Origin of the sequence: Staphylococcus arlettae (genome assembly GCF_002902345.1) — a bacterium.
In the GTDB taxonomy this organism is placed as follows: Bacteria; Bacillota; Bacilli; order Staphylococcales; family Staphylococcaceae; genus Staphylococcus; species Staphylococcus arlettae.
This window is the reverse complement of the sequence record NZ_PPQB01000012.1, coordinates 235,314-292,984: the sequence shown is the minus strand read 5'-3', so window position 1 is coordinate 292,984 and position 57,671 is coordinate 235,314. Positions and strand designations below refer to the sequence as shown.

Here is a 57,671-nt window from a genome sequence, read left to right as displayed (position 1 = left end):
ATTTACGACGCCGGGTTCTAAATCTTACATTTTATTGCTGATTGCTCCCTTTGGTTTAATAAAAGGGGCAAGCTTTTATATTAACATTTACTTGAAAGATAACAGGCATATAAAAATACGGTGGGGTGAGTCATCGGGTTGTGTGACGCCACTATGCCGTAACCTTCAAAACGACTGCCAAATGAAATTTTGAAGTGAGTTTAACGTAGTCACATAGTATTAGGTGCTTTTCTTGAAATTATTAGATGGGTGGTACGTAACTTCTAACTTCTTCATTTAACTAAAGTATATACTCTAAAATCACAAAATATTTATGAAACAATTTATTTTAATAGGGTATATGTTAATCTGTATATAACTATAAATAAAAATAAGGGTGATTATTTATGGATGGAAACGTCCGCTCTGCGATAGAATTTTTAAGGGGAGCAATACAAATTATTATTCCTGTTTATCAGAGGAACTATGATTGGAAGAGAGAAAACTGTGAATTGCTGTTTGAGGATTTAATTGATTTAGAAACAAGCAATAAACAAACACATTTTTTTGGTAGTATAGTTGTAAAACCAGGTAATTATGCGCAAGATATAATTGTCATAGATGGGCAACAAAGATTGACAACGTTATCTCTTTTAATGTTAGCTATAAAAAATTGGTTGGACAAAAATGAAGAAGAAGCTAAAAAAGTACGTTTAACACCGGAATATGTTTTAAATACTTTTTTACAAGATCAATACTTAAATACTACAGATAAATTAATTTTACAACCTAATCCAAGAGATTATAAGTCATATAAATTATTATTTGGGAATGAAAAATTTTATGACAAATCTTCAAATATTACTTTAAACTATGAGTATTTTTATTCATGTATTGATAATATGAATATCTCAATTGATCAATTAATGAGTTCAATACAAAAGCTTCAATTTATGGTAGTTAATTTAAATTCACCTGATGATGACCCACAATTAATTTTTGAAAGTCTCAATTCAACCGGGGTCGCTCTAACAGATGCAGATAAAATACGCAACTTCTTACTTATGAATGAGAATTTGCCTGAACAAAATAAGTATTTTCAAAACTATTGGCAACCATTAGAAGAAAATACTCATTTCGAAGTAAGTAAATTTTTTAGGTATTTTTTAACAATCAAAAATGCACAATTTCCAAAGATATCAAATGTGTATGATGAATTTAAGACCACTTATAATAATCTTGATTTTGATAAACAAAATTTATTTGAAGACATTAATGACTTCTCTAATACTTATAAAATGATTCTTGAGTGTAATACAGGGACAAAGAAAATAGATGTAATTTTAAATAGATTTTTAGAATTAAATGTCACTGTAATTAGACCATTTATAATGGCTATAATTAATGATTTTGTTTCTAATAAAATTGTCGAAGAAGAAGCTATCAAAATAGTAGAACTAGTTGAAAAATATATAGCAAGAAGGATAATTACCAAAACACCTTCGAATGCGTTAAATAAAGTTATAGCAACTTTGTATAGAGATTTTAGGCAGTTTCAAGATAAACATAACAATCAATATAAAGATTCAGAAGTTATCATATTTTTACTACTTAAAAAACAAGGGTCTGGAAGAGTACCAACGGATGAAGAACTAATTAGAAACTTTAAACATAATGATTGGTATAATATTAATTCATCATATCGTTCATATATATTTGAAAGGTTAGAAAACCATAACCACATTGAATCATTATCAATTTACGAGGGACTAAAAAATAAAGATTATAGTATTGAACATATTATGCCACAAAAATTAAGCTCTGATTGGAAAAATGAATTAGGAAATAATTACCAAAGAATTCATGAAAATTATGTCAACTCATTAGGAAACTTGACTATAACTGGATATAATTCAAAATATAGCAATAGAAGTTTCCAAGATAAACAAAATATGGAAAAAGGTTTTAAAGAAAGTCATTTTGTTAATTTAAACAAATTACCAGCTAGAAGTGACAAATGGGGTGAAGCTGAAATAATTGAGAGAACAAATCAGCTAATTACTTCTGCATTAGAAATTTGGGATTTTCCTGAATCGACAATACATGAAATGATAGAAGAAAAAGAAATGTATATCTATGATGGTAATGAGACTTTTTCTAATTATAAAATACATGGATTTACATTTATTAATGATGAATATATTCCTGTAAAAACATGGAAGGGTTTATTTGTAGAGCTATTTAAATTATTGGCTAAAATTGATTTGAATCCATTGATTGAATGTACAAAAATAGACACAAAAATTGGCTTTGAATCAGCTATATTTAGCGAAAAAACAGATGATACTGAGGAAATAGTCCCAGGTGTATATTTATTTGTACAATTATCCAATGAAAGAAAAATGAACTATATTAACAAGTTTTTCGAAAAATATAATATATCATATGACCAATTATCATTAGATGTTGAATATAAAAATTAAACAGTTATTAATTGTAAACATAAAGTAACAAAAGCATTTTATAACTCATTGTAAATTAAAGTGAAAGCAAGTAGATTTATTGAAAAAATAAAAATAGGCCCGCTCTTATAGCAAATAATAAGAGCAGGCTTTTTATAATTTAACTTAATTGTCATTCACATAATTTTTAAGGTTTTCCAGCTTATTATCCCAGTACACATCAAAATACTGCAACCAGTCACTCACTTTTTTTAGTTCTTGCGCGTGGGTTTTGTATCTGGTTTCTCTGCCGGATGTTTTTTTGGTTACAAGGTTGGATTCATATAGTATGGTTAAATGCTTGTTGACCGCTGTTCTTGAAATTGAAAACTCATCAGTGATTGATGTAATTGATCTTTCATCATTAGCAAGCAACATTAAAATTTTACGACGATGTTGGTCAGCGATGGCATGAAATACATCGTGTTTTGGTTGTACCGATTGCATTATGACGTCACGTAATTTACTAAATGTGTATTTACGATTTCATCCCAACCATCGTCCATAAAGCCTTGGACAACAGAATGTGGTTGACCAAACTCTGTTTCTTTATTGTCGTCCCAACCTGAATGAATAAGGGTGAATTCAGTAGTATGGTCATCGATTGCTTTGAGTTTAAAAGTAAGATTCCAATCTTTCCCCCAATCAAAACTGACAATCGTTTTGGGTTTAATCTTAGTTACTTTACAAGGAGAATCTCCAAATTCCCCTGCATGTAAGGTGAATGCTTTACCTTCTACAGGTTCAAAATCATTCGGCATCCACCAAGCTGTGATGCCTTCAGCTGTTGCGACAGCATCCCAAACTTTATCTTGATTGGCATTTAAGGTGACAACTTTTTTAATTTCCGTTAACTCAGAATTATTAGACATGCAAAGACCTCCAGAAAAAATATGACACCAAAAGGTGTTATATTAATCGTAACACGTTTTGGTGTCATATCAAAATTTTAATGGGCTGGATGTAATATTAAAGTATTGCCATTATAAATGAAGTAATTTTGTATAATAAAAAAATCCCAATACGCAAACGTATTAGGATTTTACTTCGTCGTCCATGCGAGCTTCAAAGTCATCAAGTAATGCACGGGCTTCATCGGTTGTATTGGTCTGCATCAATTGATGACGCAGTTCGCTAGCGCCTCTGATGCCACGAACGTAGATCTTAAAGAATCTGCGTAGGGGTTTGAATAGTCGAGATTCCTCTTTGGAATATTTGTCGAACAATGAAAGATGTAATCTCAACAAACCTAACAGTTCTTTACTCGTATGTTCACGTGGCTCTTTTTCAAAAGCATAAGGGTTATGGAAAATGCCTCTGCCAATCATTACACCATCAATGCCATACTTTTCAGCAAGCTCAAGGCCTGTTTTTCTATCTGGGATATCCCCGTTAATCGTTAACAGTGTATCTGGTGCGATGTCGTCACGCATTTGTTTGATTGCTGCAATTAATTCCCAGTGTGCATCAACCTTACTCATCTCTTTACGTGTACGTAGATGGATAGATAAATTGGCAATGTCTTGTTCAAAGACATGTTTTAACCAATCTTTCCACTCGTCTATGTCATAATAACCGAGTCGTGTTTTAACACTTACCGGTAGTCCACCTGCTTTGGATGCTTGAATAATTTCTGCTGCGGTTTCAGGTCGTAGAATTAAACCAGACCCTTTACCTTTACTCGCAACATTAGCTACAGGACACCCCATATTCAAATCAATGCCCTTAAAGCCCATCTCTGCCATACCGATACTCATTTCGCGGAAATGCTCTGGCTTGTCACCCCATATATGAGCGACCATCGGCTGTTCATCTTCACTGAATGTTAAGCGTCCACGAACACTGTGTATACCTTCTGGATGGCAAAAGCTCTCAGTATTTGTAAATTCTGTAAAAAATACATCAGGTCTAGCTGCTTCACTAACTACATGACGAAAGACGATATCTGTAACGTCTTCCATAGGCGCCAAAATAAAAAATGGACGTGGTAATTCACGCCAAAAATTTTCAGTCATAATATATTTAAACCTTCTTATCTATAATTATCTCGAATTTTTATCCATGATGATATTACCATAAATTGTCAACATACACAAAAGTATTTTGACCAATCACAGCTATAATTCAGGGTAGTCTCTGAGGCGTCTAAAGGCATAGGGACATGGTGATTCTACTAACATTTTTGCGAGATATAGCTAGCAGAATATAGAAGTGGGGTGGTCCACTACTGTAGTGTGTCATTGAAGCTAGCAATTTACCAAGAATTCTAGCATTAATGTACAATGGTGTTTACCTGTAACAACTATCACTTATTCTGCCTCTCCATATTTAAATGTGTATATTTGGTATAACTCTTCCGCATAAACAATGTCTTCACCATGTGATGTACTAATTAAGTATGGCTGAATGTCATCAATAATTGTGCCACTTTTAATATTTTGTGACATGTTGTAAGTAAATTTATATATGGGTGGATGTAAAGCAGTGGTACTGGAGATAAATAAATCACCACAAATAAGAACATCATCGCCATCATGATGATAAACTACATGACCCGGTGCATGGCCTGGTGTTAAATAAAATGTGAAAGGTACGTCTAATGATTGATGTATGGGTTGAACTTTATATGCGACATTCGTGCGCTCCACGACCTGTTTATTGGGATAGGGTAATTCTCCATTAATATAAGGGAGCTCATTTTCATGTGCATAAATTGGAATATTAAGTGATTCAGCTATTTCCTTTGCGCCGTTAATATGATCTCCGTGTCCATGTGTTAAAAATAATGCTTGAGGCGTACCAAGGAACAGAGCAGCTTTTATTTGTGTTTTAGAGTAGGAATTCATACCGGAGTCTACAATATATACATTGTCATCGTTTACGATGTACCAGGTATTGATAATAATGGGAATACCGACATTGGTTTCTACAGTTAATTTATAAATATGATTTGATATTTGTTTTAATTCCAATTTTTCCACTCCTTCATAATTCTTGATATGATTAAAGTGTAAAATGGAACTGACAAAATAACAAGAAAGATAGTTTTACATGCGTTGAGCTATAGATAGAAAATAATTATTAATGAAACGCCCTTCACCATGTATGAAGGGCGTTGTTACTTTAACTTACGATATTTTTTCTGTTAAGATTTTTTCTATAAAAGCATCGGCTTCAAAAGTCTGAGCTGATTTATTACCGTGTTTTCGCACAGATAACGTATGGTTGCTTACCTCATTATCACCAATAACTATAGTATAAGGAATTTTTTTAATTTGCGCGTTTCTTATTTTATAACCCATTTTTTCATTACTGCTGTCCACAGCAACTCTGATACCTTTAGATTTTAAGTTTTGTTTAATCTGAGTCACATAATCTAAATGCACTTGATTATTTACAGGGATGATGTTGACTTGTATTGGTGCTAACCATAACGGTAAATTACCAGCATAATGTTCTAACAAAATACCTAAAAAGCGATCGATAGAACCATAAATAGCTCTATGAATAACGACGGGTCTTTCTTTTTCATTGTTCTCGTTAATATAATGCAAATCGAATTTTTCTGGCATTTGGAAATCGAGTTGTATTGTACCACATTGGTGACTTCTGCCTAGTGCGTCTTTAATATGGATATCTATCTTCGGTCCATAAAATGCACCGTCTTTTTCATTAACTGTATACTGTAAATTATTATAATGTAAAACATTTTTCAGAGAGGACTCCGCAAAGTTCCATAAGCTTATTTCCCCCATATAATCGTCAGGACGCGTAGATAATTCAATACTATATTCAAAGCCAAAGATAGTATACACTTTATCAATTAAATTAAGTACGTTAAGAATTTCAGGCTCTATTTGATTTTTAGTGACATAAATATGAGCATCATCTTGGTTGAATGTCCTTACTCTGAACAATCCATTTAAAGAACCACTTAACTCATGACGGTGAACTTGACCGAATTCGGCCATGCGAATAGGTAAGTCTCTATATGAGTGATGTTCATTTTTATAAATAAGCATATGGCCCGGACAATTCATAGGTTTCAATGAATATCTTACATCATCAACTTCAGTAAAATACATATTATCTTTATAGTGGTCCCAATGACCGCTGTTTTTCCATAATGCTTCATTCATGATAAAGGGTGTATATACTTCTTGATAATCTTCTGCAAATTGTAGTTTTCTTAAAAAGTTCTGTAGTTCCAGACGTATAATTTGCCCATTATGTTTATAGAAAGGCATACCAGGAGCATAATCAGAAAATGTAAATAACTCCAGTTCTTTACCTATTTTTCTATGATTGATATTGTGGTATTGCTCAAGAAACTTTTCATGTGCTGCTAGGGCTGTTTCAGTAGCAAAAGCTATACCAGATATACGTTGTAATGCTTCATTATTTACATCTCTCAACCAATTTGTAGATGATATGTTTTTGAGTTTGTAGTTTTTCAATTTTGATAAATTACTAATAATAGGGTAACTAATTAATGATTTATAGTCCCCAATTTCAGCAATTTTAACCTTGTCATTCTCATTATTTTCAATGTGATAGCGCATGTATTTTTGATCAGCTACCAATTGTTGCGCTTTTTCTGATGATACTTCTGACACCTTTATTGTGGGATTAGATTCTATAAGCTTGTTAAGTGATTTATTTATGCGTTTTATATCATCTTTATTAAGATTTTTAATAGTTGTTTGGAAATCACAATAAAAGCTTTCATTGCTTACACCTATATCAGCAATTTCAATACCTTCAAAGTTATTATGAATGACGTAACCGACTAAAAAAGACAATGTATATCTTATAGATGCTTCAGCTTCGGGTTCTTCAAAAGTGATAAAATTTACTTTACTATCTTCATTTAGAGAATAACTTAGTTCCTTTAATTCCCCGTTAACGTCTCCAAGAGCAGCTTTTTTTGAAAAAGAGCTACCAATATTTTTAGCAACATGAAGTAGTGTTGTATTTTGTGGCACCTCCAATACATTATTATTTGATAATTGAACTTTTACATTACCGTTAAACATTGATATCACTCCTTTAATTTATAATAAAAAACTGCGCTTATCCCTATAGATATAGGGACGAGCGCAGTCTCGTGGTACCACCCAAATTCCCCTAATTGATTTGTTAATCAATTAAGGCTCATGGAATAACGTAACATGTTATTAAACGATGTATTTTCATACATATCTCCAAAGTAGTAAAGTATTTATAAATATAGAAGCTTTCAGCCGGTGACCTCTATTCCCTGTGTGTGAACTAAATACTTTTTCTTTTTCCACGATTAATATCTTAAATTATTAACCATCATAAATGAGTTGGCTAACAATTGCAATGTTAAATTTCAAAATACTCAGAAATTAATGGTGCATTGTAGTTTTTACTTCCCCTAAGGATATAGCAAATTATTATTGTTAAAACGTCCTTCATTATATGTGATTAACGTTGTTACTTTTTATAATATTTAAATCATATGAATGTTAACAATTATGTTCAGAAAAAGGTATTACCAGAAACATGTTCCATATGGGAAAGTTAGCTGATAACGCCCAGTCCATTGTTTTATATTTGAGCACCCTATATGGTTAGGATTTGGATAAGTATAGGCGCATTATTTGTTCGGTTTGTTTGGTGATTAAATCTGCAGCACTCTCCATTGATTGCGATAAGGACATGGGTCGGTTGACTATGCTAAAAACAGAAATTACTCGATTATCATATAATGTATGTGAAATATTTTGGATACCTCCTACTAAAGCAATTGTTGGTATGTGATAACGATTGGCATAACGAGAAATTCCTGAAATGACTTTGCCATTATCTGTTTGTGCGTCTAATTGACCTTCTCCTGTTAATATTAAATCGATATGCTTTGTAGACAGTAGTTCATTTAAATTTAGTGTTTGGGCGATTACATCAAATCCTGAACAGATTTGAGCATTTAAACAACCATAGAGCCCCCCGGCAGCTCCGCCAGCTGCGCCTGCACCTGAGACATTGTGTATACTAATGGCATATTTTTGTTGTAGTATATCAGCAAAATGTTCTAAAGCTTGATCTAAAGCTTGTACTAAAGCAGGTGTCGCCCCTTTTTGTGGTCCAAAAACAGCACTGGCACCATGATTACCAATGAAGGGGTTTGTGACATCGCAAGCAATGTTGAATTGACAGTCTGCTAATTCTGTAAGTATTTCGGAATCATCAATTTCATGCAAGTTTTTTAAGGAGAGTCCACCCTCATCAAGTACCGTACCGAACTCGTCTTTAAAGTTAAAACCTAATGCTTTTAGTAAACCTGTGCCACCGTCGTTCGTTGCACTGCCACCTAAACAAATAGTGATTTCTCGAATACCTCGTTGAATTGCATCTTTGATTAATATTCCAGTACCGTATGTTGAAGTAACGGCAGGATTGAGTTCTTGGTGGTCAATTAAATCAATACCGGAAGCAGTAGCGAGTTCTACGATGGCAGTTTTCTTGTTGCCAGTGACACCATATGCAGCAGAAATGTCTCTGCCGAGTGCATCGACTGTATTGACGGTGAATTTTTGTCCCTGAGTAGCAGCTATAATAGCTTCCATTGTACCTTCTCCACCATCAGCTAAAGGCAGTGTTAAGGTATTTATTGATGAATCCACCTTGTTAATACCAGTTTCAATAGCGTTTGCCACCTTTAACGCTGATAAACTTCCTTTAAAAGAATCTGGTGCAATTAATATGTTCATAATCTATATCCTCCTTATGGATAAAATGGGAAAAGAAGCGGTAATAAGATCATACACACAATGATTGATAATACAACTAATGGCAAACCGACTTTAACATATTGTATGAATGTAATATTGGATAAACCATAAACCATTGTATTGGCAGGCATACCTATAGGTGTGGCAAAAGCCATTGACGCGCCGATGACTGTGGCCATGATTACAGCTCTTGGATCGGCCCCTATACTGTTAGCAATTGATAAACTTATGGGTGCTAACAAAGCTGTTGCTGCAGTATTACTTATGAAGTTAGTCATGACTGCAGAGATGACTAATATGACTAGTAGCAAGACATAAGACGATGGACTTGTGCCTAAAATATTGATGATTGTTTTAGCAATTAATTCACCCGCACCTGATTTTTGGATAGCATTTGCCAATGATAGCGAACCGACAAACAAAAGAATAGTATTCATATCAATAGATTTCATCGCAGTTTTTTCTGTAATGACTCTTGTAGCAACCAAAATCAGCGCACCAATCCAAGCTGAAATATATAATGGGACGTGAATAATATCTTCAAAAATCATAGCTAACACTGTAAAAATCAGGACAAGTAAAGCCATGAGCTTCTTCCATCTCGGAACAGCGTTTACGTCAACTTGTTTATCAAATACTGAATTTGTTGTTTCACTTTTGTCGTTATTTTGTGGTAGCAATTTATGACCTATTAGACCAAAGTATAATGTTCCAACGACCAGAATAGGTAGCCCAATTAAGGCGTATTCAAAAAAACCAAAACTCTGATTTGTAAGGTTTAAGGTCGATTGTGCAATCATATTACCTGGAGCACCGATGAGTGTTAAATTTCCGCCCATAGCTGCTGCTAACGCGACGGGTATTAGTAGTGATGTCCTTGAAATAGAAGACTTTGCAGCAATACCTATGACGACTGGAATAATAACAGCTGCTGTTCCAGTATTAGATAAAAACCCAGACATTAATCCGGTAATCCCCATAACAACAATTAATAATTTTTTAGGTGTCTTAGCAAAATGCGTAATACCCTTTCCGATTTTTTCTGCCATGCCAGTTTCAAAAAAGGCACACCCCACTATAAACATCGCCATAAATAGTAAAACGTTAGGATCGACGAAGCCGGCAAATGCTTCTTTTGCTGTAAGTACACCGGTCAAAGATAATCCTATAGCGACAATCATAGCTGAAATAGATAAAGGAATAATTTCTAAAGTAAACATGACAATTGCAAATATTAAAAATAAAAGCGTAATAATTGATTCATCCATTTGTTCTCCCCCTCACAAAAATGATAGCGTTTACATTTTTCACCATAGTACATTAATGTATACGTAATTGTCAATTATATAAATATAAATAGCTTAATAAGGTCTATTTACATATTTACTTGACTTTTATGTATACGTTATTAAAATGGAGGTAACAATTGAAAAGGGGAGATTTAATATGTCAGAGAAAAAAGTATTTAAATTAGCTGTTATTCCTGGAGACGGTATTGGTATTGAAGTGGTTGATTCAGGATTGAAAGTCTTAAAGTATTTAGCTAATAAGTCAAATGGTAAATTTGATTTTGTAACAGATTATTTCCCATGGGGTTGTGAATACTATTTAGAACATGGGGAAATGATGGCGAAAGATGGATTAGAACAAATTAAAAATCACGATGCCATTTATTTTGGGGCAGTTGGTTTTCCTGGTGTACCAGACCATATTAGCTTGTGGGGCTTGCGTATAGCAATTTGCCAAGGTTTTGATCAATGGGCCAATATCAGACCAGTTGAATTTTTACCAAATGTAGAGAGTAAATTAAATCATCCTAATGTGAAAGAGTTAGATTGGGTATTAATACGAGAAAATTCAGAAGGAGAATACTCAGGTGTTGGTGGTAGAAACTTTACAGGAAGAGGTTTGAATAATGAAGTAGCGGTGCAATCTTCTTTGTTTACTGAAAAGGGATGTGAGCGCGTCATCCGTTATGCTTTTGAAACTGCACGTCAAAGAAAGCGTAAGAAAGTTACAAGTGTAACTAAAAGTAATGCACAGCAATACGGTATGGTACTGTGGGATGAAGTGTTTGAACGTGTAAGTAAAGATTACCCTGATGTGGAAACAGATAAATGGTTAATTGACGCCATGGCTGCTCAATTTGTCTTACATCCTGAAGAATTAGAAGTTGTGGTTGCTTCTAACTTATTAGCAGATATTTTATCAGATTTGGGAAGTGCCTTGGCGGGTAGTTTAGGTATAGCTGCTAGTGCAAACTTAAACCCTGATAAACGCTACCCAAGTATGTTTGAATCTGTGCATGGATCAGCACCTGACATTGCAGGCAAAGGCATCGCGAATCCGATAGGGGCTATTGGAAGTGCTGCGTTAATGCTAGAAGAATTAGGATTGACCGAAGAAGCAAAACAAGTCAATCAAGCTATTAAAAATGCGACATCCAATGGTTACTTAACTGCAGATATTGGTGGAACAACAAATACAACTGAAATGACAGATGCAATTATCAATGAATTAGCAAATATTAAAGTAAATGCTTAAGAAGGATTAATATAATAGCACGATTTGCTATACTAATAGTAAATCGTGTTTTTTGTTGGAGGAAATATTATGGATATGCCGAATAACGAGAACTCTTTAAAATTATTAAGTGCAAATATTGAAAATATAGCAAGTCAAGTTGGAGATTTAAGGCTACCCGAAAAAGCGTATCATATCATACGTATAGCTATTAAAAATTTAATCCTTAAACCAGGAAAAACCTTTTTAGAAAGAGAAATTGCTGAAATATTAGAAATGAGTCGTACGCCAGTGCGTGAGGGATTAATTAGGCTACAAGCTGATGATATGATTACATTAATTCCAAGAAAAGGATTTAAAGTAAATCCGATTTTAGAAAAAGATATCAAAGAAATCTATGAAATTACAGAAAGCCTTGATGGTCTAGCTATAGAAATGGCAACCGAGAAAGCGACAGATCATGCGTTACATGAATTAAGTGACATAGTCATTGAGCAAAAAAAGTATTTAGCACAAGATGATCTATACGAATGGTCGAAACAAGATGATGAATTTCATGAAAAAATCACTCAATTAGCAGATAATTCTAAACTCATTAATATGCGCAACATACACGCAGATCAACTGTATAGAGTACGTTTGTATACTATCAATGCACGACCTATACCTGAATTCTCAATTGAAGAGCACGAAGCAATGTTAGCTTGTATGAAAATTAGAGATGGTAAAGCTGCAAGACAGTTAATGGAATCTCATAGAAAAAGAGCATGGCAGGAAATAAGAGAAGCTCTAAAATAAAAGAACAGCTGAAGATGTTAAAGCAGCGCGACATGCAAAAAACCAAAACCTCAATAATAGTGTGTGTTAGTGAGCACGAAAATTAAACTACTATATAATCTTAGGTTTAGCTCCTATCATCTAAACATTAGGCGTCATATCATAAATAAAACTCAAAATCGTGTAATCTCAAGTGTATTGAAACTTGAGATTACACGATTTAATTAGTTATGATCTACATTTGAGTGTTGGTTATGAATTATATATTTTTCTATTTAAAGCAACCGGTTCATCATGACTGAGTGTTTTTCTGTGTTTAGTATGGCTAGTTCTAAAATTTTATCTCGATGTATTAGTGGAGTAGAAGATAATGCAATTTCTTTTCTTGGAGAGCAAGTTTCAAATGTAGGAAATAGTGCTGTAACTTTGCTTGATTCAGCACTTTCAGCTTTTGGTTATAAATAAATATAATAGTTATTAACATAACAAGGACGCCTTATTTGTAAGGCGTCCTTTTTGAGACAAAATAGATTTTAAATATAGCAAGGGCTAATCCTTTAACAAGGGTTAGTTCATTTTTGGTCTTATTTACATGTTAAACAAATTTATTATTTTAAAAATATTTAGAAATTTTAGAATTTTCTTGTAATAAGAAAATATTATAGTATTATATAAATTATGTATTTTCAAAGGAGTGCATAATATTGAATCATAAATCATTACTGTGGTTATTTTTTGTAATTATATGTTTAGTAAATGGAACGACGTGGGGAGCACAAAGAATAGGATTGGAAAATAGTCTGCCTTTTTGGTCATCATCTATGCGTTTTATAATTTCAGGATCACTTATATGTATAATTTTGCTAATATTTAAAAAATGGAAGTTGCCGCCTAAAGGTTATATGCTTGCCTTATTTTATGGCATTTTTTATTTTAGTGTCCCCTTTGGTACTGTTTACTGGGGAACGCAATATGTATCTAGTGGTTTAGTTTCTGTGTTAATGTCTATGCTTGCTGTAATGCTGTTAATATTCAATAAAATTTTTGGTGGAATACCTGCTACAAAGATGCAAATATCTGGGGTTTTGTTCAGCTTGATTGGAATTATCATAATATTTTGGCAAACATTTCAAATTGATTATTCTCTATTAAGTATTGTATCTATGTTGCTTATTTTAACAAGTGGTCTAGGTAGTGCTTTAGTCACTATTAAAGTAAGAGACCATTTATCATATATGCCTATATTTAACTTTAATGCTGTAGCAATGATTATAGGTGGTATCGGATTAGGGTTTGCTAGCTTACTACTAGAGAATGGGAATCGAACTTTTCATGGGCCGAGTTTATATGCATTACTCTATTTATCAACTGTTGGATCAGTCATTGGTCTAGCATTATATATGACACTGTTAAAGCATTGGCATGTATCTAGAGCAAGTGCACATTTATTTATTTCCCCGGCAATAGCGCTCTATTTAGGTTCCTTGTTTTTAGGTGAAACATTAAATATTTACACGTATGTAGGAACGGCTTTAATACTATGCGGTGTTATGCTCATAAACATAAGCCCTAAGGTTATAACTACAATTTTCCAATATTTTAGCACTAATATTCACAAAAATAGATCTAATACTTAACGAAGGAGTAATTAAATATGGGACAGCACATTGTATTAATTTATCAAAATATTGATATCCCCTTTATATTTGAAGAGGCAGAAAAATTAGGCATTCGATTAACATTGGTGAATAGACCAAAGCAGCAACCCGTTGACTTACCAGCAGTTAAAAGACAACTATCAATAGATATTTTTAATGAACAAGTGGCAATAAATGAATTAAAACACCTGGATTCACATGATCCTATTGATGGCGTCATGACCTTGTTTGATGGTGCGGTAACCTTTACATCTCTCTTGGCAGCAGAATTAAATCTACCTAAATCTGGAGAGCATTCACATATACATTTGCGTGATAAAAGTGCTATGAGAAAGCAGTTTAATAAGTATGATATAAATAACCCAAAATACGCAGAAATTGATGATATTAGTGATATAGATGTGATTAAAGCTATGAATTATCCGATAGTTATTAAACCCAAAACTGGATTTTCAAGTCTAGGCGTTATCAAAGCAAATAATGAGCAAGAGGCGAAAAATGGTATAGAAACAGTACAAGCAATTAATGAACAAACGTTGAATTATATGTCGCATAATGAAGGGAATTCTTTTAGTGGCATTATTGTTGAAGAATATATTAATGGTCCAGAATATGTGGCAGAATCTTTTGTTAACAACGGGAAAACGACTGTTCTCTCTATTGGTTATAAAGGTAATCCACAAGGTCCATATTTTGAAGAAGGGGTTTATATTGCGCCAGCCCAAATATCGTACTCATTAAAAGAGGCAATAGAAGCACAAGTAATACATGCGAATAAAGCTTTAGGAATTATAAATGGTCCTACACATACAGAATTAAGAGTTGATAATGCTAATCAGCCTTATATATTGGAAGTTGGCGCACGTATAGGAGGGTCCGGTGTTTCACATTTCATTGTTAAAGCTAGTACCGGTTTTAATCTAGCTAAATGGTCTTTATTTGCTGCGCTAGGTCAAGAAGTTGAAATACCAAACAGCAATGAAGTGGCAAAATGTATAGCAGGGAACTATATAGTGCCAACAAAGGGCCATGGAGAAATAACGAGTTTAAAAGGTTTTAATAATGTCTTGAAGCAAGAAGAAACTAATAGAATTCTCCAATTTTTGCAAGTAGGAAATATTGTCGAACCATACCCTAATTTCTCTGGATATCCGGGATTTGTTTTGACGACTCATAATAATTACGATGACTGCGTTAATTATTACAAATGGTTAGATGATGAAATTTTAATAAATTATAAATAAACGGAGGATAATGATGAAAGCTATTGAAGATATCAAATTCATTCATACTTTGGGACCAATCAACACAAACTGTGAGCAAGCTGCATATAAATGGTTAGAAGAAAATAAAATAGAAGGGGAAGTATTTTTACATAATACACTTGAAGATGCACTATTAGAAGTTAAAAAGAATGATTTTGCAGCATTGTTAGGTTGCGTGGTTTATCCAGATTTGCATAAAATTGTATTTTCCAATTTAAATGATTTATCACTAGTAGATTGCTTCATAATGCCCACTTATAATATGATTTTAGCGACAAATGATGACACGAAAGATTTAGGAAATAGTATCATAGCTACACATCCAGCTCCATCAGGATTAGCATATGATTTTACTGTCTCGAAAAATATTAAGTTAGTTAACTCAAATTCTCAAGCTGCTTTACAGTGTTCAAAGGGGTTAAGTGATGCATGTATTACGACTTTACCAGCAGCTCAAAAGTATAGTTTGAAAGTAATTAAAGATTTTGGTGAAGTTCCAATGGGATTTACAATACATTATTAGATGGTAAAGAGGGAGTATAAAAATGAAAAAATACATTGACTCTATAGAAAATATTACAATTTATTTTGAACAAGAGATAATACCATATACAACTATCATTAAAGCACATCAATCAAAAGATGGCAGTATAATTGGCGACAAATTTTTTATAGAAAAAACACTTTATCAATTAAATGAAAAGTTAAGTTATATCTATAAAGCAACAAATAATGAGTTAATGGCTAAAGCTTTTGAACAAGATATTCAAAACTGGATAAAATCAGGTTTAGAATTTAAACCAGATTTTATAAATACCCTGGAAAACTTAAAAGCACCTAACAATAAAGAATTAGTAATGTTTGTTGGTCCAGTTAAATGTCCAAATGGTCCTAAACCTACAGGGTATTTTTTTGAAGCAATATTTGCTCAACGATATGAACCACAATTATTAAATGAAATTGAAAAATTATTACCACATCCAGGATCAGGTTGCCAATCAACTAAGTTGATAACCGGATCTAATGGAGTAATAGAGGGAAATTGTATAGTTTTTTTCCCAGAAAATATTTCTACTAAAGAGAAGATTAATAATCAATCTTTTGCAGTGTTCTTTTTTAATAAGTTTCAAAAAATATGGATGAATGAAACAATACAAAGAGCAAACGTTTTAATAGACCAAAGTAATTGGGTTTCCACCACATTAACCGCTGAAGAATGTTATACGGTTCGATCAATTTGGGGGTATTTACATGATTACTTTCATCACAAAGGACCTCGACCTTTGAATGAGAATTTACAGTCTAAAATGAATTTTCATTCAGGTATTTTAGAAGAAATTAAAGTAGACTGCGAATCAATTTTAACTTTAGATAAATATTCATTACCTTATAAAAATGAATTACTAGAATTTGTAATTCTTGAAAGATTGATAAGATATCCAGGACAGCCAGATGCATTAACTAATTTTGATGCTGGGACAGGATACTTTTTGTTCGAGTGGTTGATTGAGAATGGGAATAGTTTGAAAATAAATAAGTCAGAAAATTTAGAAATCAATTTCGAACTGATGCTTGAAGATATTACTAAATTAGTAGAAGAAATCAAAACTATAGAAAAAATTGATGATGATGAAGTGTATAAAAAATCTTCGAAAGCTTTAGTTATGAAATACTTACCTAGTGGAAAAGAAGGTAATCGTTTTAGCACACCAACAAGATATAGAATGTTATCTGAAAGAGTGGTATTACCTGCTGGAAATCTCGACTTTAAAAGCATGAGTTTTTAAAATAGATATTACCATATTCTTAGGTGTTATCTAAAATATTATCAGCAATTGCTATCAATTTTCTTTAAATTTAATTGCAAAATACTAAAAAAGCCTCCTTTTAAATGGTGGCTTTTTTAGTATGCCTTCTGTTGACCAGGGCATCACGATCAATAAATGATACAGCATACTTAAAAGACTCATCATATAAGCATAAGCAAAAAATGATAATTAAAAATAGTTATTCATTTGACACATTTCGATATATCGTTTATAGTTTCGATATATCGAAAAAGAAGGGTGATTATTATGTTTAATAGACATTTTCATAATAGAAGACATGTATTAATGCAACAAGATAATAGAGGTGGTGACCGTGGGTTTGATGGGTTTGATAAAATGTTTGCCTCTGCGCAAGGAAGAAACCGTTTCTTTAAAAAAGGCAATTTACAATTAAGCATATTGAGTTTGTTAGAAGAAGAACCGAAACATGGCTATCAAGTTATTAAAGATTTAGAAGCGCGATTTAAAGGTTTCTATTCACCAAGTCCAGGTAGTGTGTATCCAATTTTACAGATGTTAGAAGATCGCGAATTCGTGTCAGTTTCAAAAGAAGGAACTAAAAAGGTCTATACCGTTACGGCAAAAGGGTCGGAATTTTTAAAAGAGCATAGCCAACACAATGAATTTACAAAACGTATGGAAGCATTTAAAAATATGGATATGGAGAAAATGAATGATTTAAGAAATCAAATCCAAGATTTATTCAAAGAATTTATGGTAACAGGACAAAGTGCCCTAAAAGATGAAAATAAATATGATCAATTTCAACAATTAATAAAGGATACTAAAGCACAACTCTTAAATATAAGAGAAGAAAAATAAAATATGTCGAAGAAGGTATAATGATGAAAAAGCAAAATCTACAACATATCGCAATTATTGGTGGAGGACCAGGAGGATTAATGCTTGGTTTACTTTTGCAACACCAAGGGTTACCCTTTACCATTTATGAACGTGCCCACAAAAATATCCACAAGGATAGAGGCGGGTCATTAGATATTCATGACGATAGTGGACAACTCGCTTTGAAACAAGCAGGTATATTTGAAGTATTTCGTAAATATGTACGCTTCGATGGCGAAGATACCCGTATCGTGCGTAAAGACGGCAAAATACTATACGATGAAGATGCAGAGGATGAGGGTAGTAGACCTGAAATTGATCGTGGGAAGTTATGCGATATTATAGTTGAACAAATCAATCCACAACACATTAAATATGGTTATAAATATGAAAATATGAAACAACTTGATAATGGTCAAGCCGAACTCACATTTGAAAATGGTGTAAAAGTAATTACAGATTTAGTAATTGGAGCGGATGGAGCTTTTTCTAAAATTCGACCACATTTAACCGATGCTATGCCTGAGTATACTGGTATTTCTATGATTGAAATGAATTCTGATGAAAATGAACATCCAGATCTTCTCAAATTTAATAAAAATGGGAAAGTAATGGCCTTAGGTGGACATCAAGCGATATTAGGTCAACGCAATGGAGATGGACGTATTATGGCATACATTAGTTTTAAAATGATGTATGACACTCTTGATGAATACCGTAATCTTTCTTTAGACGAATTAAAAGAAAGATTGATGCACGAATTTAATGATTGGGGAGCAGATCTGAAAAAATATATTGCGTATAGTTATGATGATGTTAAATTCCGCCGTATTTACAAACTTCCTATAGGATTGACTTGGGAAACCCAAAAGAATATGACACTTATTGGAGATGCTGCGCATCTTATGAGTCCATTTGCAGGTGAAGGTGTTAATATGGCTTTACATGATGCTTATCTTTTAGCCAAGGCCTTCCATATGTATGATGATCTTACTGAAATTTTGAACAGCTATGAGCAACAAATGTTTGAAATTGCGAAAGTTCATGCACAAGAATCTCAAGATAATTTGGCAATATTTTTCTCGGACAATGGTGCTGAAACAATGGCCCAACTTTTTGAGGAAATAGCGTAACTTCAGGCTCAAGATATATAGTTATGGCTATACCGTTAATGATTATAAATTTATTGAAATAATTTCTTAATGTATCATGACTAAGACAAAGGTTGATTAAGAAACGATTTAAAGGCTCCTTGTAAGGAGGAGCCTTTTTGACTTTTTATTTTGTTCACTACTATTTTAATTGGCTTATTTTCCACCTCTTAATTATATAAATAAAAGTATGTATGTATGATTTACAATAAACAATCTTATTGTAAATCAATGAAATAGTTCGCCGCACTTATTCAAAATAAGATAAAAACTTATAATAATGACTAAGCAACTTTAGATAAGCAATGCATAGGCATTAGATGAACTTATGAGCATATAAGATGTTTTCATATACCCTAACAGGGTATATTATAGGTGTAATAATAAAAATAGAAATGTAGGAGGTTTTACTTTGACTAATCATGAAGCGCACGAACATCATGAGCACCATGATCATCACGAAAACCATGACCGCCATGATCATCACCAACATCATGAAGCACATGCGCACCACGATCATGCGAGTGGTCATGCACATCACCATCATGATAATTTTAAAATTAAATTTTTCGTTTCATTAATTTTTGCCATACCTATTATCATTTTATCGCCAATGATGGGCGTTACATTGCCATTTCAGTTTACTTTTTCAGGGTCTGAATGGATTGTCTTGATACTGGCTACAATATTATACTTTTATGGTGGCAAACCATTCTTATTTGGTGGGAAAGAAGAAATAGCAGCTAAACAACCAGGTATGATGACATTAGTAGCTTTAGGTATTTCAGTTGCTTATATTTATAGCTTGTATGCTTTTTACATGAATAATATAAGTAATTCGACAGGTCATACAATGGACTTTTTCTGGGAATTAGCTACATTAATCCTAATCATGTTATTAGGTCATTGGATTGAAATGAATGCTGTAGGAAATGCTGGAGATGCATTGAAAAAGATGGCGGAATTGTTACCTAATAGTGCTATCAAAGTAACACATGATGACCAACGTGAAGAAGTTAAAATTTCAGCCATCGTGATTGATGATATTGTTGAAGTGAAAGCAGGAGAAAGCATTCCATCAGATGGTATTATCGTTCAAGGGCAAACATCTGTAGATGAATCTTTAGTTACCGGTGAGTCTAAAAAAGTACAAAAAGCTCAAAATGACATTGTTATTGGTGGTTCTATTAATGGATCAGGTACAATACAAGTTAAAGTGACAGCAGTAGGTGAAGACGGTTATCTTTCTCAAGTAATGGAACTTGTGAATCAAGCACAAAACGATAAATCTAAAGCTGAATTATTATCAGATAAGGTCGCAGGTTATTTGTTCTACTTTGCTGTAAGTATTGGTGTGATTGCATTTATCGTGTGGATGCTGGTGCAAAATAATATTGATTTTGCGTTAGAACGCCTAGTAACTGTATTGGTCATTGCTTGTCCGCATGCATTAGGATTGGCTATACCATTAGTTACTGCACGTTCTACGTCAATAGGTGCGCATAATGGTTTGATTATTAAAAACAGAGAAGCTGTCGAAATTGCACAACATATCGACTATGTAATGATGGACAAGACAGGCACACTTACTGAAGGGAATTTTTCAGTAAATCATTACGAAAGCTTTAAAGATGACTGGAGCGATGACGCAATATTGAGTTTGTTTGCGTCACTTGAAAGTCAGTCTAATCATCCTTTAGCGATTGGCATTGTAGATTTTGCAACACAGAAAAATGTTGCATATGCGAATCCTCAAGATGTGAATAACATTTCAGGTGTAGGTTTAGAAGGCATAGTTGATCAGAAAAAGTATAAAATCACTAATGTTTCGTATCTTGATAAACATGATTTTGCTTATGATCGTGATTTGTTTACATCATTAGCACAACAAGGTAATTCAATTAGTTATTTAATTGATGAACAGCAAGTTATAGGTATTATTGCGCAAGGTGATAAAATTAAAGCAAGTTCAAAACAGATGGTAGCAGATTTAGTATCAAGAAACATTACACCAGTTATGCTTACAGGTGATAATAAAGCAGTAGCGCAAGCAGTTGCACAACAAATAGGGATTAAAGATGTACATGCGCAACTTATGCCAGAAGATAAAGAAAGTATCATAAAAGATTACCAACAAAATGATAAAAAAGTAATGATGGTCGGTGACGGTATCAATGATGCACCGAGTCTCATCAGAGCTGATATTGGTATAGCCATAGGTGCAGGTACGGATGTCGCCGTTGATTCAGGTGATATCATTCTTGTTAAAAGTAACCCGTCAGACATTATTCATTTCTTGTCACTGTCCAAAAATACAATGCGCAAAATGGTGCAAAACTTATGGTGGGGTGCAGGATACAATATTATTGCAGTACCATTAGCTGCCGGTATTTTAGCATTTATTGGACTTATTCTCTCACCAGCAGTTGGTGCAGTATTAATGTCCTTAAGTACCATTATTGTTGCAATTAATGCCTTTACATTGAAATTAAAATAACAAACAGGAGTTTTTAACATGATAAAAAAAGTAATCTTTCTTATATTAGCATCAGCATTAGTATTATCCGCTTGTTCAAATAAAGAGGAACACAGTGAAGGGACTAACAACCATAAGGACCATAATGATGAAAGTAAGGCGCCAGAGGATATGACAGCGACGACTAAAGGCAAGTTTGAACAAGGGGATAAAGTGACGATTACTGCAGGCCATATGCCAGGTATGAAAGGTGCAGAAGCTACAGTTAAAGGCGCCTACAAAACACATGCTTATGTTGTAAGTTATAAACCTACAAATGGTGATAAAAAAGTGAATAATCATAAATGGGTCGTCAATGAAGAAATTAAAGAAGCACCAGAACATGGGTTTAGCGCAGGTGATACAGTCAAATTAGAAGCGGACCATATGCCTGGCATGAAAGGCGCCACAGCAGATGTAGATGATGTGAAAGAGACTACTGTCTATATGGTCGATTACAAATCTACAGACGACGGTAAAACGGTCAAAAATCATAAATGGATGACGGACGATGAACTAAAATCTCGCTAAGAATGCTTTTGAAAGTTAGGTATATAGTGAGTATAATATTGGACAAAAGGCACATACATCAGCTGTATGTGTCTTTTGTCAATGTGTTATAGTACAGGGAAAGCTTGAATAGTTTGATACATAGTAAAATTTGATAAAGTTTATTCGTATAAAACATCATTTGAAAAAATGTAGGAGTGAGTTAAATGGGCGTTGTAGATCATATAGTTAACAAAATAGTAACAGAAATAAGTGGATTACCAGGTGTGGTAGGAGTTGTGCTAGGTGGCTCTAGAGCCAAAGGTAATCATAGACCAGATTCCGATATAGATATAGGTATCTATTATGATGAAACACAAGGGTTTAATACAGACTATATCGAAACAGCAGCAGGTAAACTTAACGACGAGCAAAAAGAACAGTTAATTACAGCATTAGGAGATTGGGGAGAATGGATTAACGGTGGTGGCTGGTTAATTGTGGATGGTTATCATGTAGATTTAATTTTTCGTGATATTAATAAAGTAAATGATGTGATAAACGATTGTTTAGCAGGTAAAGTAACGATTCATTATCAGACTGGTCATCCACATGGCTTTTTAAACGTTATGTATATGGGTGAGTTAAATATTTGTGAAATATTAGCAGATCCTCAAAATACATTACATGAGCTTAAAACAAAAACATATCCATATCCTCCCGAAGTCAAACAGTCCATAACTCAATTTTTTGCGTTTGAAGCTTCTTTCTCCTTAATGTTTATCGAGGACAACGTTGATAAAGATGATATTTCGTATTTAATAGGCCATTTATTCCGATGCTTGTCTTGTTTGAATCAAGTAATCTTTGCAAAAAATGAGGTTTATTGTATTAATGAAAAGAAAGCTGTAGCACTCATTAATACATTCCCAGTGAAGCCTAAAAATTATAAACAAAGAATAGATAATATTGTATCTTCATTTTCAATAGATGAATATAAAACCAAGGCAGCTATTGAAGAATTAAGAAATGTTATTGATGAAACCAATCATTTATAATCAAAGATATGCGAAAACTTTAATTTGCAACGATAAAAAGACTTCTTATTTGATAAGAAGTCTTTTTTATACTTATTATGACTTACTTTCTTTTTTGGGTGGCCACACAAAATATGATATACAAATAATTAAATCAATAACAATGACGATTGTCCAAATATGAATGACACTGTCTAAAGCTGCTGTGCGACTTGCATCATTAATTAAATAAACAATTAAATGTAAAACACCTGTTCCTAAGAGGTAAGAAAGTAGATGCTTTAACCAATTTTTGGCATAGTTTTTAGCGTAGTCTAGTCCTGTAGGTTTATAAGGTTTGGCACCTTGTTTCATCACATAATATCTAAACCTATCGTCTGCCCAAGTTATCATGCTTTTCCCAAAAACAAGAGATACTGCAATATAAACTGCAGCTATAGCGTGTGGCGTTTCTGCTGTTGCACCATTCATGAGGTCTATAGCTGTTGTTATAAGTAGTATTAAATCGATCACAGGTGTGAGTGCTAGAAAGAATAGACCTAACTTTTTGAGCTTGAAGATATATCTTGTGACTAGTCCGAGTAATATGACTACCCAAAAGGCAACTTCACAAAAAATGATAAGCCAGACAATAAAGTTCATCTTTTTCCTCCCTTATATGTGAGTGTCGCTATTTCTTCATCTATTATTGATTGAATATCTTCGTTTGAGGTGTCGTTTGGATTAAGTAATTTATGCAGAGCTAAACCATCAATTAAAGCATGTAATTTCATTGCAGTAAGATGAATATTTAAATTAGTTTGTAGTAGCTGTTCATTATTTAATAAAGTCAAAATGCTATGACATAGTTGATCTAGTCCATCGTCTAGCGTACTTTGACCATATTCATGAATGTCATAACGAAAAGCCATCCAAACTTCCATATCAGCGAGTCTTTCTTGATCTAAGGGTAAGACGGTTAGCAAACTTGCTTTAACTTTATCAATGGTATTAAGGTTTTTGGACGTAAATATAGCTTCAATTCTCCTTCTTATTTTCACTTCTACGGTAGACATAACGGCGTTTAGTAACTCAGAATGATTTGGAAAATAATATCTAATCTGACCAGGGGTCATTTGCGCTATGTGCGCAATTTGTCTTACGGTAGAGCCTTTTACACCATTTTCTACAATTGAATCGAAAGCGTATTGAATGATTTCGGTTTTCTTGTGTTCGTGATTAATTATTTTTGGCATACTCCTAGTTTAACATATTTTAATACAAGTGTATTAATTAAAAGTCTGAAATGAGTAAAGTTCTGATTTGCCACTTTCTTTTGTTATAAGTGCATTTATAAATTATATAAAATAAAAAATCCTTCAAGTAGAATTGAAGGATTTTACAGCGTGTATTAGGATGAAAATTTTATGATTTCCTTTATGTTTCAGCACAAAAATTTATTTACACATGCGATCTATGGAATCGTATATTGGTTAATGTACTAATGATAAATAACAGCAAGAACAGTATGAAACCATATATTTCAAATATATTCAACTGGCCATGGGATAATAGTTTATTAATCATTAAAAACATCATATCTAATGAAAAGAGTAATAATAAATGTATATAAATTGTGGTGAAACCAGTTTTGTTAGTTGTATTTTTGTCAGTTGCTTTATAGTGATACACATAAATAATAAATAACAGTGAAATAAAGGCAAAACATAATGTATATAAACTGTTTAAATGGGCTAATTCAATATTTTGGATTAATAGCACGAGACCTTCACCAAATAATAAAATGATGAGTAAGCTTAAGCGTTCAGTCAAGTGATTAAAAAATATAGGATTGTGATATGAAACCATATAAAAGAGTAGTGGAAAGACTGCTACAATTAGAATGCCTATGAAAAATAACCAAAAATTAATCGGTGCAGGCAACATTATTGATATTACAGAAAGGATAATTGTTAATAATAATCCACTTGTGTAAACTTTGACCAATTTGAAATCTACTTCTGTATCGGTAAATTTATAATTAATAAAGTATTGTATGAATACACTTAGATACACTAAGGCAGTCGTTAAAACAAATGGTGAAAATGTTTGTTGAAAATCACTATTTATCGCTTTAGACAAGATAATGATTAAATACATATCTATAAATACAAACACGTATTGATACCATTTTTGATTGAAGAACCTGTTAACTAAAAGTGTTCGATAGATCCATATAGAGAAAAAGACAAGAAAAAGCATGAAACTTTTCCCTAATTCTTCTAATGACATTATATTATGTGAAATACCTTCAACAGTTTGATTGATAGTAGCTAAAACATAAACAAATATTAAATCAAAAAATAATTCTGTCATGCTGACTTCTTTTTTCTTCATTTTTTCACTCCTAAATCTTTTGCTGTTATTCGCTTTCCAATAATTCGAATTTTTTATCTAACACTTGAAGTGCTTCATCTATAAGTTTTTTTTGTTCTAATAAATTTTTTTGATGTTTTAAAAAAATGTCTCTACGCTTCATTTTGGTAGAGCTTCCTTGATGATACAATTCGGCAATTTCTTTTAATTTTGATATAGGCATATGTGTCTGACGCATGCATTTTATAAATTCAATCCAATATAAGTCTTCTTCGGAAAAGTCTCTATAGCCATTTTTATTTCTCGCCACGAATGGAAAAAGTCCTGCTTTATCATAGTAGCGAATGGTATGTTCGCTGATGCCTAAATTATCTGCTACTTGTTTTACTCGCATAATTTTCCTCCTAAAAAAGGCTAGGACATCATTGATTCGTCCCAGCCGCGTGTCATATTGTCAGTAGATGACAGTACTAAAATTGCGCCCCAAATTAAGCTTTTTTAATTCCAGTCATTTTATCAGTGTGAGATGACGAAATCTTTTTAATTTCTGTCCCAACCCCTTTGTGTTTATTTAATAAGTTGGGAAAGTAAATCGTCATAGTTATTATGAATGATAGCTTCAAAGCCAAATGTTGATTCCATATCATCTTTTAATGTTTCTACAGTGATATAACCTATGCGTTCAGGGTCATCTATTTGTAAGCCAATGCGTTGAATATCATTGTGGAATAAATTATTTTGATGAGATAGTTCTATGATTTCATTAGCTAAAGATTTCACGTAATCATTGTTCGATAAAGATACGTTTTTGTCGTCTAGCACACTTTCTTCTGAAATAATTTTGATCTCTGTTTCATTTCCTTTATATAGTGCTAAAAAGTAATTCATATCAAAATGGCCTCCCTAGTGTTTAAAATTATCTAACGTGTCGTATAACCACCATTTGCAAATAAGGTTTGTCCGTTGATCCACCAACCATCTAAAGTTAAAAAAGTAATAATCGGTGCAATGTCTTCGATATTAGTCAGTTGATTATGGAGTGCTTGGGATTTATGGAATGCCACAGCATCTTCACCTTCTTGAGGATAGAAGAAAGGTGTGTCCATTGGACCAGGCGCTACTGCATTAACAGAAATCCCTCTATCCATAAACTCTGCTGATGCTGCACGAGTATAATGCTCGACAGGTGCTTTCCCTCCAGCATAAGTTGAATAGAAACCTGTATAAGCAGCTAGCAATGCGGTAGCTATGGTGATGATTTTACCATTATCATTCATCGACTTCTCAGCATATTTTATAAAGAAATACGCTGATTTTGCGTTGATGTCTGACATGCTATCAAATTCGGCTTCAGTCGTTTCAGCAATCGGTTTTTTCAGTACTTTTCCTACGGTATTAATTGCGATGTCAATTTTTCCAAAGGTGTTTTCAGCATGTTGAAATAATGCCTGGACATTATCAACTTTAGTTAAATCACCAGAGAATAGTGTGCCTTGACCCCCTAAATCTTCGACTTGTGACAGTGTAGCTTTTGCATCGGCTAACGAATGTTCATCGTGATGATGGATTACTATTTTAGCGCCTGCTTTAGCATACGTAGTACTTAATAAGCCACCAAGGTTTTTAGCACCACCAGCAATAACTACAACTTTGTCTGTTAAGCTATTAAATTTGCCCATATTATATAACCTCCTTTGAATATATTACAAGCATAAACCTTAGAGCGCGATATCAAGCAAGCGCTTATTGAATATTTCTAATTATGCTTAAGGGAGGTAGTAATATCGTGTCAGTAAATAAAACAAAGGCACATACAAAATGTATGTGCCTTAGCCTGTAATTTTATGTTAGTGCACTTCTCGCAGAAGTGGGCCAAATCACTGCCAATATTATAAATTAAGTTACATCATAAATGGACTGTTTTGTTAGTTCCCATTTTTTGTCTGCTACATGCTCAACAAATCTGCTATCATGTGACGTGAATAAAATGATACCTGGGTATTTATTCATAAACAATTCTAATGCTTCTAATGTTTTAATGTCTAAAAAGTTAGTGGGTTCGTCTAAAATTAATACATTCGCTTGTGTTGAAAACAACACTGCTAACGATAATTTAGTGCGTTCGCCACCACTCAAAACTTTACAAGAACGCGTAAGTGCTTCATTTAACCCTAAATTATTTAAAATAGCTCTACTAAAAGATTCGGATGAATCCGTTTCATCCATTAAATATTGTAATAAAGTAACGTCACGCATGTCTTCATAAGCAAGTTGACGGTAATAAGCTATTTGTATTTTGGGAGAACACTCAATACCCTCTATTTGCTGATAAATAGCTTCAAGTAAAGTTGTCTTACCGGCACCATTTGCACCGACTAACGCTATATTTTTGCCATAAGGTATTTGAAAGCGTACATGCGACAACAATGTTTGATTGCCTTGTCTTAATGTTAGATTTTGTGCAATGATTGGATAATTATTATGAATATCATAAATGTTATTGTGTGGAAAATGGAAGCCGTGTTCATTTTGTGGTTTTTCGACTTCTTCTAAATGTTCTATTCTTTTTTCAATGTGTTTCGCTTGTTTTTGAGCAGCTTTCTCCACTGATCCTTTTTGTTTTGAAGCACTTAAACGATCGGGTTCTATACTTTTGTTTTTTTGTTTTAAAGATGCTTGGGACATCTGTTGCGCCTGTTTTCGTTTAGCTTTACTAGCTTGGTATAACCTTTGTTTCTCACTTATATATTGTTCATATTGACGTTGTTGTTCTAACTGTTCTTGTTCGCGCTGTTGTTGATATTGTGAATAATTCCCTTTGAACACTCTGATTGTACCGTCTGCTTGTATATCCCATATGGTGTCAGCGATTTGATCTATGAGCGCTCTGTCATGACTCACTACAATTAACGTGCCATAATAATATTTTAAAATATTATAAAGATAATCTTTACCATAGTTATCTAAATGATTCGTAGGTTCATCTAAAAGTAAGATTGGACTATAATTCGATAACACATTAGCTAATTTATATTTAGCTTTTTCTCCACCACTCATACTGTCAGTGGTATGCATAGGAATCCCGAGTTCACTCATTAAGCTACCATCTAAGGTGTCAAAATCATTTTCCACGTCCATGTTAAGTTGTTCAAAATATTGAACAGCACCGTCAGTTTCAACAGTTCCTGATTCAGGTACAATTTTTTGAGCAATCATATTGAGTAACGTAGTTTTACCTGTACCATTACCTCCAATCAATGCTATTTTTTCAAATTGATAAGCATATAGGTGCTCAATGTGAAGTGATCGCGAATCTGTTAATTTATGAATGATGTGGTGAAATTTTATTGTATATTGTTCCATGTTTATACACTCCTTGTAATGTTAAAGGACGTGTACGCAAAAAATGAGACAGGCCTCTCCCGTCTCATTCACATTACACTTTCGGTCGCATAAAATTATTGCGATGCTATTGTATTTGAAAGTGTTATTATTCCTAGCGAAGGATAAAAAATGACATACGTCACCTATGAGTGTGTATTGCGGACAGCCTTTTTTGAATTAATTTAGTTTTGTATTCAAAAAAGTTTGTCTTAGTCTCATAGAAGCTGTCATTTTAATTCTCCTCTCCTGTAATGTAGTGACATCACTATAACATTTTATAATGTGTTTTACAATATAGCTATAAAAACAAAATTCGTTTTCAATTATCAATAAAATTTATATTTACTTGCAATTATAGCAAATAAGCGTACTATTAAAGTGAATAATTACACTCTGCCAATTGAGATATTATAAACAGGAGTGATTTGCTATGAAAAAGGTAATGCAGTTATTTTCATCAACTGTTGTTGTCTCAACGCTTATTGTAGGTACTTCAGCAGCATACATTACGACTAGTAATGCTAATGCACAAGCAGCAGAACAAGTTCAAAAATGGGGATATGGTGAAGGTGGTGCTAGTAGTGAAAGTGGTACTAATTTAAAAGCGGAAACACCGTGGTATAACTATGAGGGATATACAACTTATGATCCTTCGTTTACTCAAGATTATAACTTTGTCCGTGCTTTGAAATATGACAATGTATCGATCAATGGCTATAAAGTAGATCCAAACGCTTCAAATGAATTCGATCATTCAAAAACAGTGTATGATACTACTGTTAACTTTAATGAGAACGATGAAGTAGTAATGTTACGTTTTGATACTAAGCCTGATACGATTTCTAAAAAAGTTTTTAAACAAGCTCATGAAAGTAATGCAATTTTGGCAGAAGGTGATACCCCAGGGGATGTAGGTACTTTTATTCGATATGAAACTAATGATAGCTATTATAATGTTTATTTTGATAAACAAGGTTACTTGTATCAAATTGAAATTCATTAATGATAGCAAAATATTGTTTCATCAATGTAGACCCAGATAACAGTGGATTTGAGTATCACTAAATTGTTAATTGATAAATCACTATGATAAAAATGGGCGAAAATTTCGAGAGGTGAAGAGGAGACTGTTAAAGTCTTCTCTTTTTTAGTTAAGTAATGATGGTATGTAAATATCAAAAAAAGCTAGGTATCAAGTGTGTTTGTACTTGATTCCCTAGCTTTTTTGAGAAATGACTTAAACTCTTTAATTGTAAAAACGTATAGTTACAAACGATTGATGAACTTTAAGCATTAATATTAAAAGTGAACTGTGATGTTTTGGTCGTGACAATAATCATTAATATCATTGGGAGGGATTTTATCAGTGAAAATCTTACTAATACTATTTAAAGGACAGTAGGTTAATAAAGTGGATTTTCCCATTTTACTGTAATCAGCTAAGACATAAGTTTCTTTTGATTTACCTGTAATATATTGTTTGATTAAATTTTCTTCCATTTCAGAATTGGATAGTCCATTTTGGACATTGATACCCGTTGCTGCCATAAAGGCCTTACTAATGTTGAATTTTTCTAACAGCATATTAGCGCTAATACCTATAAAGGATCGCGTGATAGGTTTGTATTTCTCACCAATAATATATAATGTGACGTACTCAAACTGTGATGCTTTATTCATTATGTCTAAGCTGTTAGTTATTATCGTAAACGGTAAGTTTTTATCGACATAATCTAATATATGTATTGTTGTAGTACCTGTATCAATATAGATAATGTCATAAGCTTCAATTTCTTTAGCTGCAAGTTTACCGATACGTTTTTTAGATTTATAGTTTTTAACATTTCGTTGGTAATAATCCACAGTTCTATGATTTTCTTCAATAAGTTCGATACCGCCGTATACCTTTTTTACGACATTCATATCCACAAGTTGATTAATGTCACGTCGAATCGTGTTGGTTGAAACATTAAAAGTCTCACGCAACTCATCTATTGACGCTGTTTTATTATTTTTTATGAAAGTTTCAATTTCATAAATACGTTTAGATTTCATATATGATTCCCCCATTTATTACAATATACCCAATTTAAGTTGTATAAACAACCTAAAACTAAAACAGTTACTCAAAAGTTGACATTATTCTAACGTTATTATAAGATGTTTTCAACAAGTAACCAATAGTTAACCAAAAAGTACTTATTGTCTGACTATTTTTGTAAGCGGTTACTCATAAAATGATTGGAGGATTTTATAATGGCAGAAATCTTAAAGAACTATATTAATGGTGAGTGGAAAGCATCTGAGAGTACAGAAACTTTGGATGTATTAAACCCTGCAACTAAAGAAGTTGTTGCAAAGGTACCCGTATCTACACGTAAAGAGTTAGATGAAGCGGCACAAATAGCACATGAGGCTTTTCAAGAATGGAAAGAAGTTGCTGTTCCGAAACGTGCGCGTTTGCTATTTAAGTTACAACAATTACTCATAGATAATAAAGATGAACTCGCAGCAATCATTACTAAAGAAAATGGTAAAAATACAACTGAAGCATTAGGTGAAGTACAACGTGGTATTGAAAATGTTGAATTTGCAGCAGGTACACCATCATTAATGATGGGTGATTCGTTATCAAGTATTGCAACGAATATTGAAGGTACAAGCTATAAATATCCTGTAGGGGTTGTTGGTGGAATTACGCCATTTAATTTCCCAATGATGGTGCCATGTTGGATGTTCCCGATGGCGATTTCGTTAGGTAATACCTTTGTAATTAAACCATCAGAAAAAACACCGTTATTAGTTAACAAACTAGCTGAATTAGTTGAAGCTGCAGGCTTCCCTAAAGGTGTATTCAATGTTGTTCATGGCGCACATGATGTGGTTAATGGCATTTGTGAAAATGAACATATTAAGGCCGTGTCATTCGTTGGTTCTAAACCAGTTGGCGCGTATGTGTATAAAAAAGCAACAGAGAACTTAAAACGTGCGCAATGTTTAACAGGTGCTAAAAATCATACGATTGTCTTAAACGATGCCGATATTGATACAGCTGTTAAAGATGTTATCGGTGCAGCATTTGGTTCAGCAGGTGAACGTTGTATGGCTGCAGCTGTCATTGCAGTACAATCTAATGTTTATGATGAATTTAAAGAAAAATTAGTGCAGGCATCTAAAGATATTGTCATTGGTAATGGCATTGAGGACAATGTATTTTTAGGTCCAGTTATCAGAGAAGAAAATAAAGCGAAGACATTACAATATGTAGATGAGGGTGTAAAAGAAGGTGCTAAATTAGTGCTGGATGGTAGAGATGGTAACAATGAAGATGGATATTTCGTTAAACCAACCATTTTCGAAGATGTTACAACGGATATGAAGTTATGGCAGGATGAAATATTTGCGCCTGTATTATCGCTTGTTAAAGTAGATAGTTTAAAAGAAGGCATTGCTTTAGCTAATCAATCTGAATTTGCCAATGGTGCTTGCTTATTTACTGATAGTGCTTCATCAATCAGATACTTTAGAGAAAATGTTGATGCAGGCATGTTAGGCATTAACTTAGGTGTCCCTGCACCAATGGCGATTTTCCCATTCTCAGGTTGGAAATCTTCGTTCTACGGTTCATTACATGCTAATGGTAAGGATAGTATTGAATTTTATACTCACAGAAAAGTTGTTACAGCACGTCACGGAGAACCACAATTTTAAGGAGTGAAGATAGAAATGGCTCATTTATTAAATAAACCTGTACATCATCCATTAAGTGATGATGTACAAGTCATTCACGATTTGCAACCCAATGATATTAATCTAGATTATATCGGCTTGAAAGTACTAGATATTAAAAGCGGTGGCAATTATGAGGAAGCAACAGAAGATTTTGAATTATGCATTGTAGCCTTAACAGGTAAAGTTACAGTGTCAGATGGTACTAATACATTTGAACATATCGGCACGAGAGATTCTGTATTTGAAAAAATTCCAACAGATAGTGTCTACATTTCAAAACAGCATAATATAACAATAGAGGCTGTTACAGATGCAAGAGTCATTTTATGCTATGCACCTGCGGATGAAGTTCGAGAGACACAATTGATACCTGCAAGTGAAAATTCAATTGAAGATAGAGGGAAATATTCCAACAAACGTCATGTACACAACATTTTACCAGATACACATAAAGCGAGTGAGAAATTATTAGTTGTAGAAGTGTATACAGATCAAGGTAATTGGTCTAGCTATCCGCCACATAAACATGACCAGGATAATTTACCTAATGAGTCATTATTAGAAGAAACCTATTATCATGAAATGAATCCACGTACTGGTTTTGTATTTCAAAGAGTGTATACAGATGATTTATCACTTGATGAAACAATGGCAGTTGAAAATAGTGATGTAGTGATAGTTCCTAAAGGCTATCATCCAGTAGCTGTCCCAGATGGTTATGATGGCTATTATTTAAATATTATGGCAGGGCCTAAAAAGGTTTGGAAATTTTATAATCAACCAGACCATGAATGGATTATTGATCGTAAATAAAAGGGGTGCTCGTAAATGGCTAATAAGAAACATATCGTAGCAATAGGTCGTGCTGCAGTCGATTTAAATGCAAAAGAAATTAATAGACCCATGGAAGAAACATCAACATTTAGTAAATATGTGGGTGGTTCTCCAGCAAATATCATGATTGGTGCTGCAAAGCTAGGATTAGACGTTGGCATGATTGCCAATGTCTCTGATGACCAACATGGTCGATTTGTCACAAATTACTTTAATGAAGTCGGTGTTGATACATCACAAATTCATGTCGATGAAGAAGGACATAAAATTGGTTTAACTTTTACTGAAATTAAAAGTCCTACAGAATCTAGCATTTTAATGTATAGAGAAGCAGTTGCAGACTTATTTTTAGCTCCAGAACATGTAGATGAGTTATACATCAAAAATTCGGAATATTTGCTCATTTCTGGAACGGCTTTAGCACAATCACCTTCGAGAGAATCTGTGTTAAAAGCACTAGCACTTGCTAAAAAACATGATGTTAAAGTGATTTTTGAATTAGATTATCGTCCATATAATTGGAGAAATACAGAAGAAACGTCAATCTACTATGAATTAATTGCTGAACAAGCAGATGTTGTTATTGGTACAAGAGATGAATTCGACATGGTTGAACGTTATCAAGCATTGTCAGACCAAGAGATTAGCAACGTGCTATTCACTAAAAACCCTAATTTAGTAGTCATCAAACATGGTGTACAAGGCTCATTTGCATTTGATAAAGCCGGAAATATATATGAAGGTATAGCCTTTAAAGCAAATGTTGTCAAAACATTTGGTGCAGGAGACTCATATGCCGCAGCCTTTATTTATGCATATGTTAAGGGCAAAAGTGTGGAGGAAGCACTGCAATATGGTGCCGCATCAGCAGCAATCGTAGTTAGTAGTCACAGTTCATCAGAAGCTATGCCTACTGTAGAAAAAATCGAAGACTTAATTAAAGAACAATCTTAAGGTGGTGCAAAAATGGTCAATACGGTGAGATTAACGACAGGAGAAGCAATCGTTAAGTTTTTAACACAACAATATATTTATGTTGATGGCGAAGAAACACGTTTTGTAGAAGGTGTAATGAATATCTTCGGACACGGTAATGTACTTGGTATGGGTGAAGGATTATCAAAATATCAACAGGAATTGAAAATTATTCAAGGTAAAAATGAACAAGGTATGGCACATACTGCGATTGGCTTTAGTAAACAAAGGCTAAGAAAGAAAATTTTTGCAGTGACGAGTTCTGTTGGTCCTGGTTCTGCCAATGTTGTAACAGCTGCAGGTACTGCGGCAGCCAATCATATCCCTGTACTATTTCTTCCTGGAGATACGTTTGCGACACGTCAACCAGACCCAGTATTACAACAAATAGAAAATCCCCAAAGTATTGGTATAACAACAAATGATGCGCTTAAACCATTATCTAGATATTTTGATTGCATTACACGACCAGAACAAATTATGTCAGCACTTATTAGAGCATTTGAAGTAATGACCAACCCACAGACGGCAGGACCAGTTACATTGGCATTAAGTCAAGATGTGCAAGGTGAAGCGTTTGATTTTCCAGAAACCTTCTTTGAAAAGCGTGTCCATTATGTAGATAGATTAGAGCCGTCTGAACGTGCGATTGAGCTTGCTAGTAACATATTGAAAACTGCTAAAAAGCCATTAGTCATCGTTGGCGGTGGTGCTAAGTATTCTGAAGCACAAAAAGAAATCAAACAACTGATTGAAACGCACAACATTCCTATGGCTGAAACACAAGCTGGTAAATCAACAATTGAGGCTTCTCATCCATTAAATTTAGGTGGATTAGGTGTGACAGGTAATTTAGCGGCTAATATCTATGCTAAAGAGGCTGATGTCATTGTTGGTATAGGCACGAGGTACTCCGATTTTACAACGAGTTCCAAGACCGCTATTAATTTCGACACTGCAAAATTGATAAATATTAATATCAATAGGGTGGATGCATACAAGTTAGATGCAACACAAGTCGTAGGTGATGCGAAAGTGTCAGTGCTTAAACTCAAGGATGCATTAAATGACTATCAATTCGATATAACAGACCTAGTTTCTGATATTAAACAGCAATGGTCAAATGAACGTGCGAGATTGGCGACTGTCAATATTAACAGTGACGATTTTACACCTGAAATTGCGGATCAGTTTGATCAAGCCAAAATGAAACAATATGTGGAAGCATTACAAACTGAGTTGCCACAAACAAATGCGTTAATTGAAGTGAATAACACGATTGCACCAGATGCAATCATTGTTGCCGCAGCAGGTTCCTTGCCAGGTGATTTAGAACGATTATGGGAAACAGATGCGTTCAACACATACAACATGGAATATGGGTATTCGACGATGGGCTATGAAATTGCTGCCGCAGTAGGTGCGAAAATTGCAGAACCTAATAAAGAAGTTTATGCACTCGTCGGTGATGGTAGCTTCCTTATGTTGCATACCGAACTCATAACAGCACTGCAGTATAACTGTAAAATCAATATTATTTTATTTGATAATAGTGGCTTTGGCTGTATTAACAACTTACAAATGGGCAATGGAAGTGAAAGCTTCTGCACAGAGTTCACAGATTATAACGGTCAACCACTAAATATAGACTATCAAAAAGTGGCTGAAGGTTATGGTGCCAAATCTTATAAGGTGAATGATACGAAGTCGTTAGCAACAGCGATTGAGCAGGCTAAGCAAGAGACTAAATCTACGTTGATTGACATTAAAACGTTGCCTAAAACTATGACAGACGGCTATGAGTCCTTTTGGAATGTCGGAGTTTCTGAGCATAGTGACAAACCTTCAATAAAAGAAGCATTTTCACAAAAAGCACAAACAATGAAAACAGCGAAACATTATTAAGATAGGTGGTACAACTATGACAAAGATAAAAATAGGACAAGTCGGTCTTGGTAGATTAGGGCAAGTGCATGCTTCCAATATAGTAAATCATGTTAAAAATGCCGAATTATATGCCGTTGCAAGTGTAGTGGATGCGGAACTCGCATATGCAAAAGATCAATTAGGTGTTCAACATTGTTATAAATCATACAATGAAATGATTGGAAATGATGAATTAGATGCTGTCGTTATAGTATCACCGAGTGGTTTTCATGCCGTGCAAATCACGCAAGCACTTGAAAAAGGTTTGCATGTGTTCTCTGAAAAACCCATTGGTTTAGAGTTAGAACATATTAAACAAGTCGTAACTGAGATTGATAAGCATCCAGATAAAGTCTTTCAATTAGGCTTTATGCGCCGTTTCGATGAATCGTATTTATATGCCAAAGAAGCTGTAGACAATGGTGACCTAGGTAAAATTACAGCAATGCGCTGTTACGGTATTGACCCAAGTGCAGGTCTTGATAGCTTTATTCAATTTGCCAAAAACAGTGCCAGTGGTGGAATCTTTTTAGATATGTCGATCCATGATATCGATTTAGTAAGATGGTTCACTGGCTCGGAATTTAAAAGCGTTTATTCCCTAGGAAATAACATCGCCGCACCTGAATTATCTGATTGTGAAGAGTTAGAAACGGGAGCATGTTTATCAGAACTTGAAGACGGAACCATTGCTTACTTTTTAGCTGGTCGTAATGCGCAGCACGGTTATCATGTCGAAACGGAAATTATTGGTACTGAAGGTATGATTCGTATCGGTAATGCACCGGAAAAAAACTTAGTAACACTATATGATAAAAACGGTGTTGTTAGACCTACTTCAGGCCATTTTCCTGAACGATTTAAATTTGCATTTGTAAATGAATTAAATACCTTTGTGAATTCAATTCAGAATAAAGAACAATCAACTATTACTGGTGTGGACGGCTTGAAAAGTACAGAAGTTGCCATTGCTATGCAAGAATCATTTGAGTCTAAACAGATAATTAAGTTATGAGGTGAATAAAATGACTAGAAACATTCGTTATGCATGTGCACCAATTGCATGGACAAATGATGACATGCCTGAATTAGGCCATGAAAATTCATTTGAACAATGTATTAGTGAAATGGCATTAGCAGGATATGAAGGTACTGAAATAGGCAATAAATATCCGAAAGATGCCGAAGTATTAAAGGATTATTTAGAGGCACGGGGATTATCAGTAGCAAGTGCGTGGCTTAGCTTATATTTAACATCTGCTCCTTATGAAGTAACGAGACAGGCATTTATTGAGCATAGAGATTTCTTACATGCACTTGGTGCTAAAGTAATCGTAGTGTCAGAGCAAGGTAACAGTATTCAAGGAAAGTTAGATAAAGCCTTATTTAAAGATAAGCCGATTTTTACTGAAGCAGAATGGATACGCTTGATAGACGGTTTGGAAAAATTAGGACAATTAGCTCATGAGAAAGATATGGAAATTGTGTATCACCACCATATGGGGACAGGTATACAAACAACAGCAGAAATTGATGAGTTAATGAAGAGAACAAGCAAAGATAATGTTTCCCTACTATTTGACACTGGTCACCTTTTGGTATCTGGAGAAGATCCTCTAGCAATATTTAACAAGCATGAAGATCGAATTAAGCATATTCATTTTAAAGATGTGAGACAAGAAGTAAAAGCAGCAATAGAAAAAGAACAACAATGTTTTTTAGAAGGTGTAAGAAAAGGTATGTTCACTGTACCAGGAGACGGCATTATTGATTTTGAACCCATTTTAAATAAAATATACAACTCAAATTATAGTGGTTGGATTGTAGTTGAAGCCGAACAAGATCCATCAATAGCTAATCCATTTAAATACGCCAAAAAAGCAAAAGAATACATGTCTAATATTTGTAATAACGTAGTTATATAACAGGTTAGAGTGATCTATACCTCAAGGGAGGGAAATTGCCGTGAGTTTATTTGCAGGGATTTCATTTATAGTAGTAATACTGTTAGTAGGGTTGTATGCATTTTTAAGAAGTAGAAAAATTAACACTAAAAACTCTGATGGATACTTCATGGGTGGTAGAAGTTTAACCGGTTTTACAATTGCTTCTACTATCATTATGACAAATCTATCTACAGAACAAATAGTCGGTCAAAACGGTCAAAGTTTTATGGCCGGTATGGAAGTTATGGCATGGGAAGTAACAGCAGCAGTAGCCATAGTAATATTGGCGCTGGTATTTTTACCAAGGTATTTTAGATACGGTGTAGATACGATATCAGATTTTATTGAACTGCGATTTGATACGTTTACTAAGCGATTGGTATCATTATTATTCATATTTACATATGTTGTGTCATTTTTACCAGTTGTTTTATATTCAGGTGCACTTGTATTTAATAAAATATTCAATATTAGTGAAATGTTAAATATAAGTGATATGACGGCTGTGGTACTTATATCAACATTTATCGGAATTTTCGGAATAATTTATTTGTTTATCGGTGGTCTGTCATTAAGTGCACACAGTGATTCTATATATGGTATTGGACTCATTATAGGAGGACTCGCCATACCTGTCTTAGGTTTGATTCTCTTTGGTAATGGTAGTCTGTTACATGGATTTGATAAAGTTGTGCAAAACACACCGGAGAAATTAAATTCATTAGGTGCAATAGACTCTGATATCGTACCTTGGCCAACATTATTCTTTGGTATGTTTTTCAATAATTTATTCTTTTGGTGTACTAACCAAATGATAGTTCAAAAAGCATTAGCAGGTAAAAACCTCAAAGAAGCGCAAAAAGGGGCTATGTTTGTCGGCATATTTAAAATTTTTGGCGCATTATTCTTAGTATTCCCAGGAGTACTTGCTTTTAATATGTTAGGCGATAAAGTCACAAATCCTGATAATGCATATCCTATGTTAGTAAATGAAGTATTACCAGGTTGGGCTTATGGGTTGTTTGGTGCAGTGATTTTTGGAGCAATTCTTAGTTCATTTGTAGGGTCATTAAATAGTACAGCAACTTTATTCTCTCTAGATTTTTATAAATCAGTAATTAATAAAGAAGCTACAAATAAACAAGTGTCTAGAATGGGAAGAATCGTAACGATACTTGTCGGCGTTGTTGTAGTAATTATAGCGCCAATGATTTCAATCTTCCCACAAGGTTTGTACGCTGTAGTTCAAGAATTTAACGGTATTTACAATATGCCATTATTAGTATTAATACTAGTAGGATTTTTCGTTAAAAGGACATCACAGCAAGGTGCTAAAGTGATGTTTATTTTACACATTATTATGTATGCGCTTTCAAAAGTATTGTTAACAGACATACACTACTTATATGTATTAAGTGTATTATTCTTTATTGATTTATTCATAGTTCTATTATTTAACAAATGGAAACCATCGGATGAATTTGATTTCAATGTAAATTACGCAAAAGTAGATATTACACCGTGGAAATATAGATATGTAGTTGGTGCGATTATCGTAATAGTAGTAATTGGTACTTATATCTTATTTTCACCACTAGGTATAGCTTAAAAGGAGGAAAATTATGACACTTACATTTGGAGTAATTGGTGCTGGTAGAATTGGACAGTTGCATATCAGCTATTTGCAGACACATAAAGATGTAAAAATTAAATGGATTTCGGATTTAAACTGCGACAAGATGGAAGAATGGATTGCACAAGCAGGTATTGAAAATAAAACTAAAGATCATAGAGACATTATTAATGATCCAGAAGTTGATGCGATAATTATTTGTTCTCCAACAGATACACATGTAGATATTATTAAAGAAGCATCAGCACAAGGTAAACATATCTTTTGTGAAAAACCTATCAGTATGTCCTTGGAAGAAGCAGAAGAAGCGGTTGAAGCGGTTAAAAAATCTAACATAAAGCTTCAAATGGGCTTTAATAGAAGGTTTGATAAGAACTTTAAACAACTACATTCTATTTTGAGTGAAGGAGAATTAGGTCAAATTCAAACATTAAGAATTACGTCGAGAGATCCAGAGCCACCACCAATTGAATATATCAAGCGTTCTGGTGGGTTGTTTATGGATATGACGATTCATGACTTTGATATGGCACGCTACTTAATGCAATCAGAAATCGTAGAAGTGTATGCTTCAGGTGATGCTTTGGTTAATCCTGAAATCGCAGAATATGACGATATTGATACGGCACTAATTACACTGAAATTCGAAAATGGCTCAATTGCTATGATTGAAAATTGTCGTAGAAGCGTTTATGGCTATGATCAACGTATCGAAATTTTAGGTGATAATGGCGCGATTGATGTAGGAAACGAGCAATCTTCAACGTTAAATTATCATCGTGTAGATGGTATTAGAAGAGATAGTCCACCTTATTTTTTCCTAGAAAGATATAGCGATGCATATAAAGTAGAGATGAATGATTTTATAGATGCTATTCTCAATGATACAGACGTTTTATGTTCAATTGAAGACGGCTATAAAGCACAACAAATCGCTTTAAAATGTCAAGAGTCACTAAAAACGAATCAACCCCAAAAATTATAAACAGGTAGAAAGGTGGGACGCTCATAAATGAAGTCATTTATACAACAAGCCAAGGATGAACAATATGCGATACCTCAAATTAATGTCAATGGATTAATTTGGATTGAAAGTATTTTGCAAGCTGCTGAAGATACACGTTCACCTATTATTGTAGGAACTACCGATAAAGTTATTGAATTTCTAGGTGGATATCAATTTATATGTTCAGTCATTAAAGACAAAGTGAAGGCTATGAACATAACTGTCCCTGTTATTATTCATTTAGATCATGGTTTAACCGTAGACAACTGTAAAAAGGCAGTAGATGCAGGCTATGATTCTGTCATGTTTGATGGTTCGAAGTTACCGATTGAAGAAAATATAAAACAAACTAAAGAAGTTGTCGATTATGCACATCAACATAATGTTCTAGTTGAAGGTGAGATAGGGGCAATTGGTGGTAATGAAGATGGTGTTATTGGCAATGTTAAATATGCAGATTTTAATGACTGTTTGAGATTGGCAAAAGAAACACAGCTAGATACGTTGGCGCCAGCACTAGGTTCTGTACATGGAAAGTATCAAGGTGAACCCAATTTGGGCTTTGCAGAAATGAAAGAAATACAAAATGCGTTAGATCTACCCTTAGTATTACACGGTGCGTCAGGCATCTCAGATGAAGATTTATTAAAAGCCATACATTTAGGTCATGCCAAAATTAATTTTAATACTGAAATTAATATTGCATGGAGTAATCAATTAAGACAAACACTCAATGAAGATACATCGTTGTTTAACCCACAACAAATTTTAAATCCCAGCAAAGAAATTATCAAAACTACGGTTAAAGCTATTATTCATAAATGCACATCGCAAAATCGTGTCTAAAAATGTTAAAGAAGGGACGTGGCCCTATGCCGTTAATGAAAATTGATGTAATAAAAGGTCGCACACAAACAGAAATTCAACAAATATTAGATATTTCTTATGATGTCATGCTAACAACATTTAATGCGCCATTAGGTGACAGATATCAAATCGTCAATCAACATGAACCTTACGAAATGCAAATCTTGGATACAGGCTTAGGCGTCACACGTACAGAGGAAGTGGTTGTTTTCACTATTATTACTAGACCAAGAACACAACAACAAAAACTATCATTCTATGAAACCTTAGTAAGTGAACTGCATAGTCAATTAGGCATACGTAAAGCAGATATTATGTTTAGCTTAATAGAAAACACTGACGATGATTGGAGCTTCTTTAATGGTGAAGCCCAATTCTTAAATGGTGCGCTGTAATCATTTCATTATTACCTTTCGAATTAAGGTGACGTAGCGCTCCTTAGCCAAACAAGTAAATAACCCATACCAGTACTAGGATACTTATTTCCAGATTTATACAGGAGATAAGTATTCTAGTTTTTTTATGTGAGGGGCAATGTTAATGTGTATACCCTGAGTTCTATGCAATAAGATAAAAGTTTTCCATGACATTAAGTATTATATTTAGAAGTAGAAAAAAGTGTTAAATTATATGTTAAAATCCTAAGTAATAAAAGACTTTTTAAATGAAATTAAATATTATTATAATCATTTAGAAGTTCGATTAATTAAATGGTGACAATTGATGGTTTTATAGATAAAGGGGCGTATAGTGTGGAACAATGGCTAACGAAACAAGAAGTAAAAAAAGCTTTAAAAATTGATGATGGGGCATTTAAAAAATGGAACGAACATGGAAAAATTATAACCGTCAAATCACGTAAGTATTACTATGATGAACAAGAACTTAATCAGTGGTTGAAACAAAACAGAGGACCAATAAGCCAATTGAAAGTTGGTAATATATACAATAATCAAGTTATTCAAGATATATTTAAATGTTCTGGTCAAGGTGGTATGAGACGCTCACATTTAACTAATGCACTTGTATTGTTTTCAGATCACTCAAAAAATCAGCCTATTTATGAGGATAAAAGTTATATTGATGAGCATGGAAACCAAATAATGCATTATACAGGTATGGGACAACAGGGGGATCAAGACCTTAAATCAACTCAGAATAGAACATTACTTGAATCAAATGATTTGAGTATAAAAGTATATTTATTTGAAACATTTGATTCAGGTCAGCATACTTTTCGAGGAGAAGTAAAATTGTGTGCTACTCCTTATACAGAGCAACAAAACGGCAGGAAAGTTTATATTTTCCCACTCTCTTTCAATGATAATGAGTATGTTATACCAGAAACATTCTATAAAGATAAAGAGATACAACAAGAAAATCAGGCCTATAAACTAGGAAGTGAAGAATTATATCAACGTGCGAAAAAAGCTAAAAAGGTCGGACAGAGGAAAGCATATACGACGGTATATGAAAGAAATAACTATGTTGCTGCCCATGTGAAAGAACGTGCAGACGGGTATTGTGATTTGTGTGGTGAACCTGCGCCCTTTAAAGATAAAAATGGTAAACCTTATTTGGAATGTCATCATGTAATTTGGTTGGCAAAACAAGGTGAGGATAGTATTGATAATGCCGTTGCTTTAGACCCTACATGTCATAGAAAAATGCATGTATTAGGCTTAGAAAATGATGTGGAATTATTACAAACTAAAATAAAACAATATAAAGATAAAGGAATGTAATGATTGAATATTTCTATAGAGTATTTAAATATAATTAAAATTTAAAAATTTTAAAATTAATTTGTAATGAATAATTATTATTTGTATACTGTTAGTAACAAGTTGTGAGGAGACAAACTATGAACAGTTTACCAATACAAATTATGCAAAGTTACATGGCATTTTGGACCCGTTTTCTAGATGTTAAAGGGAGAGCATCACGTTCTGATTTTTGGCATCCTTTTTGGATTAACTTTTTAATAACTTCATTGTTAGGGATATTTTCAGTGGGTACGCTCAGTAGTGTTTTTGCACTTTTCTTAATCATCCCTACTTTTACAGTAAAAGTGAGACGGTTACATGATTCCAATCGTACTATGCTGTTAGCTATTATTTCACATATCAGTGGTTTCATTACAGCTTTTGGGACTATCGTTTTTGTGTTAGGTATTATCGCAGTTGCTACTCAAACTGAAACAATAGGTGTGCTCAAAGCTTTAGTGTTGGCTGGTGTGTTTGGTACATTGTTTGCTGGATTAGTCACACTTTATACGTGGATAGTATTGATTATGCGTGGGAATAAAAAGCCAAATAGGTATGGCGCAGGTGGAAGTTGTCAAGTTGAGGCAGCGCAAAACGTAGTATCGACTGAAGTAGAGCATTCTAGTAATAGCTAATATACATTGTTGCAACCATCAGGAATGTTTACATATTGTCAGATAAATAAAAACTATTCCTCTGCACTTTAATTATACTATAAATATGTAGAAAGTTGCAGTCTACTATTTATAACATTTACATACTATACTAGATGCAATCTAGTGTTAAGGAGTGGTGTTATGGATGAGCAACTCAAAGCGTTTGAAAACACGCTGTATTTTCACGGAACTAAAGCGAGGTTAGCTGTCGGCGACTTATTGCAACCTGGATTTAAGTCGAATTTTAAAGATATTACCTTAAAGCATATTTATTTTACTGGCACATTGGAAGCAGCAAAGTGGGGAGCAGAATTAGCTACGGCTAAAGGTGAAGAAGACCAAGAACGGATATATATTGTAACGCCTTTGGGAGATTTTGAAGATGATCCTAATGTGACTGATCAAAAATTCCCAGGCAACCCAACTCGTTCATATCGTTCAACAGCACCACTTAAAATTGTAGCTGAATTAGCTGATTGGGAAAGACACTCTGATGAAGAAATCAATAAGATGCTAGCAGGTTTAGAAGCATTACGTGCAGCAGGTAAAGATGTGATTATAGACTGAACAAATGAAAAGAGACTGAGACGAATCCATTTTGTCCCAGTCTTTTGCTATAGCAAGATAATATTAATACGATGAACATATACAACCTAATAAAACTGACTGATCATATTCACAGTTGAAATATCTGCGGGTGCCCATGCTAATTGTTGGAGTTCGGTGATATTGAGCCACTTCATCGCTTTGTGTTCAGTTAAAGTAGGGGCTTGTGTTTGTAAAGTACAATGATATGAATGGAGATGTACAACACCAAAATCATAGTCATAAGTAGTGGTGGTAATCTTATCTTCGACCACAATGTCACATAATAGCTCTTCCTTAATTTCACGTTTCAAAGCAGTACTTTTAGATTCTCCAGGTTCGACTTTGCCACCTGGGAATTCCCATAATAAGGGTAAAGACATCGAGTCACTGCGTTGGGCACAAAGTACTTGTTGGTCAGCGATAATGACAGCCGCTACCACTTCAATATGTTTTTTCACAGTTTCACACCTCATTTGTGTAGTTAAATAGTCACTACTATATTATTGCCCGGAAAATAATTGAGCATCATTTGGTTTATTTTCTAAATAAGCAATCATTCCATTTTCATTGATACGCGCAATATCAACACCTTCTTGCGTATAGACGCCTGACTCAAAACGATTACCACAAATAGCCCACTGAGTTTGGAATGACCCATCTTCTTGCTTGATCCAGCCGTTGTGCATGTGTTTTAAATCTTTATTGGTTTGAAAGACACTTCGTACAAAGTTTTGCCACGCTGTTTTACCCTGAAATGATTTGCCGTTTAATACGAACACAATATCTTCACTAAACAAGTCTGTTAATTGTTGGAAACTTTCTTCACTGTAGCGTGCTTCATCAAAGAGTATGAAATAATCATCTAATATTTGCATTGTAATACCTTCTTTTTTATGTTTTTCGAACTAATATAGTGTTAGTTTATTATAGATATATAGTACCGGCACAGTGATATGCCTAAAAAGTTATAGGTGATGTTGTTTTGATAGTCATTCTTATGTCGAACGTTATCCTATAACGGCAGCGATTTTTAAAATAATCTCCTATAAAAACCAAGGTAAACACATGAACTGTGTCTATCTTGGTTTTTAATGTTCTTAATCATTGTCTACAATCAATTGCATTGCTACGAATTTGGCTACTGTATTACCGCTCGAAGCGGCATCAATAAGTTGCGATGGCATGATGTCTTTAGATTCGCCTACTACAAAAACACCGGGAACAGAAGTTTCACCGAAATTGTTAGTTGTGAGACGGCCATTGTCTTCACGTTGTAATTGCAATGGTTGTAAAAAGTCAAAATAAGAATTAACTTCAATACCAATCAAGCCACCGTCACGATTGATTGATGTACCATCAGCAAAGGAAACGGCAGTTAATTGACCTTCTTTATGTTGGAATTCTGTTATAGCACTAGTGATGAGGTGGATACCTTTACTATTTAAATAAGCTTTATCTTCATCATCTAAGGAAGCATCATCAGCTACGTGCACTACAATATCTTGGGACCAATTGAGCACGAGCTTGCTCATATGTCTAACTTGAGCAGCTGGCACAGAAACAATGAGTGAACGATTACGTAATTCATAGCCATCACACCAAGGACAGTAAAATAGAGATGTGCCATAACACGCTTGCGTCCCTGTAATATCAGGTAATATTTCTTTTAAGCCCATGGCTAATATGAGTTTACGTGCATAATATGTTGTTGTTTCAGTTTGAATTATAAAATGATCAGTTGCTTGTTCGACATGTGTCACAGTGTCTAATACACGTTGTACATGTTCATATTTATTAACATCTTGCTCGGCATTGCTGCGTAATGCTTCTGGTGAGATACCGTCTTGAGTAAGATATGCGTGAGATGCTTGCGTCACTTTATTTCTAGGATTATTATTGTCTATCACTAATGTTGTTTTTAAGGCGCGACCTAAAGTGAGCGCACTTGCTAAACCTGCAGGGCCGCCACCTATAATAATAACATCAAACATTGTATAACCACCTTTTCGTATATTAGAGAGTCTTAATATCTATAATAGGAACAAAAAAAGATTTAACTTATATTAAATCTTTTAAAGTTTTTTCTTGTAATGCTTTAGTCATTTCATCTTCAGCAGAGACAATAATTTTTTGAATCTTGCATTCAGGACCATGATTAAAACTGTCTTCAAAGGCACTTTGATGGCCGTCTATGGCAGTGATAATCGAATAAATTGAAATATCTTCCCATTGCTGAACTAACGAATAACCACCTCTAGCACCAGATGATGATTTAATGACATTAGCTTTTGTTAGTTGTGTCAGTATTTTAGATAGATATGTTACTGAGACATTTAATTTTTCTGCTAATGTTTGTACATTGACTGCTTGTGATGATTGGGTAGCAATTAAATACGCGAGTGCGTGTAAAGCATAGTCTGACCCCTTCGTAATTTTCATGTGTAAACCTCACTATTATAGATATTTAATGTCTATAATAGCTACTTTATAATTATTTTGCAAGAAAAAAATTTTGATAACTAATATACAAGTTAAAGGGGCAATGTGCTAAGGGAGTGAAAATGTTAAGGTGTCATGAGTACGCTATCCAGTTAGGAGTTTTGGTTATAGAAGGTACTGACAAGTCATTTATATGGTCTAGAGGTTTCAGTTAGTTCTTTCTCATTTTTAAAATTATAAATTAACAACTCTCGATAACAAAATCATTATCGAGAGTTATTAGTATTAAATACCATCAATTTTGAATTGTTCTTTAGCCATCAGTCGTAATGGCCCATTAAAGACGATTTTAAATAGGTTATCTACTAATTCATTTGGCGGCATTCGCAAATCATCTTGCACCCAGTATTTTATAAAGGATAATAGGGCACCAACGACATAACTGTGAAAGTAATCAATCGGAATGCCGTCGATATTACCATTTGGTGCTAGGTTCGTGGACATATTGTCATACATCAATTGACTTATTTTCTCTTCTAGCTGGCTGCGGCGTTCGAGTCGGAAAAGTGTTTGGTAAAATTCAGCATTATCATTGATATGATAAATTACTTTTTTGAGCTTTTTTTCGGTAAAGAGACGCGCAAATTCCGTAACGTCCATACCTACATAAAAGTCGTCGGTAGTAAGTAATGTTGAAGAGAGTTGAGCAAAGTATTCATTTTCCATATCACTCAGTAATAAATATTTATCTTCATAATGTAAATAAAATGTACCACGATTCACATCAGCGGCAGTGGTAATATCACGTACTGTAATTTTATCTAAGTCTTTGTGACGTAATAGGTCGATAAAGGCTGATTTAATGGCAGTACGTGTTTTTCTGACGCGTCTATCTTCGGCCATAGTTAACACCTCTTTGTAGTTAATAGACAATTCCGAACTACATGTTCAATAAAGGACGAATAGCTGTATATTGCATATTGTATAATTTATACCACCTATTATAATAGACTGAGTAATGGATATGCAACACTGTGTTCATGAATAAGGAGGTATAAAGAATGAATATTTTTAAAAATAAACTATTATGGTTAGCACCAATAGTTGCGATTATTTTATTTTTGATATTTTCAATCGCCTTTTATCCTGCGTTTAATCCTAAACCTCAAGATATACCAATTGCTATCGTTAATCATGACAAAGGCACTGACATACAAGGGAAAAATATCAATATAGGAAAGCAATTAGAAGATAAGTTACTGAATAGTGATAAAGACACTGTAAAATGGATTCAAGTTGATGATGAAGATGATTTGAAACAAGGTATGAAAGACCAAAAATACTTTGGAGCAGCAATAATTGAAAAAGATTTTTCGCAACATGCAATGAGTAAAACACAGCAAGTTGTAATGACTGCGAAAAAAGAAGAAATGCAAGATAAAGTAAAATCTGGTGAAGTGCCACTAGCTCAGGCTAAACAAATGCAACAACAAATGGCACAAGGTGGAAATGACAACACGGCTAAACCTGAACAAGCACACTTTAAAACTATCGTAAATCAAGGTGCAGGTACGCAAGCCTCCCAAATTGTGTCTCAAGTGCTGAAAGGTATGGGGGACAACGTTAATCAAAATATTTCGAAACAGGGTTTAGCATCATTAGAAAAACAAAATGTTGAGGTGCCAGCTAAAGACATTCAAAAATTAACACAGCCGGTAAAAGTAGACAATCAACAAGCGAATAAAGTTGGTGATCACCAGGCTGGTGGTAATGGACCATTCTTAATGTTTATGCCAGTTTGGATGGGTTCAATAGTAATTTCTGTACTGTTATTCTTCGCATTTAGAACGAGTAATAATATTGCTATTCACCATCGTCTTATTGCAGCGCTAGGCCAAATCGTTATGGCTGTTGTTACTGCCTTAATTGGTGCATTTGCGTATGTTTATTTTATGCAAGAGGTGCTAGGATTTGATTTTAATGATGCCAATACGACAGCACTATTTATTGCCTTGGCAATTATGGGGTTTGTCGGATTGATTTTAGGAACGATGACATGGTTAGGTATGAAATCTGTGCCCATCTTCTTTATATTAATGTTTTTCAGTATGCAATTAGTAACATTGCCACAACAAATGTTACCAGAGTTCTACCAAAAATATATCGTAGGTTGGAATCCATTTGCACACTATGCTAATTCACTCAAAGAGATACTCTACTTGGATGGTAATATTCAATTAGATGCAACAATGTGGATGTTCATTGGATTTATGATTTTTGGTGCAACCTCAACACTTATAGCTGCAGCAATCCGAAAACATAGTACGAAACGAACAGAAGTACCATCATAAGTTTAAGAAAAGTGGGGTAGAAATCTACTTTGATGCTGAGCATTGAAGAAAGGTTGATTCGAAGCGTTTTTCAGTGCGATAACCTACTCACTATATATTAAGAGGCTGGGACGTATTTAATTCGTCTCAGCCTCTTTTTGATGATTAAAACTCTTGACTGTTAAATATTTTAAGTGACAATAAATAGGAGCCTAATAGCAATATTAGTCCGATTGCGCCATATATCGTCGTAACAATAATGCTTTGTATGTTGGCTGCTTCAGTAAAGGAATTTGCAGTTGCCATAGCAGGTGTTAAAAATCCAAAGAATACTATAAAAAATAAAATAATATTTTCCGCATTCATTTCTGTGCTATCAATATTAATGTTTCATATGAAACATTGGAATTGGATAGAAAATATAAACTGTAATATTTTCATAAGTTGTGCAAAATTAATATTGAAAAAAATTAAATAGTCTGATATATTAAAGTTAAAATAACATCATGTAGTAGTCATAGATAAGTTGTATAGTTTGATGTATTAGTCAGTGAATTAAAGTAAATATCAAAGAGGGGTGCTTGAAATGAACACAGAGAAACAGAAGTATAGTATTCGTAAATTAAGCATAGGGGCAGCTTCAGCATTGATAGGTGTGTTGTTATTTATTAGTAACGACACAGCACATGCATCAGAGCAACAAAATAACACTACAACTGAGACTGCAATGGAGCAGCATAGTACCACAGAACAAGACTTTGAAAAACCTAAGACTTCAGTAAAACAAGATACTACAAATACAGTCGGACAAAATACTGAAGAAAGGACAGAGTTTTCAACTGAAGAAAATCAACAAAGTACAAAAGAGAACAATAAAAATGAGCAGTATGAGGGACCAAAAACTAGTGAAAACGCACAAGTTACAACTACAAAAGAAACAGTTGATAATAAACAACAGACAATAACAGACGAAAAGAGCGATAGTGAACAATTTAAGGAGCCATCAGCTGTCGACAACTCACAACAAGCTGTAACAACCACTGACACAACACAATATAATCAGGATGAACCAACTGATAGTAAAGACACAAAAAGCACTACAGAAGCGCAGCATAAAAAGGCTAAATCTACAATTGAACATCCAGAACCAAAAGAGACTACAGTGTTACAACCAACAGACAACCAGCAACATAAACGTCAACAAAATCAACAGTCTTCGAATATAGCACCTGACGATGCTAATAAAGGGGTGTCAACAGTGGAACAGCCTAGAGAGACGCAACGACAAACTATTTCAAACGACTTGCAAATGTACGAAACTAATAATCAGCAACGCAATAATGCACAAACATCAGTTAAAATCACCCCAAATAAAAAGACAACAAATACTTACGCTGACACTACGCTACAACAGCAAAAGAACATAGATCGAGACTCTCTAGCAACGACAAATACTAGACCTGTATCTTTAGAAGAAGTTGGTGAGCCACTATTAGTGCATGGTTCTTCACGTAACTCGACACCAGAAGAACAAAAAAGTTTAGCTGCTTTAGAAGGTAATACCCAAGCGACACGTACAAACAATACAACTCAAGAAGCCACGCCAATAACAGATGACCAGCCTACAAAAGTTGCGAAACAAGGACAATTTAAAAATGAAGACCCTATTATACTGGTACATGGTTTTAATGGCTTTACTGGAGACAACAAACCAACCACTGAAGGTAATTACTGGGGTGGAGATAAACTGAGTATTAGTCAAGATTTACGAGATAACGGCTATGAAACTTATGAAGCAAGTGTTGGTGCTTTAAGTAGTAATTATGATCGTGCGGTAGAATTGTATTACTATATTAAAGGTGGAACAGTAGATTATGGTGCAGCGCATGCGAATAAATATGGGCATGAGCGTTATGGTAGAACGTATGAAGGGGTCTACAAAGACTGGCAACCGGGTCAACAAGTACATTTAGTAGGGCACAGTATGGGTGGACAAACGATTCGTTTATTAGACACAATGTTACGTGAAGGTAATCAAGAAGAAATTGCGTATCATCAGCAACATGGCGGAGAAATTTCGCCATTATATCAAGGTGGTAATGATGATATGATAACTTCCGTGACAACGATAGTGACACCTCATAATGGTACACATGCTGCAGATCAACTTGGTAACGAACAATTGATTCGCCAAGTCGCCTATGATTATAGTAAATTTCAAAATAATAAATTAACACAAGTAGATTATGGTTTTTCTCAATGGGGCTTAAAACAACGTCCGAATGAAACATATATCGATTATGTCAAACGTGTAAAAGATCAAAGTAACATTTGGTTAACAGATGATAATGGCTTTTATGATTTGACACGTAAAGGTGCTGCTGAATTGAATGAACAGACATCACTTGACCCAAACGTAGTGTATAAAACATACACAGGGGAATCCACTCGCGCTAGCATTACAGGGCGACAAGTATCAGATATTAATATGAAACTTTCTTTTAGACTTACAGGTAATGTTATTGGCAAAGCAGCTGAAACTGAATGGCGAGAAAATGATGGTCTTGTTTCTGTTGTCTCAGCACAACATCCATTTAATCAAGATTTCGTGACAGCTACGGATGACGTCCAAAAAGGTGTATGGCAAGTTACACCAGTCAAACACGATTGGGATCATGAAGACTTTATCGGTTCAGATGTAACGCAATCTGTCGTAACAACAGAAGCATTACAGCAATTTTGGCATGGGATTGCTGCAGATTTAGTACGTAATGAAGATATTGCCGCACAAGCTTAATACTTAAAGAAAGGATGAAGCGAGATGACAGGCACGATTCCACAATTGATAGAGTCATTTTTACGTATTGTTACCGTTATTTTTGCATAAGATAGTATTAATTCAAATAGCAATAATAAGGTTCTAATAGTGAAGAGAGTAGTTAGATATCCTAGTACTTCTAAGTGATATGTTAACTACTCTTCTTTGTGTGACAAGTACTAAAGATACTATAATGAGTATAAGAAATGTCTTACAAGGAGGTCATACCATGAAACAAGCCCACACGCTTTTTCAGACATTACAATCATTAGACGGTCAGAAGTACGGTGCGTATAAACGTTTGGCAGATACATATGCTTACGATAATTTTCAGTTAGCAATAGATCATATTCAAGCAGACCCATATGCGCCACCGTCTAAAGTGCGTATTATTATAAATAAAGTAACTACAGGCATACCTGAACATCTTGTGGATACTAAATTAAAACGTATCGCTACGTCAGATTTTTTAACACGAAATATATATAATGAAATTCATAAATTGACTCAGCGACAAAGGAACTATCATGCGAATATTATGATAGATAATTGTGGTCCGGAAATATTGGAACGTAGTGCGGTAACTATTACAGATCACTTTATCGAGGTGTGTTTAGAAATTGGTTTGCCTGCTAAAGGACGGAAAATTTTAGGTACAGCAGCAACTCATATTTTTAAAACAATAGTGCCTGAAATTGTAGCGCGAGCGCTGTCTTATAAAAATATAGACCAAGTAGCATTCGCTGACCAAGTGACATTAATTGAAGACCAACAGTATATACGTGAATTTTTAGTACAACAAGGCTATATCGCTTTTGTGGCTAATGGTTCAATATTGCCTCGTCAAAGTGGGGTGTCACAGCAACCATTAACACACGCTGTATCATTTACTAGCCCAGCAACATATGAACAAGCTTTAACTTTACCTAGTGGCAAACAATTAACAGGTATGGCTATACCTGAGGGTATTACCCTTATTGTAGGGGGAGGTTATCATGGTAAATCGACATTACTAGAGGCATTACAACGGGGTGTGTATCCTCATATTGTAGGCGATGGCCGTGAATACGTTATAACCCGTGATGACGCGATGAAAATCCGTGCTGAGGACGGACGAAGTATTGCCCAAGTAAATATTCAGCCCTTTATCGATAATTTACCAGGAAATAAAGATACTACTCAATTTACTACGCCAAATGCGAGTGGTAGTACGTCACAAGCAGCAAATGTTATGGAAGCACTTGAGGCACGTAGTTCGGTGTTACTTATTGATGAAGATACTTCTGCCACAAACTTTATGATTCGCGATGACCGTATGCAACAGCTTATTGCACCGGAAAAAGAACCTATTACTCCTTTTGCACATAAAGTGAAGCCCCTTTATGATGACTACCAAGTGTCGACCATTTTAATCGTTGGTGGATCGGGTGATTATTTTGATGTAGCAGACCATGTCTTAATGATGGACGAATACGTGTTACAAGATGTGACTACCAAAGCGCATGACATAGCCAAGAATACAGGTGTACAAAAGCCGTATCATCATTCAGAACACTTTGGCACTATAACTCAACGTACGCCATTAACTGCGAGTTTTAACAGTAAAGGTAAGGATGGGCGTTTTAAAGTGAAAGGTCGTACAACAATTTTATACAATAAGGAACCGATCGATTTAGCAGCTGTTGAACAGTTAGTGGATACGAGCCAAACAAATTGTTTAGCATTAATGTTAGCTTATTATCAACGGCATTTGTTGAATGATACAACAACACTTTCTCAAGCTGTTAGGCAATTATATCAACACATTGATACGCATGGTTTAGCTGCTATATCACCATATCAAGGTCATCCGGGAAACTTAGCGTTACCACGACCACAAGAGTTTTATGCTGCGCTTAATCGTTACCGAGGTTTACAAATTGCCCAACACAAATAACATCAAGTAGGCTTCCGTTTGTCTGAACGAACTATGACGTCAGTCTAATTTTGGGCATAATATCAGCATTTTCCATATAGATAAGTAGTTTCTTGATAAGAAAAAAGCACCTGAACATCATTTTATGTTCTAGGTGCTTTTTCACTATTAACAACTATTAGTAGTTTGGGCATTTAAATATGCATTAGCCGTTCTTCCTGATGGATTCGCTGCCATAATAAATAAGCATATGGTAGCAGTAAAAGGGCAGCGAAACCGGCTTGTGTTAGCAGTAATAGACCCAATAGCTCAGGTACGATATTTAAAAAATAGTTTGGATGTTTGGTAATTTTAAATAATCCACTTTTGATAATTGGGTGATGTGGCAAAATGTATAATTTTAACGTCCATATTGCTCCTAGTGTCTTTATTACCATAAATAATATAATATAAGCGAAGATCATAAGTGCTAGACCGATAACACTTAGTCGATTCATTGTAGTTTGTTGCAACCATGCTTCGATAGTAGCACTAACATAAATGGCGATATGTGTAAGTGCGAGCCAAGTAGAATTACGTTTGCCGTATTCAGTAGCACCTTGAAGTTGCAACTGCTTAGCATGACGAATTGAAATGACTAAGCTGTATAAGCGTAAAATAAAAAAACCGAAAACAATAAGTATAATCATTGAGGTCCTCCAATTAGTTCATTAATCTTAACTAAGTTATAATTTTTTCAACATTGGAGCAATAGCATGAGTATACCAAGTAAAAAATGTACCTTAATAACAAAAAAAGGCGACAATAGTCGCCTATAGTGTTTAAAATATATTATTTTGTCTCTTTGCTTTTGGATTTAATATCGATTTGAGCTAGTAACGGATCGTGGTCACTTGCTCGTCCTGACATATCAGTGAAATCACTGTTTACATGGATAGGATCGAGTTGTGTGTAGTCGGTCAAATTATCGGAAACAAAGATATGATCCAATGCTTGTGAATTACCGTGATAATTATATGTGTAACGCTCACTTGCAGGTACACTATGCATCATATTTGTCATATTAAAGTTTTCAAAAGTTTTCAAAGCTTTGGTCCATTGGAAATCGTTGTAGTCACCAACAGAGACGATATTGGCATCAGGGTTATCTTTGTGTACTTGCTCTACAAAACGACCTACAGCTTTTGCGATTTCTACACGTTGATTTTCGCTATTTAATACAGGTGGTTGTTGCTTACCAAATATAGGTGTATCGCCACCTTTAGAATTCCAATGATTTGCGAGCATAATTACTTGTTCGCCGCGGAATTTAAATTGTGCCGCTAATGGTTTACGTGAATCGTCAAATGCTGGGTTGTTAGGGTCAATGCGACCTGGGTTTAAAGTTAAGTTACCATTTTTGTAGGATACTGCGCTATCAGCATCACCTTTTTGGATAGATTTGTCGAATTGAACACGTTTTGGATTGTATAAGAAACCGACACGAATATTAGCGTTGGGTTGACCACCATCTTCATTCATATCTGGATCGATATTGACGTATTTATATTTAGGTCCACCGGATGCTTGAATTTGTTGAATCAAGCGTTCATAAGATTCATTGGCTTTAGGCCCACCTTTATCAGGACCGTCATTGTCTTGAACTTCGGTCACACCAACAATGTCTGGGTTGTTCATGCTGGTACTAATACCTTGTGCAATTTTTGTAGCTTTAGTGTCAGTAGTAGATTGTTTATTGTTAGAGAAATTTTCTAAATTATAAGATGCTACATTTAATTTGCCTTTGTCTTGTGTTAAATCTGTTGATTGTGGTTTCGTTTTAACTGGCACATGTGCTTTTTGCATATCTTCTAAATCTACATTGATTTTATAGTTTTGAAAACCGTAATTGACGTAACCAATAATTGGGCCTTTGAATTTATCACCAGTTTTGACATCAAAGTCACGCGCTTGATTATTATCATACATCTTAAAAGCAATGCGCTCGCCATGTTGATTGTTTTCAGTTAAACGGACACCACCGTTGATTGTCTCTGGTTGTTGATCATCTAAAACTGTAAAAATATCCCCGTGTTCTTGTGGACTCACACTGCGTACTGTATTTGTCATCACGCGCATACCTTCTAAAGATTCCCAATAATCAATAGTGTATTGGTCACGATCAAAGGTATGAAATTGGTCATTAGCTGAAATTTTAGAGGGTGGATTTTGAATGTTATAAGCCTTTGGCAGTGGTTGATTATGTTTAGTAATTGCTACATTTCCACCTTTGTCATCACGTGCATTGATTTGTGTGACGGGTAAATCAGTTTTTTGTTTATCGTCGTAACCATCTATATGGTATTCATTGACAATACCGGTTACATTAACCAAATCTCCGGTTTTTACATCGTAATCTTGATTGCCCATATAGACTATAATGCCCTCAGAGGTATTAGGATTATCATCTTTTGCCTTATCAGGTGTTTGGATATGTATATAGTTACTACCTTTTAATTTATATTGATATGTCACTATGCCTTGTACGTCGGTTACTTTTTTGCCATCATAAGGTGAATTATGCTTGTCACCTTGAATATCATGAATTGACAGATCATGTGTTACTTCTTGTTTTTTAGTTGGTTGTGTCGTGGCTTCAGCTTGTGTAGTGATAACAGCGCCTAGCACGATAGTTGCTAAGAAAGACCAAGCTACTTTCATTCTCTTTATTCCTCCTTTGTTCATAATTGTATTTTTAGTATAGCAAAGGAATATAAGGAGAATAATTAAATTTAAGTAAAGATATGTAAATGTCATAAGTTAAAGCAACTATTGTAAAATTTTAAATAACGGAACATAAATATTAGTGTTAGTGTGTGACAATGATATGCAATAACTGTGAAAATACAGGGGTAAATAAAAGGGAGTGGGACAGAAATCTGATTTTGAAAAAATGATTTCGTCGTCCCACCCCGGCAAGGATGACTAGCATTGAAAAAAGCTTGATTTGAAGCGCATTTTCAATACAGTCATCTACTGCCAATATGAATAGAGACTGGGACGAATGAATATTGTCCCAGCCTCGAAATTAAGATATAGTTTATATTTTTTTAACTGTTAATAATAAATAGATGAAGAATGGTGCGCCGAATGCGGCAATAAAGACACCCGCAGGTACTTCCTTCGGTAAGAAGATA

Annotated in this window: 53 protein-coding genes (1 of these 53 only partly in view); 30 read left to right on the top strand and 23 right to left on the bottom strand. The window is 34.2% G+C overall.

Going from position 1 to position 57,671, the window contains the following annotated elements:
- Window positions 1-386 precede the first annotated feature (386 nt).
- Entirely contained in the window at window positions 387-2,462 is a 2,076-nt protein-coding gene (locus CD036_RS07345; protein WP_103388326.1) for a DUF262 domain-containing protein, read from the top strand.
- 144 nt (window positions 2,463-2,606) lie between these two features.
- On the opposite strand, the gene CD036_RS07340 is transcribed toward CD036_RS07345, so the two are convergent.
- From CD036_RS07340 to CD036_RS07310, 7 genes are all read right to left on the bottom strand, one after another.
- Entirely contained in the window at window positions 2,607-2,927 is a 321-nt protein-coding gene (locus CD036_RS07340) for an ArsR/SmtB family transcription factor (protein ID WP_103388325.1), read from the bottom strand.
- Window positions 2,927-3,352, bottom strand: a complete 426-nt coding sequence (locus tag CD036_RS07335; protein ID WP_021459556.1) for an SRPBCC family protein — start codon at window positions 3,350-3,352, stop codon at window positions 2,927-2,929. Before CD036_RS07335 ends, CD036_RS07340 begins: the two co-directional genes overlap by 1 nt.
- Before the next feature lie 162 nt (window positions 3,353-3,514).
- Window positions 3,515-4,495 carry a tRNA dihydrouridine synthase gene (locus CD036_RS07330; RefSeq protein WP_002510687.1) on the bottom strand — a complete coding sequence of 327 codons (981 nt, stop codon included), beginning with the start codon at window positions 4,493-4,495 and terminating at the stop codon, window positions 3,515-3,517.
- 294 nt (window positions 4,496-4,789) lie between these two features.
- Window positions 4,790-5,452, bottom strand: coding sequence for an MBL fold metallo-hydrolase (locus CD036_RS07325; RefSeq protein ID WP_103388324.1), 663 nt, complete (start codon window positions 5,450-5,452; stop codon window positions 4,790-4,792).
- 156 nt (window positions 5,453-5,608) lie between these two features.
- Entirely contained in the window at window positions 5,609-7,516 is a 1,908-nt protein-coding gene (gene thrS, locus CD036_RS07320; RefSeq protein ID WP_103388323.1) for a threonine--tRNA ligase, read from the bottom strand.
- Window positions 7,517-8,077: 561 nt separating this feature from the next.
- Window positions 8,078-9,217: a glycerate kinase family protein gene (locus CD036_RS07315; protein ID WP_103388322.1), complete on the bottom strand. Its 1,140-nt coding sequence runs from the start codon at window positions 9,215-9,217 to the stop codon at window positions 8,078-8,080.
- Between the two features lie 14 nt (window positions 9,218-9,231).
- Window positions 9,232-10,506, bottom strand: coding sequence for an SLC13 family permease (locus CD036_RS07310; RefSeq protein ID WP_103388321.1), 1,275 nt, complete (start codon window positions 10,504-10,506; stop codon window positions 9,232-9,234).
- Window positions 10,507-10,684: 178 nt separating this feature from the next.
- Here CD036_RS07310 and CD036_RS07305 point away from each other — a divergent pair, with 178 nt between their 5' ends.
- The 12 genes from CD036_RS07305 to CD036_RS07255 all read left to right on the top strand — a co-directional run bounded on the left by CD036_RS07305 (window position 10,685) and on the right by CD036_RS07255 (window position 23,346).
- Window positions 10,685-11,782, top strand: coding sequence for a tartrate dehydrogenase (locus CD036_RS07305; protein ID WP_103388320.1), 1,098 nt, complete (start codon window positions 10,685-10,687; stop codon window positions 11,780-11,782).
- A gap of 69 nt (window positions 11,783-11,851) precedes the next feature.
- Complete coding sequence (locus tag CD036_RS07300) at window positions 11,852-12,559, top strand: GntR family transcriptional regulator (RefSeq protein ID WP_244913814.1); 708 nt, start codon at window positions 11,852-11,854, stop codon at window positions 12,557-12,559.
- Window positions 12,560-12,859: 300 nt separating this feature from the next.
- Window positions 12,860-13,003, top strand: a complete 144-nt coding sequence (locus tag CD036_RS13160) for a hypothetical protein (RefSeq protein ID WP_167867733.1) — start codon at window positions 12,860-12,862, stop codon at window positions 13,001-13,003.
- A 239-nt stretch (window positions 13,004-13,242) separates the two neighbouring features.
- On the top strand, window positions 13,243-14,175 hold the full coding sequence (locus CD036_RS07295) for a DMT family transporter (protein WP_002510389.1): 933 nt from the start codon (window positions 13,243-13,245) through the stop codon (window positions 14,173-14,175).
- 17 nt (window positions 14,176-14,192) lie between these two features.
- Window positions 14,193-15,440 carry an ATP-grasp domain-containing protein gene (locus tag CD036_RS07290; protein WP_002510388.1) on the top strand — a complete coding sequence of 416 codons (1,248 nt, stop codon included), beginning with the start codon at window positions 14,193-14,195 and terminating at the stop codon, window positions 15,438-15,440.
- Window positions 15,441-15,453: 13 nt separating this feature from the next.
- Entirely contained in the window at window positions 15,454-15,984 is a 531-nt protein-coding gene (locus CD036_RS07285; RefSeq protein ID WP_002510387.1) for a hypothetical protein, read from the top strand.
- A 22-nt stretch (window positions 15,985-16,006) separates the two neighbouring features.
- Complete coding sequence (locus tag CD036_RS07280) at window positions 16,007-17,248, top strand: DUF6421 family protein (protein ID WP_103388319.1); 1,242 nt, start codon at window positions 16,007-16,009, stop codon at window positions 17,246-17,248.
- 288 nt (window positions 17,249-17,536) lie between these two features.
- Window positions 17,537-18,112 (top strand): PadR family transcriptional regulator, encoded by a 576-nt coding sequence (locus CD036_RS07275; protein ID WP_103388318.1) that lies wholly within the window; start codon window positions 17,537-17,539, stop codon window positions 18,110-18,112.
- A gap of 23 nt (window positions 18,113-18,135) precedes the next feature.
- Window positions 18,136-19,266: an FAD-dependent oxidoreductase gene (locus CD036_RS07270; RefSeq protein ID WP_103388317.1), complete on the top strand. Its 1,131-nt coding sequence runs from the start codon at window positions 18,136-18,138 to the stop codon at window positions 19,264-19,266.
- Window positions 19,267-19,696: 430 nt separating this feature from the next.
- A complete protein-coding gene (locus CD036_RS07265; RefSeq protein ID WP_103388316.1) occupies window positions 19,697-21,781 on the top strand; it encodes a heavy metal translocating P-type ATPase in 2,085 nt (694 codons plus the stop codon).
- A gap of 18 nt (window positions 21,782-21,799) precedes the next feature.
- A complete protein-coding gene (locus tag CD036_RS07260) occupies window positions 21,800-22,330 on the top strand; it encodes a YdhK family protein (RefSeq protein ID WP_103388315.1) in 531 nt (176 codons plus the stop codon).
- A 185-nt stretch (window positions 22,331-22,515) separates the two neighbouring features.
- Window positions 22,516-23,346, top strand: coding sequence for a nucleotidyltransferase domain-containing protein (locus CD036_RS07255; protein WP_103388314.1), 831 nt, complete (start codon window positions 22,516-22,518; stop codon window positions 23,344-23,346).
- A 75-nt stretch (window positions 23,347-23,421) separates the two neighbouring features.
- Here the strand turns inward: CD036_RS07255 and CD036_RS07250 are convergent, their stop codons facing one another.
- The 7 genes from CD036_RS07250 to CD036_RS07220 form a co-directional block, all read right to left on the bottom strand.
- Window positions 23,422-23,967, bottom strand: a complete 546-nt coding sequence (locus CD036_RS07250) for a hypothetical protein (protein WP_002510381.1) — start codon at window positions 23,965-23,967, stop codon at window positions 23,422-23,424.
- Entirely contained in the window at window positions 23,964-24,560 is a 597-nt protein-coding gene (locus CD036_RS07245) for a TetR/AcrR family transcriptional regulator (protein WP_103388313.1), read from the bottom strand. Before CD036_RS07245 ends, CD036_RS07250 begins: the two co-directional genes overlap by 4 nt.
- 205 nt (window positions 24,561-24,765) lie before the next feature.
- A complete protein-coding gene (locus tag CD036_RS07240) occupies window positions 24,766-25,701 on the bottom strand; it encodes a low temperature requirement protein A (RefSeq protein ID WP_103388312.1) in 936 nt (311 codons plus the stop codon).
- Between the two features lie 25 nt (window positions 25,702-25,726).
- A complete protein-coding gene (locus CD036_RS07235) occupies window positions 25,727-26,074 on the bottom strand; it encodes a MerR family transcriptional regulator (protein ID WP_002510378.1) in 348 nt (115 codons plus the stop codon).
- Between the two features lie 173 nt (window positions 26,075-26,247).
- Entirely contained in the window at window positions 26,248-26,568 is a 321-nt protein-coding gene (locus CD036_RS07230) for a hypothetical protein (RefSeq protein ID WP_002510377.1), read from the bottom strand.
- A 32-nt stretch (window positions 26,569-26,600) separates the two neighbouring features.
- A complete protein-coding gene (locus CD036_RS07225; protein ID WP_002510376.1) occupies window positions 26,601-27,359 on the bottom strand; it encodes an SDR family oxidoreductase in 759 nt (252 codons plus the stop codon).
- 217 nt (window positions 27,360-27,576) lie between these two features.
- On the bottom strand, window positions 27,577-29,043 hold the full coding sequence (locus tag CD036_RS07220; RefSeq protein WP_103388311.1) for an Msr family ABC-F type ribosomal protection protein: 1,467 nt from the start codon (window positions 29,041-29,043) through the stop codon (window positions 27,577-27,579).
- Window positions 29,044-29,494: 451 nt separating this feature from the next.
- Here CD036_RS07220 and isaB point away from each other — a divergent pair, with 451 nt between their 5' ends.
- Window positions 29,495-30,067 (top strand): immunodominant staphylococcal antigen IsaB family protein, encoded by a 573-nt coding sequence (gene isaB / locus CD036_RS07215; RefSeq protein ID WP_103388310.1) that lies wholly within the window; start codon window positions 29,495-29,497, stop codon window positions 30,065-30,067.
- Window positions 30,068-30,363: 296 nt separating this feature from the next.
- On the opposite strand, the gene CD036_RS07210 is transcribed toward isaB, so the two are convergent.
- Window positions 30,364-31,119, bottom strand: a complete 756-nt coding sequence (locus CD036_RS07210) for a DeoR/GlpR family DNA-binding transcription regulator (RefSeq protein ID WP_172606408.1) — start codon at window positions 31,117-31,119, stop codon at window positions 30,364-30,366.
- A gap of 201 nt (window positions 31,120-31,320) precedes the next feature.
- Between CD036_RS07210 and CD036_RS07205 the strand changes: the two genes are divergently transcribed.
- From CD036_RS07205 to arr, 13 genes are all read left to right on the top strand, one after another.
- Window positions 31,321-32,775 (top strand): CoA-acylating methylmalonate-semialdehyde dehydrogenase, encoded by a 1,455-nt coding sequence (locus CD036_RS07205; RefSeq protein WP_103388308.1) that lies wholly within the window; start codon window positions 31,321-31,323, stop codon window positions 32,773-32,775.
- 15 nt (window positions 32,776-32,790) lie between these two features.
- Window positions 32,791-33,609: a 5-deoxy-glucuronate isomerase gene (iolB, locus tag CD036_RS07200; protein ID WP_103388307.1), complete on the top strand. Its 819-nt coding sequence runs from the start codon at window positions 32,791-32,793 to the stop codon at window positions 33,607-33,609.
- A 15-nt stretch (window positions 33,610-33,624) separates the two neighbouring features.
- Window positions 33,625-34,584: a 5-dehydro-2-deoxygluconokinase gene (gene iolC, locus CD036_RS07195; protein WP_021459540.1), complete on the top strand. Its 960-nt coding sequence runs from the start codon at window positions 33,625-33,627 to the stop codon at window positions 34,582-34,584.
- Between the two features lie 12 nt (window positions 34,585-34,596).
- Complete coding sequence (iolD, locus tag CD036_RS07190; RefSeq protein WP_103388306.1) at window positions 34,597-36,510, top strand: 3D-(3,5/4)-trihydroxycyclohexane-1,2-dione acylhydrolase (decyclizing); 1,914 nt, start codon at window positions 34,597-34,599, stop codon at window positions 36,508-36,510.
- Window positions 36,511-36,526: 16 nt separating this feature from the next.
- Complete coding sequence (locus CD036_RS07185) at window positions 36,527-37,546, top strand: Gfo/Idh/MocA family protein (protein WP_103388305.1); 1,020 nt, start codon at window positions 36,527-36,529, stop codon at window positions 37,544-37,546.
- A 10-nt stretch (window positions 37,547-37,556) separates the two neighbouring features.
- A complete protein-coding gene (gene iolE, locus CD036_RS07180) occupies window positions 37,557-38,456 on the top strand; it encodes a myo-inosose-2 dehydratase (RefSeq protein WP_103388304.1) in 900 nt (299 codons plus the stop codon).
- Window positions 38,457-38,496: 40 nt separating this feature from the next.
- A complete protein-coding gene (locus tag CD036_RS07175; protein WP_021459536.1) occupies window positions 38,497-40,086 on the top strand; it encodes a solute:sodium symporter family transporter in 1,590 nt (529 codons plus the stop codon).
- Window positions 40,087-40,096: 10 nt separating this feature from the next.
- Entirely contained in the window at window positions 40,097-41,095 is a 999-nt protein-coding gene (gene iolG / locus CD036_RS07170; protein ID WP_197272602.1) for an inositol 2-dehydrogenase, read from the top strand.
- Window positions 41,096-41,122: 27 nt separating this feature from the next.
- A complete protein-coding gene (gene fba, locus CD036_RS07165) occupies window positions 41,123-41,962 on the top strand; it encodes a class II fructose-1,6-bisphosphate aldolase (RefSeq protein ID WP_021459534.1) in 840 nt (279 codons plus the stop codon).
- Between the two features lie 26 nt (window positions 41,963-41,988).
- Entirely contained in the window at window positions 41,989-42,378 is a 390-nt protein-coding gene (locus CD036_RS07160; protein ID WP_002509967.1) for a tautomerase family protein, read from the top strand.
- A gap of 315 nt (window positions 42,379-42,693) precedes the next feature.
- A complete protein-coding gene (locus tag CD036_RS07155) occupies window positions 42,694-43,728 on the top strand; it encodes an SRA domain-containing endonuclease (protein ID WP_103388303.1) in 1,035 nt (344 codons plus the stop codon).
- Between the two features lie 119 nt (window positions 43,729-43,847).
- Complete coding sequence (locus CD036_RS07150; protein ID WP_103388302.1) at window positions 43,848-44,384, top strand: DUF805 domain-containing protein; 537 nt, start codon at window positions 43,848-43,850, stop codon at window positions 44,382-44,384.
- 162 nt (window positions 44,385-44,546) lie between these two features.
- Window positions 44,547-44,972 (top strand): NAD(+)--rifampin ADP-ribosyltransferase, encoded by a 426-nt coding sequence (gene arr / locus CD036_RS07145; protein WP_002509964.1) that lies wholly within the window; start codon window positions 44,547-44,549, stop codon window positions 44,970-44,972.
- An 86-nt stretch (window positions 44,973-45,058) separates the two neighbouring features.
- Here the strand turns inward: arr and CD036_RS07140 are convergent, their stop codons facing one another.
- From CD036_RS07140 to CD036_RS07120, 5 genes are all read right to left on the bottom strand, one after another.
- On the bottom strand, window positions 45,059-45,451 hold the full coding sequence (locus tag CD036_RS07140; protein WP_103388301.1) for a (deoxy)nucleoside triphosphate pyrophosphohydrolase: 393 nt from the start codon (window positions 45,449-45,451) through the stop codon (window positions 45,059-45,061).
- 42 nt (window positions 45,452-45,493) lie between these two features.
- Entirely contained in the window at window positions 45,494-45,868 is a 375-nt protein-coding gene (locus CD036_RS07135) for a nuclear transport factor 2 family protein (RefSeq protein WP_103388300.1), read from the bottom strand.
- A gap of 222 nt (window positions 45,869-46,090) precedes the next feature.
- Entirely contained in the window at window positions 46,091-46,984 is an 894-nt protein-coding gene (locus CD036_RS07130) for an NAD(P)/FAD-dependent oxidoreductase (protein WP_103388299.1), read from the bottom strand.
- Between the two features lie 67 nt (window positions 46,985-47,051).
- Window positions 47,052-47,432, bottom strand: coding sequence for an RrF2 family transcriptional regulator (locus tag CD036_RS07125; RefSeq protein WP_103388298.1), 381 nt, complete (start codon window positions 47,430-47,432; stop codon window positions 47,052-47,054).
- Window positions 47,433-47,717: 285 nt separating this feature from the next.
- Window positions 47,718-48,335 carry a TetR/AcrR family transcriptional regulator gene (locus CD036_RS07120; protein WP_103388297.1) on the bottom strand — a complete coding sequence of 206 codons (618 nt, stop codon included), beginning with the start codon at window positions 48,333-48,335 and terminating at the stop codon, window positions 47,718-47,720.
- 158 nt (window positions 48,336-48,493) lie between these two features.
- Between CD036_RS07120 and CD036_RS07115 the strand changes: the two genes are divergently transcribed.
- From CD036_RS07115 to CD036_RS07100, 3 genes are all read left to right on the top strand, one after another.
- On the top strand, window positions 48,494-49,783 hold the full coding sequence (locus tag CD036_RS07115; RefSeq protein ID WP_103388296.1) for a YhgE/Pip domain-containing protein: 1,290 nt from the start codon (window positions 48,494-48,496) through the stop codon (window positions 49,781-49,783).
- A 565-nt stretch (window positions 49,784-50,348) separates the two neighbouring features.
- Window positions 50,349-52,559, top strand: a complete 2,211-nt coding sequence (lip, locus tag CD036_RS07105; RefSeq protein WP_103388295.1) for a YSIRK-targeted triacylglycerol lipase — start codon at window positions 50,349-50,351, stop codon at window positions 52,557-52,559.
- A gap of 250 nt (window positions 52,560-52,809) precedes the next feature.
- Complete coding sequence (locus CD036_RS07100) at window positions 52,810-54,516, top strand: ABC-ATPase domain-containing protein (protein ID WP_103388294.1); 1,707 nt, start codon at window positions 52,810-52,812, stop codon at window positions 54,514-54,516.
- A gap of 173 nt (window positions 54,517-54,689) precedes the next feature.
- Here CD036_RS07100 and CD036_RS07095 read toward each other — a convergent pair whose 3' ends face one another.
- The 3 genes from CD036_RS07095 to CD036_RS07085 form a co-directional block, all read right to left on the bottom strand.
- Window positions 54,690-55,184: an isoprenylcysteine carboxylmethyltransferase family protein gene (locus CD036_RS07095; RefSeq protein ID WP_103388293.1), complete on the bottom strand. Its 495-nt coding sequence runs from the start codon at window positions 55,182-55,184 to the stop codon at window positions 54,690-54,692.
- 142 nt (window positions 55,185-55,326) lie between these two features.
- Complete coding sequence (locus CD036_RS07090; RefSeq protein ID WP_103388292.1) at window positions 55,327-57,195, bottom strand: DUF8508 domain-containing protein; 1,869 nt, start codon at window positions 57,193-57,195, stop codon at window positions 55,327-55,329.
- 379 nt (window positions 57,196-57,574) lie between these two features.
- Window positions 57,575-57,671: the 3' portion of a FecCD family ABC transporter permease gene (locus tag CD036_RS07085; protein WP_103388291.1), read on the bottom strand. The gene runs 902 nt beyond the window's last position; the window shows 97 of its 999 coding nt (coding positions 903-999); the start codon falls outside the window, past its right edge; it ends in the stop codon at window positions 57,575-57,577.

Excerpts from the sequence above, each read along its gene's own strand:
- arr (WP_002509964.1), top strand. The coding sequence starts at position 44,547 with ATGGATGAGCAACTCAAAGCGTTTGAAAACACGCTGTATTTTCACGGA.
- CD036_RS07250 (WP_002510381.1), bottom strand. The coding sequence starts at position 23,967 with ATGAACTTTATTGTCTGGCTTATCATTTTTTGTGAAGTTGCCTTTTGG.
- CD036_RS07090 (WP_103388292.1), bottom strand. The coding sequence starts at position 57,195 with ATGAAAGTAGCTTGGTCTTTCTTAGCAACTATCGTGCTAGGCGCTGTT.
- CD036_RS07095 (WP_103388293.1), bottom strand. The coding sequence starts at position 55,184 with ATGATTATACTTATTGTTTTCGGTTTTTTTATTTTACGCTTATACAGC.
- CD036_RS07135 (WP_103388300.1), bottom strand. The coding sequence starts at position 45,868 with ATGCAAATATTAGATGATTATTTCATACTCTTTGATGAAGCACGCTAC.
- CD036_RS07245 (WP_103388313.1), bottom strand. The coding sequence starts at position 24,560 with ATGCCAAAAATAATTAATCACGAACACAAGAAAACCGAAATCATTCAA.
- CD036_RS07275 (WP_103388318.1), top strand. The coding sequence starts at position 17,537 with ATGTTTAATAGACATTTTCATAATAGAAGACATGTATTAATGCAACAA.
- CD036_RS07315 (WP_103388322.1), bottom strand. The coding sequence starts at position 9,217 with ATGAACATATTAATTGCACCAGATTCTTTTAAAGGAAGTTTATCAGCG.
- CD036_RS07335 (WP_021459556.1), bottom strand. The coding sequence starts at position 3,352 with ATGTCTAATAATTCTGAGTTAACGGAAATTAAAAAAGTTGTCACCTTA.
- fba (WP_021459534.1), top strand. The coding sequence starts at position 41,123 with ATGAAGTCATTTATACAACAAGCCAAGGATGAACAATATGCGATACCT.
- CD036_RS07120 (WP_103388297.1), bottom strand. The coding sequence starts at position 48,335 with ATGGCCGAAGATAGACGCGTCAGAAAAACACGTACTGCCATTAAATCA.
- CD036_RS07160 (WP_002509967.1), top strand. The coding sequence starts at position 41,989 with ATGCCGTTAATGAAAATTGATGTAATAAAAGGTCGCACACAAACAGAA.
- CD036_RS07340 (WP_103388325.1), bottom strand. The coding sequence starts at position 2,927 with ATGCAATCGGTACAACCAAAACACGATGTATTTCATGCCATCGCTGAC.
- lip (WP_103388295.1), top strand. The coding sequence starts at position 50,349 with ATGAACACAGAGAAACAGAAGTATAGTATTCGTAAATTAAGCATAGGG.
- CD036_RS07290 (WP_002510388.1), top strand. The coding sequence starts at position 14,193 with ATGGGACAGCACATTGTATTAATTTATCAAAATATTGATATCCCCTTT.
- CD036_RS07305 (WP_103388320.1), top strand. The coding sequence starts at position 10,685 with ATGTCAGAGAAAAAAGTATTTAAATTAGCTGTTATTCCTGGAGACGGT.
- CD036_RS07150 (WP_103388302.1), top strand. The coding sequence starts at position 43,848 with ATGAACAGTTTACCAATACAAATTATGCAAAGTTACATGGCATTTTGG.
- CD036_RS07330 (WP_002510687.1), bottom strand. The coding sequence starts at position 4,495 with ATGACTGAAAATTTTTGGCGTGAATTACCACGTCCATTTTTTATTTTG.
- iolD (WP_103388306.1), top strand. The coding sequence starts at position 34,597 with ATGGTCAATACGGTGAGATTAACGACAGGAGAAGCAATCGTTAAGTTT.
- CD036_RS07100 (WP_103388294.1), top strand. The coding sequence starts at position 52,810 with ATGAAACAAGCCCACACGCTTTTTCAGACATTACAATCATTAGACGGT.
- CD036_RS07210 (WP_172606408.1), bottom strand. The coding sequence starts at position 31,119 with ATGAAATCTAAACGTATTTATGAAATTGAAACTTTCATAAAAAATAAT.
- CD036_RS07280 (WP_103388319.1), top strand. The coding sequence starts at position 16,007 with ATGAAAAAATACATTGACTCTATAGAAAATATTACAATTTATTTTGAA.
- CD036_RS07115 (WP_103388296.1), top strand. The coding sequence starts at position 48,494 with ATGAATATTTTTAAAAATAAACTATTATGGTTAGCACCAATAGTTGCG.
- CD036_RS07220 (WP_103388311.1), bottom strand. The coding sequence starts at position 29,043 with ATGGAACAATATACAATAAAATTTCACCACATCATTCATAAATTAACA.
- CD036_RS07260 (WP_103388315.1), top strand. The coding sequence starts at position 21,800 with ATGATAAAAAAAGTAATCTTTCTTATATTAGCATCAGCATTAGTATTA.
- iolB (WP_103388307.1), top strand. The coding sequence starts at position 32,791 with ATGGCTCATTTATTAAATAAACCTGTACATCATCCATTAAGTGATGAT.
- CD036_RS07225 (WP_002510376.1), bottom strand. The coding sequence starts at position 27,359 with ATGGGCAAATTTAATAGCTTAACAGACAAAGTTGTAGTTATTGCTGGT.
- CD036_RS07240 (WP_103388312.1), bottom strand. The coding sequence starts at position 25,701 with ATGAAGAAAAAAGAAGTCAGCATGACAGAATTATTTTTTGATTTAATA.
- CD036_RS07345 (WP_103388326.1), top strand. The coding sequence starts at position 387 with ATGGATGGAAACGTCCGCTCTGCGATAGAATTTTTAAGGGGAGCAATA.
- CD036_RS07235 (WP_002510378.1), bottom strand. The coding sequence starts at position 26,074 with ATGCGAGTAAAACAAGTAGCAGATAATTTAGGCATCAGCGAACATACC.
- CD036_RS07185 (WP_103388305.1), top strand. The coding sequence starts at position 36,527 with ATGACAAAGATAAAAATAGGACAAGTCGGTCTTGGTAGATTAGGGCAA.
- CD036_RS07255 (WP_103388314.1), top strand. The coding sequence starts at position 22,516 with ATGGGCGTTGTAGATCATATAGTTAACAAAATAGTAACAGAAATAAGT.
- iolC (WP_021459540.1), top strand. The coding sequence starts at position 33,625 with ATGGCTAATAAGAAACATATCGTAGCAATAGGTCGTGCTGCAGTCGAT.
- CD036_RS07310 (WP_103388321.1), bottom strand. The coding sequence starts at position 10,506 with ATGGATGAATCAATTATTACGCTTTTATTTTTAATATTTGCAATTGTC.
- CD036_RS07285 (WP_002510387.1), top strand. The coding sequence starts at position 15,454 with ATGAAAGCTATTGAAGATATCAAATTCATTCATACTTTGGGACCAATC.
- CD036_RS07130 (WP_103388299.1), bottom strand. The coding sequence starts at position 46,984 with ATGTTTGATGTTATTATTATAGGTGGCGGCCCTGCAGGTTTAGCAAGT.
- CD036_RS07125 (WP_103388298.1), bottom strand. The coding sequence starts at position 47,432 with ATGAAAATTACGAAGGGGTCAGACTATGCTTTACACGCACTCGCGTAT.
- isaB (WP_103388310.1), top strand. The coding sequence starts at position 29,495 with ATGAAAAAGGTAATGCAGTTATTTTCATCAACTGTTGTTGTCTCAACG.
- CD036_RS13160 (WP_167867733.1), top strand. The coding sequence starts at position 12,860 with ATGGCTAGTTCTAAAATTTTATCTCGATGTATTAGTGGAGTAGAAGAT.
- CD036_RS07230 (WP_002510377.1), bottom strand. The coding sequence starts at position 26,568 with ATGAATTACTTTTTAGCACTATATAAAGGAAATGAAACAGAGATCAAA.
- thrS (WP_103388323.1), bottom strand. The coding sequence starts at position 7,516 with ATGTTTAACGGTAATGTAAAAGTTCAATTATCAAATAATAATGTATTG.
- CD036_RS07300 (WP_244913814.1), top strand. The coding sequence starts at position 11,852 with ATGGATATGCCGAATAACGAGAACTCTTTAAAATTATTAAGTGCAAAT.
- CD036_RS07270 (WP_103388317.1), top strand. The coding sequence starts at position 18,136 with ATGAAAAAGCAAAATCTACAACATATCGCAATTATTGGTGGAGGACCA.
- CD036_RS07205 (WP_103388308.1), top strand. The coding sequence starts at position 31,321 with ATGGCAGAAATCTTAAAGAACTATATTAATGGTGAGTGGAAAGCATCT.
- iolE (WP_103388304.1), top strand. The coding sequence starts at position 37,557 with ATGACTAGAAACATTCGTTATGCATGTGCACCAATTGCATGGACAAAT.
- CD036_RS07155 (WP_103388303.1), top strand. The coding sequence starts at position 42,694 with ATGGTGACAATTGATGGTTTTATAGATAAAGGGGCGTATAGTGTGGAA.